The organism is Streptomyces acidiscabies, assembly GCF_020010905.1.
GTDB lineage: Bacteria > Actinomycetota > Actinomycetes > Streptomycetales > Streptomycetaceae > Streptomyces > Streptomyces acidiscabies.
In genome coordinates, this window is the sequence record NZ_JAGJBY010000002.1 from 1,380,165 (window position 1) to 1,437,835 (window position 57,671).

Annotated in this window: 38 protein-coding genes (2 of these 38 cut by a window edge); 14 read left to right on the top strand and 24 right to left on the bottom strand. The window is 70.9% G+C overall.

Going from position 1 to position 57,671, the window contains the following annotated elements; translation table 11 throughout:
• From J8M50_RS33155 to J8M50_RS33175, 5 genes are all read right to left on the bottom strand, one after another.
• Window positions 1-103 carry the beginning of a sensor histidine kinase gene (locus J8M50_RS33155; RefSeq protein WP_010350039.1) on the bottom strand. It extends 1,163 nt beyond the left edge of the window, so the window shows 103 of its 1,266 coding nt (coding positions 1-103); it begins with the start codon at window positions 101-103; its stop codon lies beyond the left edge, outside the window.
• 12 nt (window positions 104-115) lie between these two features.
• A complete protein-coding gene (locus tag J8M50_RS33160; RefSeq protein WP_029183321.1) occupies window positions 116-880 on the bottom strand; it encodes an ABC transporter permease in 765 nt (254 codons plus the stop codon).
• Between the two features lie 59 nt (window positions 881-939).
• Entirely contained in the window at window positions 940-1,845 is a 906-nt protein-coding gene (locus J8M50_RS33165; RefSeq protein WP_010350037.1) for an ABC transporter ATP-binding protein, read from the bottom strand.
• Between the two features lie 226 nt (window positions 1,846-2,071).
• Entirely contained in the window at window positions 2,072-2,380 is a 309-nt protein-coding gene (locus tag J8M50_RS33170) for a hypothetical protein (RefSeq protein ID WP_010350036.1), read from the bottom strand.
• A gap of 169 nt (window positions 2,381-2,549) precedes the next feature.
• Window positions 2,550-2,687, bottom strand: coding sequence for a hypothetical protein (locus J8M50_RS33175; protein ID WP_158002766.1), 138 nt, complete (start codon window positions 2,685-2,687; stop codon window positions 2,550-2,552).
• Between the two features lie 110 nt (window positions 2,688-2,797).
• Here J8M50_RS33175 and J8M50_RS33180 point away from each other — a divergent pair, with 110 nt between their 5' ends.
• Window positions 2,798-4,144, top strand: coding sequence for an NsdA family TPR-like regulatory protein (locus J8M50_RS33180; protein WP_075661155.1), 1,347 nt, complete (start codon window positions 2,798-2,800; stop codon window positions 4,142-4,144).
• A 2-nt stretch (window positions 4,145-4,146) separates the two neighbouring features.
• On the opposite strand, the gene J8M50_RS33185 is transcribed toward J8M50_RS33180, so the two are convergent.
• The 4 genes from J8M50_RS33185 to J8M50_RS33200 form a co-directional block, all read right to left on the bottom strand.
• A complete protein-coding gene (locus J8M50_RS33185; protein WP_029183320.1) occupies window positions 4,147-4,650 on the bottom strand; it encodes an ATP-binding protein in 504 nt (167 codons plus the stop codon).
• A 327-nt stretch (window positions 4,651-4,977) separates the two neighbouring features.
• Window positions 4,978-5,745: an enoyl-CoA hydratase/isomerase family protein gene (locus J8M50_RS33190; protein ID WP_010350033.1), complete on the bottom strand. Its 768-nt coding sequence runs from the start codon at window positions 5,743-5,745 to the stop codon at window positions 4,978-4,980.
• A gap of 85 nt (window positions 5,746-5,830) precedes the next feature.
• Entirely contained in the window at window positions 5,831-7,009 is a 1,179-nt protein-coding gene (locus J8M50_RS33195; RefSeq protein WP_010350032.1) for a L,D-transpeptidase, read from the bottom strand.
• A 306-nt stretch (window positions 7,010-7,315) separates the two neighbouring features.
• Complete coding sequence (locus tag J8M50_RS33200; RefSeq protein WP_029183318.1) at window positions 7,316-8,521, bottom strand: L,D-transpeptidase; 1,206 nt, start codon at window positions 8,519-8,521, stop codon at window positions 7,316-7,318.
• A gap of 190 nt (window positions 8,522-8,711) precedes the next feature.
• Between J8M50_RS33200 and glgX the strand changes: the two genes are divergently transcribed.
• Complete coding sequence (gene glgX / locus J8M50_RS33205; RefSeq protein ID WP_029183317.1) at window positions 8,712-10,958, top strand: glycogen debranching protein GlgX; 2,247 nt, start codon at window positions 8,712-8,714, stop codon at window positions 10,956-10,958.
• 99 nt (window positions 10,959-11,057) lie between these two features.
• A complete protein-coding gene (locus tag J8M50_RS33210; protein ID WP_010350027.1) occupies window positions 11,058-12,455 on the top strand; it encodes a sulfatase-like hydrolase/transferase in 1,398 nt (465 codons plus the stop codon).
• Here the strand turns inward: J8M50_RS33210 and J8M50_RS33215 are convergent.
• Window positions 12,452-12,913 carry a PH domain-containing protein gene (locus tag J8M50_RS33215; RefSeq protein WP_010350026.1) on the bottom strand — a complete coding sequence of 154 codons (462 nt, stop codon included), beginning with the start codon at window positions 12,911-12,913 and terminating at the stop codon, window positions 12,452-12,454. The two genes, J8M50_RS33210 and J8M50_RS33215, sit on opposite strands and share 4 nt — an antisense overlap.
• A gap of 108 nt (window positions 12,914-13,021) precedes the next feature.
• On the opposite strand from J8M50_RS33215, the gene J8M50_RS33220 reads away from it, so the two are divergent.
• The 3 genes from J8M50_RS33220 (at window position 13,022) to J8M50_RS33230 (ending at window position 15,663) form a co-directional block, all read left to right on the top strand.
• Complete coding sequence (locus J8M50_RS33220; RefSeq protein WP_050987096.1) at window positions 13,022-13,825, top strand: polysaccharide deacetylase family protein; 804 nt, start codon at window positions 13,022-13,024, stop codon at window positions 13,823-13,825.
• Window positions 13,822-14,985: a YncE family protein gene (locus tag J8M50_RS33225; RefSeq protein WP_010350023.1), complete on the top strand. Its 1,164-nt coding sequence runs from the start codon at window positions 13,822-13,824 to the stop codon at window positions 14,983-14,985. The genes J8M50_RS33220 and J8M50_RS33225 overlap by 4 nt, the downstream gene beginning before the upstream one ends.
• Before the next feature lie 87 nt (window positions 14,986-15,072).
• On the top strand, window positions 15,073-15,663 hold the full coding sequence (locus tag J8M50_RS33230; RefSeq protein ID WP_010350022.1) for an ADP-ribosyltransferase: 591 nt from the start codon (window positions 15,073-15,075) through the stop codon (window positions 15,661-15,663).
• A 3-nt stretch (window positions 15,664-15,666) separates the two neighbouring features.
• Here the strand turns inward: J8M50_RS33230 and J8M50_RS33235 are convergent, their stop codons facing one another.
• Entirely contained in the window at window positions 15,667-16,302 is a 636-nt protein-coding gene (locus J8M50_RS33235; protein WP_010350021.1) for a GNAT family N-acetyltransferase, read from the bottom strand.
• A 61-nt stretch (window positions 16,303-16,363) separates the two neighbouring features.
• On the opposite strand from J8M50_RS33235, the gene J8M50_RS33240 reads away from it, so the two are divergent.
• On the top strand, window positions 16,364-17,275 hold the full coding sequence (locus J8M50_RS33240) for a helix-turn-helix domain-containing protein (protein WP_010350020.1): 912 nt from the start codon (window positions 16,364-16,366) through the stop codon (window positions 17,273-17,275).
• A 48-nt stretch (window positions 17,276-17,323) separates the two neighbouring features.
• Window positions 17,324-17,536 carry an EF-hand domain-containing protein gene (locus J8M50_RS33245; RefSeq protein ID WP_010350019.1) on the top strand — a complete coding sequence of 71 codons (213 nt, stop codon included), beginning with the start codon at window positions 17,324-17,326 and terminating at the stop codon, window positions 17,534-17,536.
• A 9-nt stretch (window positions 17,537-17,545) separates the two neighbouring features.
• Here the strand turns inward: J8M50_RS33245 and J8M50_RS33250 are convergent, their stop codons facing one another.
• Window positions 17,546-18,346 (bottom strand): ABC transporter ATP-binding protein, encoded by an 801-nt coding sequence (locus J8M50_RS33250; protein ID WP_010350018.1) that lies wholly within the window; start codon window positions 18,344-18,346, stop codon window positions 17,546-17,548.
• A gap of 611 nt (window positions 18,347-18,957) precedes the next feature.
• Here J8M50_RS33250 and J8M50_RS33255 point away from each other — a divergent pair.
• The 5 genes from J8M50_RS33255 to J8M50_RS33280 all read left to right on the top strand — a co-directional run bounded on the left by J8M50_RS33255 (window position 18,958) and on the right by J8M50_RS33280 (window position 28,634).
• Window positions 18,958-19,620 carry an NADPH-dependent F420 reductase gene (locus J8M50_RS33255; RefSeq protein ID WP_010350017.1) on the top strand — a complete coding sequence of 221 codons (663 nt, stop codon included), beginning with the start codon at window positions 18,958-18,960 and terminating at the stop codon, window positions 19,618-19,620.
• Window positions 19,621-20,401: 781 nt separating this feature from the next.
• A complete protein-coding gene (locus tag J8M50_RS49360; protein ID WP_059046105.1) occupies window positions 20,402-23,827 on the top strand; it encodes an AAA family ATPase in 3,426 nt (1,141 codons plus the stop codon).
• 74 nt (window positions 23,828-23,901) lie between these two features.
• Entirely contained in the window at window positions 23,902-24,129 is a 228-nt protein-coding gene (locus J8M50_RS33270; RefSeq protein WP_141655521.1) for a hypothetical protein, read from the top strand.
• A gap of 279 nt (window positions 24,130-24,408) precedes the next feature.
• Window positions 24,409-24,813 carry a hypothetical protein gene (locus tag J8M50_RS33275; RefSeq protein WP_010350012.1) on the top strand — a complete coding sequence of 135 codons (405 nt, stop codon included), beginning with the start codon at window positions 24,409-24,411 and terminating at the stop codon, window positions 24,811-24,813.
• On the top strand, window positions 24,810-28,634 hold the full coding sequence (locus J8M50_RS33280) for an nSTAND1 domain-containing NTPase (RefSeq protein WP_010350011.1): 3,825 nt from the start codon (window positions 24,810-24,812) through the stop codon (window positions 28,632-28,634). Before J8M50_RS33275 ends, J8M50_RS33280 begins: the two co-directional genes overlap by 4 nt.
• Before the next feature lie 31 nt (window positions 28,635-28,665).
• Here the strand turns inward: J8M50_RS33280 and J8M50_RS33285 are convergent, their stop codons facing one another.
• Window positions 28,666-29,805, bottom strand: a complete 1,140-nt coding sequence (locus J8M50_RS33285; protein ID WP_141655520.1) for a WD40 repeat domain-containing protein — start codon at window positions 29,803-29,805, stop codon at window positions 28,666-28,668.
• Entirely contained in the window at window positions 29,792-30,169 is a 378-nt protein-coding gene (locus J8M50_RS33290; RefSeq protein WP_141655519.1) for a hypothetical protein, read from the bottom strand. The genes J8M50_RS33285 and J8M50_RS33290 overlap by 14 nt, the downstream gene beginning before the upstream one ends.
• A 128-nt stretch (window positions 30,170-30,297) precedes the next feature.
• On the opposite strand from J8M50_RS33290, the gene J8M50_RS33295 reads away from it, so the two are divergent.
• A complete protein-coding gene (locus tag J8M50_RS33295) occupies window positions 30,298-32,592 on the top strand; it encodes an AAA family ATPase (protein WP_029183314.1) in 2,295 nt (764 codons plus the stop codon).
• 23 nt (window positions 32,593-32,615) lie between these two features.
• On the opposite strand, the gene J8M50_RS33300 is transcribed toward J8M50_RS33295, so the two are convergent.
• From J8M50_RS33300 to J8M50_RS33345, 10 genes are all read right to left on the bottom strand, one after another.
• Window positions 32,616-33,935, bottom strand: a complete 1,320-nt coding sequence (locus J8M50_RS33300; RefSeq protein WP_223786365.1) for a hypothetical protein — start codon at window positions 33,933-33,935, stop codon at window positions 32,616-32,618.
• Between the two features lie 590 nt (window positions 33,936-34,525).
• Entirely contained in the window at window positions 34,526-34,999 is a 474-nt protein-coding gene (locus J8M50_RS33305; RefSeq protein ID WP_010350006.1) for an SRPBCC family protein, read from the bottom strand.
• Between the two features lie 58 nt (window positions 35,000-35,057).
• Complete coding sequence (locus J8M50_RS33310; RefSeq protein WP_010350005.1) at window positions 35,058-37,391, bottom strand: non-ribosomal peptide synthetase; 2,334 nt, start codon at window positions 37,389-37,391, stop codon at window positions 35,058-35,060.
• Between the two features lie 168 nt (window positions 37,392-37,559).
• Window positions 37,560-38,384 carry an SDR family oxidoreductase gene (locus J8M50_RS33315; protein WP_010350003.1) on the bottom strand — a complete coding sequence of 275 codons (825 nt, stop codon included), beginning with the start codon at window positions 38,382-38,384 and terminating at the stop codon, window positions 37,560-37,562.
• 14 nt (window positions 38,385-38,398) lie between these two features.
• Window positions 38,399-39,088 (bottom strand): thioesterase II family protein, encoded by a 690-nt coding sequence (locus tag J8M50_RS33320; protein WP_010350002.1) that lies wholly within the window; start codon window positions 39,086-39,088, stop codon window positions 38,399-38,401.
• Window positions 39,085-39,297 (bottom strand): MbtH family protein, encoded by a 213-nt coding sequence (locus J8M50_RS33325; RefSeq protein WP_010350001.1) that lies wholly within the window; start codon window positions 39,295-39,297, stop codon window positions 39,085-39,087. The genes J8M50_RS33320 and J8M50_RS33325 overlap by 4 nt, the downstream gene beginning before the upstream one ends.
• Window positions 39,298-39,309: 12 nt before the next feature.
• Window positions 39,310-43,176, bottom strand: coding sequence for a non-ribosomal peptide synthetase (locus tag J8M50_RS33330; RefSeq protein WP_010350000.1), 3,867 nt, complete (start codon window positions 43,174-43,176; stop codon window positions 39,310-39,312).
• A gap of 3 nt (window positions 43,177-43,179) precedes the next feature.
• Window positions 43,180-49,464: a non-ribosomal peptide synthetase gene (locus tag J8M50_RS33335; protein WP_010349999.1), complete on the bottom strand. Its 6,285-nt coding sequence runs from the start codon at window positions 49,462-49,464 to the stop codon at window positions 43,180-43,182.
• Between the two features lie 6 nt (window positions 49,465-49,470).
• Window positions 49,471-56,982 (bottom strand): non-ribosomal peptide synthetase, encoded by a 7,512-nt coding sequence (locus J8M50_RS33340; RefSeq protein WP_010349998.1) that lies wholly within the window; start codon window positions 56,980-56,982, stop codon window positions 49,471-49,473.
• 44 nt (window positions 56,983-57,026) lie between these two features.
• Window positions 57,027-57,671: the final stretch of a cysteate synthase gene (locus tag J8M50_RS33345; protein WP_010349997.1), read on the bottom strand. 684 nt of this gene lie beyond the right edge of the window; only the last 645 of its 1,329 coding nucleotides appear in the window; its start codon lies off the right edge, out of view; its stop codon occupies window positions 57,027-57,029.

Here is a 57,671-nt window from a genome sequence, read left to right on the forward strand (position 1 = left end):
CGGCGATGGTCGAGAGGACGACGCTGATGCCGAGCATCCCGTACGGTCCCCAGACGTGGAGTTGCTCCCATCGTCTGTCGATCTGCGTGTCCTGCGTGCTCATGGGCCCAGTGTCCTATTCCCAGCGGAACCAGCGAGCGGCGGCCCCGGTCAGCAGCACGATCCACGCGACCAGTACACCGAGGTGGCCCCAGCCGGGCCAGTCCCCGGCCGCCGCCTGGTTCAGGGCCTCGGCCGCCGCGCCGAACGGGGTGTAGCCGACGGCCGTCGCGAGGCCGTGCGGCATCGTCTGGACCGGCATCCACACGCCCGCGCAGAACATCGACGGGAAGAAGACGGCGGAGCCTATGGCCCCCGCGATCTTCGTCGTCCTGGACAGTGCGGAGATCACGGCGCCGAGGCCGAGCGCGGCGAACAGGGTCAGCAGGAGGGCGAGCGCGTAGCCGAACGGCTGCTTCGGCAGGGTGACGTCGAACGCGAGGCGGCCGACCGCGAGCGCCAGCACGGACGAGGCGAGCGCGGCGGTGCCGTACATCACCATCTGCGCGGCGAGCAGCGCGGACGGCCGTACGGGGGTCGTCGACATCCGGCGCAGGATGCCGCGCTCGCGGTAGCCGGTGAGGGTCTGCGGCATCGACTGGAGGCCGCCGACGATCAGCCCGAGCAGGACGGCCACCGGCACGTACGCGTCCACGGGCCGCAGGCCGCCGAAGGCGTCGTCCGGCTGCCGGAACGAGGGGATCGAGCCGAGGATCACGAGCAGGAGGGTGGGGAAGAGGAGGATCCAGAAGTGGGCGCCGGGTTCGCGGCGGAAGAGGCGGAACTCGGTCTTGAGGACGGCCGCGTTGACGGTGGGGGCGAGGGGGGTGGCGGAGAGCATGGGAGCCGGCTTCCGGGAGGCGGGGTGCTGCGACGGCGCGGGGTTCGAGAGTCCGGTGCTCATGCCGGCACCCCCTTCGTGAGGTCGAGGAACGCGTCGTCCAGCGTCGCGTCGGTGACGCGGAGCTGGTGCGCCGTGATGTGGCGGCGGGCGAGGAGGGTGATCACGGCGTTGACGGTCTCGTCGGTGCCGGAGAGGGTGAGGCGGCTGTCCTTGTGCTCGACGGAGGCGAGCGCGGGGAGCGCGGCGAGGTCGGTCTCGTCGAGGGGTGCGGAGGGGGTGAAGCTGATGACCGTCGCGCCCGCCGAGCGGCGGATCAGACCGGCCGGGGTGTCGAGGGCGGCGACCCTGCCCTTGTCGATCACGGCGATACGGTCGCAGAGGCGCTGGGCCTCCTCCATGAAGTGCGTGACGAGCAGGACGGTCACGCCGTTCGCCCGGATGTCCTCGATCAGCTCCCACGTGTCGCGGCGGGCGCGGGGGTCCAGGCCGGTGGTGAGTTCGTCGAGGACGACGACCTGAGGGTTTCCGATCAGCGCCAGGGCGATGAACAGGCGCTGCTTCTGTCCCCCGGAGAGCTTCCCGAACCGGGTCGTCAGCTTGCCGGTCAGCCCGAGCCGTTCGGCGAGGGGGCGCCAGTCCGCCGGGCGCGTGTAGAAGGACGCGTACAGCTCCAGCGCCTCCCGTACGGTCAGCTTCGCCTGCAACTCGCCCTCCTGGAGCTGCGCGCCGAGCACCTGGGCCACTTTCTCGTGCTCGGCGACCGGGTCGAGCCCGGCGACGCGGACCCGCCCCGCGTCCGGCACCCGCAGCCCCTCCACACACTCCACCGTGGTCGTCTTCCCGGCCCCGTTCGGACCGAGCACCCCGAAGATCTCCCCCTCCTCGACGGCGAAGGAAACTCCGTCCACCGCCCTGTGGGCGCCGTACGTCTTACGCAGATCCGTGACTTCGATGACGGGCATGCATCCAGCGTCCCGGACCACCCCCACCAACCACATCGGCCGAAAAGCCAGACCCCGCCTCATCCATTCACCCGTTCGGCATCAACCGATCGGCTGATGCCGAACGAGCGAACCGGGCGGACCTCAAGGACGTACGACCTTGACCACGAACGCGAGAACGACGACCGCCCACACGGTCATGAGGGCCGCCGTGAAGGTGACCGATTCGAGGCGCCTACGGCGTTTCCTACGAGGCACCCTTCCGCCGCCTCTCCGGGCACGCGGTGAACGGGAGCCGGTACCCCTCCAGGGTCACCGGGTGGGTGTGCACGCTGACGGTGTCGGAGTCGAAACGCCACCCCCGGGCAGTGGCGATCTCGGCGTTCACCGTGACGGGGTCCTGGGGCCCGATGCCCAGGCAGTCCCGGAGACTGCCCAGCATGCTCGGTACGTCCCTCCCGGTGAGGGCGCCGCCCCGGACCGTACGCCCGTTCTCCGTGACCGACCAGCACACACGGAACCAACGGGCCTCGACGCAGGGAGAGTTGGCGCTCATGGCGTTCCCGGCGGTGTGTGCCGGTGGCACGGACACATGCACACCAGGTACCGGACTCCGGGGACGTCGGACTCACGGGGTACGGCGTCCCGGCAATGGTCGTGGCTGCCGAGCACGCAGCGCGGGGAGCGGTACGGCGGCTCGGCGACCGCGATGTTCGGGTCACGGGTCATCGGGTACCCCCGTCACCGTAGGCGCGGCGGTAGGCGTCCCACAGCCCTTGCCCGGTCCCGCACTTGTCGGTGTGCTCGAACCGCAGGGGATAGGCGCGCAGCATGCCGTCTTCGGTCTGCCCGAGGCCGGTCACCGGGCCGCCGCTTCAGTTAAGCAACCGCCGCACTACACATAGGTACGATGGAAGTGGCAGGAGGACTTAAGAGCTTTAAGTGCCGCGCCAGTGCGAGGGGTTGAGGACCAGTGAGGACACCGGAACCGAACGCTGAACTCGAACGGCTTTATCGCGAGAGCGGAAGGACACTGCGTCAGTTTGCGCAGGCGGTGAACCGCATCGGGACAGAGCGCGGAACGCCTTTGAATTACCAGGAACCATCAGTCCACCAGTGGCTCAAAGGGCACATGCCGAAAGAGGCTGCACGGCCGTTGGTCCTGGAGGCTCTTTCCCGTCGGCTTAAGCGCCCGGTAACGCATGCGCAAGCGGGATTTCCCGTATCCCGGAACCGGTCGAACTCCCAGCCGGGCACGGTGGAAGGGCTCGTCGATCTCGGGACGAACGACATGGACCCGTCCCGGCGGGGCGTGCTGGGCATCGGCCTGTTCTCCGTCGCCCTCGCTGTGCCCAACTGGCCTGATGTCGTCGGGCGGATGGAGGCAGTGCAGAAGGGCCAGGTCCAGCGCATCGGAATGACCGAAGTGGACATGGTCATCGCCATGACCGAGCGAGTCTCCGAACTCGACGACCAATTCGGCGGACGCCACGCACGACCGATGGCCGCCGCGTTCCTCGTGAACACGGTGGCTCCGTACCTTCGGGCCGATGCCCCGGAGCACGTGCGCAAGGCGATGATGTCGGCGGCTTCCGACCTCTGTTACCTCACCGGATATATGGCTGTGGACGAAGGTGCTCATGGACTGGCCCAGCAGTACTACTTGAAGGCGCTGGAACTTGCCGGAGCATCAGAGGACCACCTGACGTACGGCACAACGCTGCGAGGCATGAGCGTTCAGGCCGTAGATCTGGGACATGGCTCCCAGGCGATGCGACTGGCTGACGCCGCCACCGCGGCTTCTCCCGACGCCGGTCCCAGGATGCGTGCTTTCCTCGCCGGCCAGCAAGCGCACGCCTCCGCTCAGATCGGCGATCGCAACAAAGCACTCGCGTACCTTCGGGAAGCCGAAGTCGCCATGGAAAAGGCGGAATCCCGAGCAAAGATCTTCGGTTCATACGACCCTGCCGCCTTGAATTACCACACAAGCCAGGTGAGGTACGAGCTAGGAGACATGACGGGGGCAGTCGAGGCGATGCAGCAGGCCGATCAACTCCGGCCGAGTATCTACCGGCGTACCCGGACACATCAGCGCGGACTCCTCGCCGAACGTCAACTCTCCATCGGCCACTTGGAAGCCGCCTGCGCCACCTGGAACCTCGCCCTGGACGACTACCCGTACGTCCAGTCCGGCCGCGCCGACCAACGCATGCGGAACATGGCCAAGTTGATTCGCCCCTACCTCAGCAACCCCTCAGCACGAGCACTTCACGAGCGTGCACGGCTCGTCGTCCCGCCGTCCCTGCTCACCGCCCGGTGAAACTACCTGTCCCCCACCCGCATCTCGAACCACGTCGTCTTCCCCCGCGGAAGTAAGTCGACCCCCCAGCGATCCGACAGCTTGTCCACGAGGAACAACCCCCGCCCGCTGACGTCGAGTTCGTGGACCGGCATCAGGCAGGGCAGCCCCCGTGAGGGGTCGCGGACCTCGATGCGGATCCAGCCCCGGCGGCGCCGCATACGGAGGCCGAAGACGCGGGCGCCCGTGTGGCGTACGGCGTTGCCGACGAGTTCGGAGACGAGGAGGACGGAGTCCTCGGCGAGCTTGGGGGTGAGTCCCCACTGGCGCAGGACCACGAAATGCGTCAACCGGCGTGCGGCGGCGGCGGATTCAGGGCGGGACGGGAGCGGAACCTCGGCCTCCGTGGGATCGCCGAACAACTCCACGGCCTTCAACGCCCGCTCGTCCTCGACCGCGGGCGACCAGCGCGCCGCGTCCACACGCCCGTGTCCTCGCGGCTGTTCGAAACTCTCCAGCCCCGCCATGCCCCCATCATGGCCGCCCGGAGCGCCGTCCGTGGCCGTTCCGGGGGAATACGCCCCCCGCAAGCTTCCGGTACCCGGCACGCCCGCGGCATATGACCGTGGCACGAAGGCACCCGGGAAACCCCCGTTGAGCTGCGAAGACGGCTCACTCGACGGCAATCGACGGCTCCCTCGGCACGGCTGACTTGTGGTCACCCCAAGGCTCCCACAAACCGCCCCATCGAGGGACCCGGATGAGACATCATGTCAATTGCAAGACCCTGTACGGGAATTCGGTAAGGGGATACCTCACAGGCCGATCAGGTTTACGGCGCAACAGCTGTCCTCTCAGAGGAACTTCGCCTTCCCCGGCCCCTCCTCCACGAAGCTCCGCATCCCCCGCTCCCGGTCCTCCGTCGCGAACAGCCCCGCGAACCAGGTGCGTTCCACGGCGAGACCTGTCTCCAGGTCGGTCTCAAGACCCGTGTCGATCGACTCCTTCGCGGCGCGCAGCGCGATCGCCGGACCCTGCGCGAGCTTCGCGGCCCACGCGTGCGCCTGCGCGTACACCTCGTCGGCCGGGACGACGCGGTCCACGAGGCCGAGGGACAGCGCCTCGTCCGCCTTCACCATCCGGCCGGTGAAGATGAGGTCCTTCGCCTTGGACGGTCCGATCAGCCGCGCGAGCCGCTGCGTGCCGCCCGCGCCCGGGATCACGCCGAGGAGGATCTCCGGCTGGCCCAGCTTCGCGTTCTCCCCGGCGATCCGGTAGTCCGCGCAGAGCGCCAACTCGCAGCCCCCGCCCAGCGCGTACCCGGTGATCGCCGCGACGACCGGCTTCGGGATCCGCGCGACGGCCGTGAACGCGTCCTGGAGCGCGCGGGAGCGCAGCACCATCGCCGCGTGGTCCATCGCCTGCATCTCCTTGATGTCCGCGCCGGCCGCGAACACCTTCTCCCCGCCGTACATGACCACCGCGCGTACGTCGCCGCGCCGCGCGGCCTCCTCGGCGAGCTCCTTCAGCCGGTCCTGCGTGGCGGTGTCCAGCGCGTTCATGGGCGGGCGGTCGAGCCGCAGCGTGCCGACGCCTTCGGCGACTTCGAGATTCACGGTCATGCAGGCAGGTTAACGGGGATTAACGGGGAGTGGCTCGGTGCCGTGAGTCACAGCACCGAGCCACCCTCCTACCTACAGAAACGAATTACTTCGTCCACTCCGCCCACGACATGTTCCAGCCGTTGAGCCCGTTCGCCGGATTCACCACCGGGTCAGTGGAGTTCTTCACGACAACCACGTCCCCGACCATCGAGTGGTTGAAGAACCACGCCGCGGCGATGTCACTGTCGTACCCGCCCCGCACATCGCGCAGCCCGATGCACCCATGGCTCGCGTTGTAGTTCCCGAACGCGTCCCCACCCCAGTAGTTGCCGTGCACGAACGTGCCCGAGTCGGTGAGGCGGATCGCGTGCGGGACGTCCTTGATGTCGTACTCGCCGTTGTAGCCGACGGTGTCCCCGTTCATCCGGGTGACCTTGTACTTCTCGCTCATGACCATCTGCCCGTTCCAGGTGGCGTACCCGGGCTTGCCGGTCGTCACGGGGATCGTCTTGATGGTCTTGCCGTTCTGCTGGACGGACATCGTGTGCTTCTTGGCGTCGACGATCGACACCTGGTTGCGCCCGATGGTGAAGGAGACGGTCTTGGTCTGCTCGCCGTAGACGCCCTTGCGGCCCTCGACGCCGTTGAGGTTGAGCTTGACGGTGACCTTCGTACCGGCCTTCCAGTACTGGTCGGGCCGGAAGTCGAGCCGGTCGTTGCCGAACCAGTGGCCCTGGACGTCGACCGCCGGGACCGTCTTGATCTCGATGGCCTTCTCGACGGCGTCCGGCGCGGTGATCCCGCGCGTGAAGCGGATCGAGAACGGCATCCCGACGCCGACGGTCGAGCCGTCCTCGGGCGTGAAGTTGCCCGTGAACGTGTTCTTCGGGCTGAGGGTCGTGAACGCCGAGTCCTCGGCGGCCTGACGCCCCCCGGCGTCCTTGGCGACCGCGTGCACCTGGTACTTCGTGGACGCGGCGAGGTGCGTGGCGGGCGTCCAGCCCGCGCCGTCCGCGGAGATCGCGCCCTCGACCGCCGTACCCTTCGGGTCCTTGACGACGACCTCGGTGAGTTTGCCCTTCGCGGCGGTCACCTTCAGCGTGCCGCTCGTGTTCACGGCGGTCGCGCCGTTCGCCGGAAGGATGCTGACGACCGCCTCGGACTGGGCGCTCTGCGCGCTGTCGGCGGGCTTGCCCTTGGTGTCGTTCTTGCCGGAGTCGCCGGAACCCGAGTTCCCGCTCCCGCCGCACGCGGTGACGGCGAGCAGAAGGACGCCGGACATCAGCGCCAGTCCTCTCTTACGTCCTCGCACCGACGCCCCCGATATCGGCCGCACGTTCAAGTCGTTCTCCCCTCGCGAGGCCCCTGATCAGAGCCCCCACCCCCGCGCTCGCCGCGCGATCACTGGCGCATCCTAACCGGGTGTATTTGACCATCTGGTCAGCTGAACGTCACCGTTTCGTCGCAAAGGCCCCACACGCCCTTGCGAAGGCTCCACACCCGCCATGACCACCCCTTTTCGCGGCGAGCCCGCGCCCCTGACCGGCGGCGAGCCCGCACGCCCCGCCCCTGATCCCTACCCGGCGCCCTACCCGACCGCACCTCCCGCGACCCACTCCTTCCACCCCATGTTCCAGCCCCCCAGCCCGTTGTCCGCCGCCACCGTCTTGTCCCGGCTGTTGACCACCTCCACCACGTCCCCGATCAGACTCCGGTCGAAGAACCACCCCGCCGGAGTCTCCGACGAACCCCCCTTCACATCCCTCAGCCCCACACACCCGTGACTCACGTTCACCCGTCCAACGGCGTACGGCGCCCAGTAGTTCCCGTGCAGGAACGTCCCCGAGTCGGTCAGCCGCATCGCGTGCGGCACGTCCGGGATGTCGTACTCCCCGCCGAACCCGACGGTCCGGCTGTTCATCCGCGTCACGTCGAGCATCTCGGTGACGACCATCTTCCCGTTGTACGTCGGTGTCTTCGGCGAACCCGCGGTGATCGGCACGGTCGCCAGGAGCCGCCCGTCGCGCCGCACCTCCATCGTGTGGTCGGCGGCGTCCACCAGCGACACCTGGCTGCGCCCGACGGTGAACGAGAACGTCTTGGACTGGAGCCCGTACACCCCCGGCGCCCCCTCGACGTCCCGCAGCCGCAGCGTCACGGTGACCTCGGTGCCCGGCTTCCAGTACTCGCGCGGCCGGAAGTCCAGCCGCTCGCCGCCGAACCAGTGCGGGCGCACCTCCACCGGAGGGTCCGCGGTGATCTCGACGGCCCGCTCCACGTCCGCGCGGCTGACGATCTCCCGGTTGAACTCCAGCGACACGATCATGCCGGTGCCGACGACCGACCGGTTCTCCGGAGCGACGTACCCGATGAACCGCTCGTCCGGCACGAACGTCGTGAACGTGCTGTGCCGCGCCAGCCGGTTGCCCGACTCGTCGCGCGCGACGACGTCCACCGTGTACCGCGCGGAGAGCGCGAGCCGGTCGTCGTCCGGACGCCAACTCCCGCCGCCGTCAACGATCCTGCCGGGTACGAGGGTCTCCTGCGCGTCCTGCACGCGCGCGACCCGCACCGACTCCAGCTTCCCGAACGGCACCCGCACCCGCAGCTTCCCGTCCGCCGCCACCCCCTTCACCCCGTCGTCCGGCGTCACCCGGATCACGTCCTGGGCAGCCGCCGGTTTCCCGAGCAGCCGGTCCATCCCACTGCGCCCGTCCCCGGACGTACACCCGGCGACGAGCCCTGCCACCACGACGACCAGCGCGGCACCCGCGCGTCTTTGTCCATGCGTCACAGCTGTACAACGAGCAGATGCACCTCAGGGAAACGTGAAAAGGAAACATGAGTACGACCCCCGGTCTGCGCGCCGCGACCTCTGGGCAGAACAGGGGGAGGACGACGACCGTACGCCGGGGAGCCGCCGCCACGCCGTACCCATCCGGCGGGGTGTCCCGGCGGCGGACAGGACGAAGAGGGGCCGACCGGTGTCCAGCACAGCCGAACAGGAGTCAGAGACGCCGGAATCCGGCGCGGACCCTGGAGTGGACCCGCATTCCGGTGCGGGCAGTCCGGACGTCACGGCGCCACCCGTCTGGCCCGGCGCCCCCGTGCCCCTCGGCGCGCGCGTGCGCACCGGTCCCGGTGGGGTGAGCGGCACCAACTTCGCGCTGTGGGCGGGCGGCGCGGAGGCCGTCGACCTGTGTCTTTTCGACGATGACGACGACGGTGGTGCCGGCGCCGAGACTCGCGTACGGCTCACCGAACTCACCCACGAGATCTGGCACGGCTTCGTCCCCGGCGTACGCCCCGGCCGCCGCTACGGTTACCGCGTGCACGGCCGCTGGGACCCCTGGACCGGCGCCCGCTGGAACCCGGCGAAGCTGCTCCTCGACCCGTACGCCCGCGCGGTGGACGGCGAGTTCGGGCTGTCGCCCGAGGTGTACGGCCACGTCCGCGACTGGCCCCAGCAGCACATCGCCGACACCGTCCGCGACGACCGCGACTCAGCGCCCTTCGTCCCCAAGGGAGTTGTCGTCCAGGACGAGGACGACTGGGCCGACGACCAGCGCCCCAAGACGCCGTGGGCGGACTCGGTGATCTACGAGGTCCACGTCCGCGGCTTCACCAGGCTGCACCCCGGCATCCCGCCCGAACTCCGGGGCACCTACGCCGGGTTGGCGCACCCGGCGGCGATCGAGCACCTCGTGAAGCTCGGCGTCACGGCCGTCGAACTCCTCCCCGTCCACCAATTCGCCCACGAGGACCACCTGTTGCGGAAGGGGCTGCGCAACTACTGGGGCTACAACTCCATCGGCTACTTCGCCCCGCACGCCGCCTACGCCTCCTCCGGTACGACGGGACAGCAGGTCGGCGAGTTCAAGCGCATGGTCCGCGCGCTGCACGCGGCGGGCATCGAGGTGATCCTCGACGTCGTCTACAACCACACCGCCGAAGCAGGGGAGTTGGGGCCGACGCTCTCCCTCAAGGGCATCGACAACCGCGGCTACTACCGCCTCCAGAACGACGCCCGCCGGTACGCCGACTACACCGGCTGCGGCAACACCCTGCACGTCGTCCAGCCGCACGTCCTGCGCCTGATCACGGACTCCCTGCGGTACTGGGTCACCGAAATGGGCGTCGACGGCTTCCGGTTCGACCTCGCGGCGGCGCTGGCCCGCTCGATGCACGACGTCGACATGCTGTCCCCGTTCCTCGCCGTGATAGCCCAAGACCCGGTGCTGCGGCGGGTGAAGCTCATCGCCGAGCCCTGGGACGTCGGCTCGGGCGGCTACCAGGTCGGCGCGTTTCCGCCGCTGTGGACCGAGTGGAACGACCGGTACCGGGGCACCGTACGGGACTTCTGGCGCGGCGCGCTGCCCGACGTACGGGAGATGGGGTACCGGCTCTCCGGGTCCAGCGACCTCTACGCCTGGGGCGGGCGGCGACCGTACGCCTCGGTCAACTTCGTTACCGCGCACGACGGTTACACGCTGCGCGACCTCGTGTCGTACGAGCGCAAGCACAACGAGGCCAACGGGGAAGGGAACCGGGACGGGAGCGACGACAACCGGTCCTGGAACTGCGGGGCCGAGGGGGAGACCGACGACGCCGGTGTACTCGCCCTGCGTCAGCGGCAGTTGAGGAACCTCATGACGACACTGTTGCTGTCCACCGGGGTGCCGATGCTCGTCGCCGGGGACGAGATGGGGCGGACGCAGGGGGGCAACAACAACGCGTACTGCCAGGACGACGCGACGAGTTGGGTCGACTGGGGGTTGCTGGAGGAGCCGGGGTGGCGGTCGCTGTTCGAGCTGAGTTCGCGGCTGATCGGGCTGAGACATCGTCACCCGGTGCTGCGGCGGCGGGCGTTCTTCTCCGGGCGGGCTCATTCCGCCGACGGGATACGGGACTTGGCGTGGTTCACGGCGCGCGGGGAGGAGATGACCGATGGCGACTGGTACGCACCGGCCGCCACGCTCGGGATGTATCTGTCCGGGCGGGACATTCCCGGGCGGGACGAGCGGGGGGAGCCGATCGTCGACGACAGTTTCTTCGCGGTGCTGCACGCGGGGGAGACGGCGGTGCGGTGCACGCTGCCGGGGGTGCCGTGGGCCGAGCGGTACGAGGTGGTGGTGGACACCTCGCAGGAGTCGGAGGGGGGCGTTCATGACGCCGGGACGGAGGTGGTGATCCCGGGGCGAACTGTCCTGTTGCTGAAGGTGCGTTCGTAAAGACCTCATGAAACCAGCCGACTTGGTCTTGATCCGGGACTTCGGTGCTCCGCATCCTCGGGACGTTCCCCTTCGTGAATCCCGTGCCGAGGTTGCCGTATGTCTGAGATATCCCGTCGCGCGTTCGGCGGTCTGGTGGGCGGTGGCGCGGTCACGGCTGTCGCCGGGACGGCCGGCGAGGCTCAAGCGGCGCCTGCGGAACGGCCGTTCAGGGCCGCACGCCGTCGTGGCGCGCGCCCCAACTTCCTCGTCATCCTCGGGGACGACCTCGGCTGGGCCGACCTCTCCTCGTACGGCGCGCCGCACATCAAGACGCCTCATCTGGACCGGCTCGCGCGGGAGGGGGTGCGGTTCACCGACGCGTACTCCGGGTCCGCGACCTGCTCGCCGACCCGCTTCAGCCTCTACACCGGGCGGTATCCGGGGCGTACGCCGGGCGGGCTCGCGGAGCCCGTCGGGAACCGGACGCAGGGGCTCGACCCCGAACACCCCACGCTGGCCTCCCTGTTGAAGGGGGCGGGGTACGCGACGGCGCTCATCGGGAAGTGGCACTGCGGATGGCTGCCCGACTACAGCCCCACGAAGTCGGGTTGGGACGAGTTCTTCGGCAACCACGGTGGCGTCCTTGAGTACTTCTCCAAGCTGGGGCAGCTCGGCGAGTACGACCTCTTCGAGGGGGACGCCGAGTACAAGGACCTGCGGTACTACACGACCGTCCTCACCGAGCGGGCCGTCGAGTACGTGTCCCGCGAGCACGGCAAGCCGTGGCTGCTGAACCTCAACTTCACCACCCCGCACTGGCCTTGGCTCGCCGAGGGGGACGCGGAGACCGGGGCGGAGATCGCCGCGAAGATCCGGGCGGCGAAGAGTCAGGCCGACGTTGTCGTCGCCCTCAACCACTACGACGGGGGGTCGGTCGCCAAGTACACGGAGATGGTGGAGAGTCTGGATGCGGCGGTCGGCGAGGTCCTGGCCGCGCTGCGCCGCTCGGGTCAGGAGGACGACACGGTCGTCCTCTTCGCCAGTGACAACGGCGGCGAACGCTACTCCTACAACTGGCCGTTGAGCGGCCAGAAGTTCCAGCTCCTGGAGGGCGGCATCCGGGTCCCCACGATCCTCCGCTGGCCGTCCCGGATAGACCCCAACCAGGTCAGCCACGAACCGAACTTCTCCCCGGACTGGACGGCGACCCTGCTGGAGCTGGGCGGCGCGCGTCCCGACCCCGCCTACCCCCTGGACGGCACGAGCCTCGCGGGCTACCTGCTACGCGGTGAAGTGGTCCCGGAACGGGACCTGTTCTGGCGAGTCCGAGCCAACAAGGCGCTACGCCGGGGCGATTGGAAGTACTACCAGGACAAGGACAAGGACGACCACCTCTACAACCTCGCGGCCGACTCCCGAGAACAGGCCGACCTGGCGCAGGACGAACCGGAGTTGCTGGCGGAGCTGAAGGCGGCGTGGGAGAGGACGGCGGCGACGTTGTTGCCGTACAGCTAGGCGCGCCGCTGGAGCCACCAGTCGGTGATCTCGCGGGCCTTGTCGTCGAACCCCGGGTCCGTGAAGGACTGCGGGGCGGGCAGGGTGCGGCGTTTGCCGCTGGTGGTGTGGAGGACGAGCTGACGGACGCCGAAGAGGGATCGGACCTCCAGGCGGGTGATGTCGGCCCAGCGGATCTCGTGGCTGCGGAAGCCGCTCCGGAAGCGCACGTCGACCTCGGTGAGCTGCACCCGGTCATCGCTGAAGAACGGGACGAGCAGGACGGCCGATGTAGGGCCGAGCGCCAGGATCAGCAGGTCCCTGGCGCTGAAGGCCAGGGCTCCGCAGGCCGTCAGCACCGACAGGAGGATCATGGCGGGTACGTAGACGACTGCCAGCGGGAGTCTGACCTGGCGGCGGCTGAGGCGATAAGGGCCCGGGGGATGCACGCGGGGGTAGCCGTTCGTCGAAGAGATCATGTGTTCGTCGCATCGTCGGGCACGGTCGGCGCGGCGTCCAGTGAGATCCGCATCCTTCTGCGCCCCCGGACGGGTGAATCACCCGTTTTCGGGCGGCAACCCCCTTAAATGGGCCAGGTGACTACGACCGACCGTCGTGCCGCGCTGCGGGCGGGTGCTGGGCTTGTTGCCGGGGGCGTGTTCGTTGCCTCGTGTTCCGGGCGTGGTGATCCGGGCCGTGCCGAGCCGTCCCGTGCCGTGCCCGGCGCCACCCCGTCGCGCGCGCCGGCCCGCACCCTCATCGCCGTACCCACTCCCCGCGCCTTCCCCCGCGAACCGGCGCAGATCGCGACCGGGCCGCGTACCCACTCCCAGGTCGCGCTGACCTTTCATGGCGCCGGTGATCCGAGCATCGCCAAGGCGGTGCTCGGGGAGGTGGAGCGGGCCGGGGCTCGGGTGACCGTGCTCGCCGTCGGGACCTGGCTCGACGAGCATCCCGAGATGGCCCGGCGGATTCTCGACGGGGGGCATGACCTGGGGAATCACACGCAGCGGCACCTCGGGATCAACGACATGCCCGAGGCCGAGGCGCGTGCGGAGATCGATGCGTGTGCCGAGCGGCTCAAGCGGCTGACCGGCGGGATCGGGAACTGGTTCAGGCCGTCGCGGGCCGCGCGCGCCTCCCCGTTGGTGGTACGGCTCGCGCGGGAGGCCGGGTACCCGCACGTCCTGTCGTACGACGTCGACCCGCTCGACTTCACCTCCCCCGGCGCGGACCAGGTCGCCCGCGCGGTCCTCGGCGACGCCCGCGCGGGCTCCGTCGTGAGCCTGCACTTCGGCTACCGCGACACGGTCGCCGCCCTCCCCGTCGTCCTCGAAGAACTCGGCCGCCGCGGGCTGCGCGCGGTCACCACCACGGAGCTGCTCAGTTGAAGAGTCGTCCTGCGTTCGTCGCCCTCCTCCTCGCCGCGGCGCTCGCCGCCTGCGGCACCCAGAGCGGGGACCAGAAGACCGAGCCCACGAAGGCCGCCATCCCGGCGCCGGTGAAGAAAACGGTTTCACAGGGTTTGCCTGGCATGCCGCCGGTGCTCGACCCGAAGGACGTGTACGCCGCCGACCGCCCGAACCGCCTCTCGCCGGTCGTCAAGGACTTCCCGTCCCGCGTGTACGTCCCGAACACCGAGTCGGACACGGTGAGTGTCATCGACCCGAAGACGTACAAGATCGTCGAGACTCTGCACGTCGGCCGCCAGCCCCAACACGTCGTCCCCTCCTGGGACTTGAAGACCCTGTGGGTCAACAACAACCGTGGCCACACCCTCACGCCGATCGACCCGCGAACCGGCAAGGCGGGCAAGCCGGTTGAGGTGCACGACCCGTACAACCTGTACTTCACGCCGAACGGCAAGTACGCGGTCGTGATGGCGTCCCTGGACCGGGAGCTGGCGTTCCGGGACCCGCACACGATGGCGCGGATCAAGACCGTGCCGGTCACCTGCTACGGCGTCAACCACGCCGACTTCTCGCTCGACGGCCGCTATTTCATCGTCAGTTGCGAGTTCAGCGGCGAACTCCTGAAGGTCGACACGGAGAAGATGGAGGTCGTCGGCCAGCAGAAGCTCCCGTTCGACGGCGCGATGCCGCAGGACGTGAAGATCTCGCCCGACGGGAAGCGCTTCTACATCGCCGACATGATGGCCGACGGCATGTGGATCGTCGACGGAAAGACCTTCGGCAAACCGGAGTTCCTCCCCACCGGCAAGGGCTGCCACGGCCTCTACGTCAGCCGCGACTCCCGCGAGATGTACATCTCCAACCGGGGCGAGGGCACCATCTCCATCTTCGACTTCACGCAGAACAAGCTGACGAAGAAGTGGCACCTCCCGCAGGGCGGCAGCCCCGACATGGGCGGCGTCTCGGCGGACGGCAAAGTCCTCTGGCTGTCGGGGCGTTACGACGCGGAGGTGTACGCGATCGACACCAGCACCGGCAAGCAACTGGCCCGCATCAAGGTCGGCTCCGGCCCGCACGGACTCGCGGTCTACCCGCAGCCGGGGCGCTACTCGCTGGGGCACACGGGCATCTTCCGGTGAACCCCGTTTGACTCAGGGTCAGTTGACTCGCCGCCGTACGGGTGAAGGTCCCGGCCCGGCAGCCCCGTACCCGGCAGGCTGCCCCGCATGATCACCACTTCCGTACGGCGGCGCACCGCGGCCGTCGTCCTGTGCCTGACCGCCGTCTTCGCGACCTCGGCCGCGGCTCCCGCCCCGACCCTCGCGGCGGCCCCCAAGTGCCCCCAGTTCGAAGACAAGTTGAAGGCGGCGGCCGACAAGAACGTCCACCTCGACCGGATCACCCCCGACCCCGTCTGGCGCACCACCTGCGGCACCCTCTACCGCAGCGACAGCCGCACCCCCGACAAGATCTTCCCCTTCGGGTTCTTCGCCAAGGACGTAGAGAACGGCCAGTACGACGTCGAGAAGTACGTGCTGGTCAACCAGCCCTCCCCGTACGTCTCCACGAGCTACGACCACGACCTGTACAAGACCTGGTACAAGTCCGGCTGGAACTACTACATCGACGCGCCCGGCGGCATCGACGTCAACAAGACCATCGGCGACACGCACAAGTGGGCGGACCAGGTCGAGGTCGCGTTCCCGGGTGGGATCGCCCGCGAGTACATCCTCGGGGTGTGCCCGGTCGACAAGGTGAAGAAGATCGAGATCATGGACGACTGCGAGAGCAACCCCTACTTCGTGCCGTGGCACTGAGGTTCAAGGGGTGCTGAGCATCAACAGCTCTGACCCCACCGGCACATAGCCCGCCGCCTGGAACGCCCGCACACTGCGGGCGTTCCCCGGCGCGATCTGCGCCCACACCGGCTCACTGGCCGAGTGTCGGGCGGCGGTGACGAGTTGGCGCCCGAGACCCCGGCCGCGTACGGCGTCGTCGACCTCCACGGACACTTCGAGCCGTCCGCCGATCCCGCGTCCCAGGACCAGGACACCGCCGTCCGCCTGCCAGGCCCGTACGTCGTCTCGGCGTTCGAGTGCGTACGTCACCCGGGGGTGCCCGGTGTCGGTGATCTCCCTTAGCGGAAACGGGAGTTCACCCTTGCGTGGCTGGGCCACCAGCATCGTGTCGATCGTCTCCGCCGTACGGCCCGTGTGATCCAACAGGGCGTGCAGGAACGCCGGATGGGTCGGTGCCGAGTACGGATCGCAGCGGGTGCGCCGAAGTTGGGCGTACACCCACTCCGGGTCCTCGTCGAGGAAGACCACCGCGTGCGCGGTGAAGTTCAGGACGCCCGCGTCGCGTCGCGACATCTGGGGGACGACCGTCGTGCGGCCGTCCGGCGGGGGGAAGACGCCGTGCGCCACGCCGTCGAGAATGTCCCGCAAGGTCTCCATCGGACGCCTCCTGAACGCACCTCTTGAGTCTCCACCCACTGGAAGGCCCAGACTCCGACACATGATCGACCACGGTACGGGGCTGTTCACCATCGGCGAGCTGGCCCGCTCCAGCGGGCTGTCCGTCCGCACCGTCCGCTACTGGTCCGACGAGGGCGTTCTCGACCCCGTCGGCCGCTCGGCGGGCGGTTACCGGCTGTACGACGCCGAGGGTGCCGCGCGGCTGGAGCTGATCCGCACTCTGCGCGAACTCGGGCTCGGGCTCGACGCCGTGCGCGAGGTGCTGGCCGGGGAGCGGACCGTCGCCGAGGTGGCCGCGACGCACGTCGCCGCCATCGACGTACAGATCAGGTCGCTGAAAGTAATCCGGGCCGTGTTGTCGAGCGTCGCACGACGAGGTTCCACGACGGAGGAGATGACTCTCATGCACAGGTTGGCGAAGCTGTCCGCGGCCGAACGGCAGCGGCTCATGGAGGAGTTCGTGGCGGAGACGCTGCACGGGCTGCCGTCGGTCGACCCGGACGTCCAGGAGCGGATGCGGCGGATGGCCGTCGAGCTGTCCGACGATCCGACGCCCGAACAGGTCGACGCCTGGGTCGAGTTGGCGGAGATGATCCAGGACCCGGAGTTCCGTGCGCAGATGCGGCGGGCTGTCGAGTTCAACGCGGCGGGGCGGACGGGGAGTTCGCCGTCCGGGGAGTCGATCTGGTTCGCCAAGCGGCTTGTTGAGCTTGTGGCGCCGCTGCGGGAGCGGGGGGTTGCGCCGGACTCCGCGGAGGCCCGGGACGCGCTGCGGGATCTGTTCGGGGACGTCGACCTCTCCGACGTACTGGAGCGGATGACCGCCGGGTTCAACGAGCGCGTCGCGCGGTACCGGGAGCTGCTCTCCATCGTGAACCGGCAGCCCGCGCCGCCGCACGCGGAGGACTTCGCGTGGGTGGTCACCGCGCTGCGTGTCTCCACGGGCGGCTAGTCTGACCTGCGTCAGTCGGACAGCAAGCAGTGGATAAGGGGCGGATCGGTGGCGAACATCGAAGAAGCGCGCAAGGAATTCGACCGGATCGACACGGACGGTGACGGCGAGATCACCGCGGCCGAGTTCAAGACCGCCCTCGCGCAGGGTGGCGACTGGAACGTCACCGAGGCCGTCGCCGAGTCCATCATCAAGAGCCGGGATCTCGACGGGGACAAGAAGCTGTCGTTCGACGAGTTCTGGGCGCACTTGAGCAAGTAGTCGTTCTGGTCATTGCCTTGGCCGCTGGATGCGTACGCTCCAGCGGCCATCGGCGTGCCGGTCCAGGGTCAGGGGGAGGTCGAAGCACTTGCCTACCAGGTCCGGGGTGAGGGTTTCCGGTGCCGGGCCCTGGGCCAGTGCGCGGCCGTCCCTCAGCAGTAGGGCGTGCGTGGTGTGCGGTGGGAGTTCTTCCAGGTGGTGGGTTACCAGGACCGTTGCCAGGTCGGGGTGGTCCTCCGCGAGTTTTCCCAGCGCGCCGATCAGTTGTTCTCTGCCGGGGAGGTCCAGGCCCGTTGCCGGTTCGTCCAGCAGCAGTAGGCGGGGTGCCGGCATCAAGGCCCGCGCGATCAGCGTACGGCCGCGCTGACCCTGCGAAAGCGTGGGCCAGCGGGCCTCCTTGAGGGGTCCCAGGCCCAGCGTGTTCATCAACTCCTCTGCTCTGTCGCGCTGTTCGGGGGTCGGTTGCCAACGTGGGAGCGGGGCTACCGAGTTGGTGATGCCGGTGAGTACGACCTCGCGGGTGGTCAGTGGGGTGTGCAGGGGGTGGCGGGGGTCCACGTGTCCGACGTACGTCCTCAAGTCCCGTACGTCTACCCGGCCCAGGCGTTTTCCCAGGACGTCCACCGTTCCGTGTGTTGGGTGCACCCTTGCGCCCAGCAGGCCCAACAGCGTTGACTTTCCTGCTCCGTTGGCGCCCAGGAGCGCCCAGTGTTCCCCCGTGCGGACCTTGAGCGTGACCTCCTGGAGGATTGCTCGGCCGTCTCGTACGACGTGGGTGTCTGTTGCGTGCAGGACGAGGGTGTCGGGCATGTGGGGACGCTAACAAGTTGATGGGGTCGGTCATGCCGGGGGTCCGTTCGTCCCGGTCCTCTCGGCGAGCAGGCTGCTGAGCGGTTGCGGGGGCTGATTGTTGGCGGTGAGTGGGCTGTGGAGGCGCGCGGGGGTTTGGGGGTGGGTCGGGGGTGCCGGGGTGCGGCGAGCCCGTCGCGGGTGGTGTTGGGCGGTGGGGTGGACCGAGCCGTGGGCTGTGGTCTTCGTAAGCGACGGGCTGCGCCGCACCCCCGGCACCCCGCTTCCCGCCGTACGCGGCTCTCCCGCCGTGCCAGCGGGGAGAGGGGGTGAGGTGCCGGTTGCGGGTTTCCCGCCGTGCGGGGCAGGCGGGGGCGGGCTCGCCGTTCGCGGGTCTCTCGCCGTGCGGGTAGGGGTTCGGGTCGCCGGTTGCGGCTTTTCCGCCGTGGCGGTGGCGGTGGCGATGGCGGGGTTGGGGGTCGAGGTGTCGGTTGTGGGTTTTCCGTCGTGTGGGTGTGGGGTTGCGGGCTCGGGGGTTGTGGGGTTGCTTGGAGTGTGCGGCGGGGGCGGAATAGGGGGTGGGGGAGTTTGGTTGGGGGGTATATGCGTGTGCATCCATTGGAGGGTCAGTCATGAAGATCGGGATCATCGGGGCGGGCAACATCGGCGGGAACCTGGCGCGGCGGCTTGCCGCGGTGGGGCATGACGTGTCTGTCGCCAACTCTCGGGGGCCGCAGACCTTGGGTGATCTTGCCGCTGAGACCGGGGCGACTGCCGTTGCCGTGGAGGACGCTGCCAAGGGGGCCGAGGTCGTTGTCGTGACCATTCCGCTCAAGGCGATTCCCGGGCTGCCGGACGATGTTCTTGCCGGGGCGGCCGAGGGGGCTGTCGTCGTCGACACGAACAACTACTACCCGCGTGAGCGGGACGGGCGGATCGGGGAGATCGAGGACAGCGGGATCACGGAGAGCCGGTGGGTGGCCAATCACCTCGGGCACGATGTGGTGAAGGTGTTCAACGGTACGTACGCGCAGGACATCCTGGACCGGCATCGCCCCGCGGGCGACCCCGAGCGGATCGCCGTGCCTGTCGCCGGGGACGACCCTGTCGCCAAGGCGAAGGTGCGGGCGTTGGTCGAGGAGCTGGGGTTCGACACGGTTGACGCGGGGACGATCGACGAGTCGTGGCGCCAGCAGCCGGCTACGCCGGTGTATGGGTTGCAGGGGGATGTGGATGCGGTGCGGAAGGCGTTGGGGGAGGCTTCGGTGGAGCGGACGGAGGGGTTTCGGGGGTAGGGCGGGAGTGGTGCGGGGGTAGTACGGGGGTGGTGGGTTCGGGGGCGGGCCGTTGGGGGTGGGGTGGGTGGGGTGTAACCGGGTAGTACCCGCGAAGCCCGGGCCGACTCCGTGAGGCGTACGGGACGCTCTTAGGCGTACTCGGGTAGTACTCCTGGGGGTCGTGCCGCTGCCGCGAGACGGGCGGGTCGGCCTTTGGGGGTACCCGGGTAGTACTCCCGAGGCTCGCGCCGCTGCCGCAAGATGGGCGGGTCGGTCTTGGGGTGTACCCGGGTAGTACCCGCGGAGCCCGAGCTGGCCTCGCGAGGCGTGCGGGTCGCCTTTCGGCGTACCCGGGTAGTACCGCTGAGGGTCGTGCCGCTGCCGTGAGGTGGGAGGGTCGGCCTTGGGGTGTACCCGGGTAGTACCTCCGAGGGGGCGCCGCCCCCGCAAGGCGCGCGGGTTGGCCCTGCGGTGTACCCCGGTAGTACCTCCGAGCTACCCGCCGCCCCCGCAGGAGGTAGCCCGACGTCCGGGGTACTACCCGGGTACGCCCCAGGGGTGACCCTCGTTTTCGCGGGCTCGGGTCTGTGCCCCGCGCGGATTACCCGGGTACCTCCCAGGGCTGATCCGCCCGCCTCGCCGGGGCGGGCCCGTACCCCGCGCGAGCTACCCGCGTACCCCGCAGGGTCGGTCTGGCCCCCCGAATCCGTCCCCCTCCGTCTCCCGTCCGTCGCGAGTCTGTTCCGGGCGTTCCAATCCGGTCATACTGGGCGTCCTCCGGCGGGGAAGGGGTGGCTCCGTGGCGGCCAGTGGTGAACTTTTCGTACCCAATCCCTCTCCGCTCGCCGGGCGCGGCGCCGAGCTCGGTGTGCTGCGGGATGCCTGGCGGCGGACCTTGCGGCTGCGGCCCACCGTCGTAGTCGTCGAAGGTGCGCCGGGGATCGGGAAGTCGGCGCTGGTCGGCGCGTTTCTGAAGGAGGTCGCGCCGCCGCTCGTCGCCCGGTCCTACGGGGACGAGGCGTGGGAGCGGCGACCCTGGGAGGTGCTGCGGCAGGTCGTGCAGGAGCTGCCCGGCGCGCGGGGCGGGGAGTTGACCGAGGAGGCCGATCCCGCGCTGGTCGCCCGTGCGCTCGCGGAGGATCTGGGGCGGGTCGGGCCGGTGGTCGTCGTGGTCGACGACGCGCACTGGGGTGACCGCGCGTCGATGACGGCCCTGCGGCTCGCCGCGCGGTCGCTGCGCAACGAACCTGTACTGCTCGTGCTGGCGCACGTGCCGGTCGACGCGGCGGTGACGCAGGGGCGTTCGTGGGGGCGTGCGCACGAGGGGCTCCACGAGGGGTGGCGGCGGCTGGTCGAGTCCGGCGAGGGGGACGTCGTACGGCTGGAAGGGCTCTCGGCGGACGCGCTGCTGCGACTCGCGCCGTCCTGGGGACAGCCCCGGCTCTCCCCGTCCGGGGCAGCGCACTTGCACGAGCTGACCGGCGGAAACCCGTTGCACGCACGGCAGTTGCTCCAACAGGTCGCTCCCCACGCGCTCGCGTACGGACAGGGCCCACTCCCCGCGCACCGGTCGATGCCGCTGACACTCATTTCCCGGCTGGGGTCCTGCGCACCGGCGACGCGGGACCTCGTGGCGGCCGGGGCGGTGTTGGGACGGCGGTTTCTGCTGGCGCAGGCAAGGGAGTTGGCGGGGTTGCGGGTGGGGGACGGGTACGGGGGTGAGGTGACTGGCGGGGTGGGGTGGGGCGGGGTGTTCGGTGGTGCGGGACAGGCTGAAGTGGTCGGCGACGTGGGGTCGGCGGGGGTGCTCGGTGACGGCAGGTCGGGCGGGGTGCCCGGCGGTGCGGAGTCGGCCGGGGCGGTCGGCGGTGCGGGACAGGCCGGGGCGGTCGGCGGCATCGGGTTGGTGGGGGTGTTCGGTGGCGGCGGGTCGGGCGAAGCGCCCGGCGAGGCGGAGTCGGCGGGGGTGCCCGGCGATGTGGGGTCGGTCGAAGCGGTCGGCGGTGCGGAGTCGGCGGGAGTGCCGGGTGTAGCGGGACAGGCCGGAGTGGTCGGCGACGTCGGGTCGGCGAGGTTGCCTGGCAGCGTGAGGCCGGGCGGAGTGCCCGGCAGGGTGGAGTCGGCCGGAGCGCTGGGCGATGCGAGGTCGGCTGGAGTGGTCGGCGACGTGGAGTCGGCCCGAGCGATGGGCGACGTGGGTCCGGTCGGAGTGGTGGGCGGCGTCGGGCCGGTCGGAGTGGGCGGCAGCGCAGGTGCGCCCGGTATGGGCGGGGGCGCGGTGCGAGGTGCGGGCGGTGATGTGGGTGAGGCGCTTGACGAGGCCGTGCGTGCAGGGCTGTTGGTGGAGGTGCCCGGCACCGGTGGGCGTACGCTCGCGTTTCCCAACGGGGTGATCGGCGACTATGTGTACAGCGACATGAGCCCGGGGCGCCGTCGCCAACTGCACCGTGCCGCCGCCGAGTTCGGCGGACCGGACGCGCTGTGGCACCGGATCGCCGCGGACCAGGGCCAGAACGAGGACGTCGCGCTCGCCGCCGAGCGGGAGGCGCGCCGCCAACTCTCCCTCGGGAACCTCAGGTTGGCCGCGGTGTACGCCGGACACGCCCTCGAACTGACCCCACCGGGCCCACATGTCCGCGCCCGCCTCCTCACGGCCGTGGAGACACTCCTGGTGAGCGGCGATGCGTCCACCGCACGGCGGTACGAAGGGGAGTTGACGTCGCTGACACCGGGGCCGTGGGTGGATTACGTGAACGGTTACCTGGTGTTGCTGGGCGGACGGATCGCGGAGGCGCGGGGGCTGTTCTTACGGGCATTGGAGGGCGTGCGGGCGGCGAGGAGAGCAACTCCCGTGGAGGGAAGCCCACTTCAGGACCACCTCCAGGACCACGAGACTCCCGCGCCCCCCTCGACCACCCCCGCCGACCTGGAAGCTCGCATAGCCACCCAACTCGCCATCATCGGCGTAGTCCAACTCGACTACCAGGACATGGTGTTCTACGGCGAAGCCGCAGTAGCCGCCCCCACGAAGGAACCCTGGGTGAGGGCGTTCGCCTGGTTCGCCAAGACGGTGGGCACCGCCCTCGCAGGGGACGCGGACAAGGCGCTGAGGGAGTTGCGCACGGTCCACCTCCCAGGCGCCCCCGCCGGCCTGGACGGCCTGGTCGCGCGCGGCATGATCCGTCTCTGGACGGACGACCTGGACGGCGCCCACGCGGACCTCGGCAGCGCGGTCGAGCGGGCAACTCGCGGCGAGCCCCTGCGGATCGGACAGGGCCTCGGGTTCCTCGGAGAGGCCGAGTACCGCAGAGGGAACCTCACGGAGGCGGTCCGGCTGACCGCGTCGGCGATCGGGGACGCGGCGGAGAACGGCCGCGTCTGGGACTACCCCCTGCTGTACGCCCTGGCCTGCTACCCCCTTGCCGCGCAAGGCAGTTGGGAGGAGGCGGCGCGGCACGCGAGGGAGGCCACCGACTGGTCCCAGCTCCTCGCCAGCCCCATGAGCTTCGCGTTCGCGGCGGGCGCCCGCGCGGCCATCGCCCAGGCCGCCGAGGACCACGAGGGTTTCCTGGACGCGGCCGAGGCGATCGAGACGCACTACTCGTCCAGAGAACCCGGCGCCCACCTCTTCGGCCCGGTCCGCGCGGACGCCCTCTCCCGACTGGGCCGCACGGCCGAAGCCGCCCACGAACTGGCCGAGTTCGTGGCCCGGACCCGCGAGGTGGACCGCGTCTCCGCCCACCTCGCCGTGGCCAGGGTCCGCGCCCAGATCAGCGAGGCCGAGGGCGAACCGGCCGCCGCCCTCGCGTCCTGCGAGGAGGCACTCACCCTGGCGAAGGAAGCGGGCCTGCCCCTGGAGGGCGCCCGCGTACGGCTGGTGACGGCACGTCAATTATCGTCCCTAGGTAGGGGATTGGCTGCGGAGGCGGCGTTACGCGAGGCCCTGCACACCTTCACCGCCTGTGGCGCCCACGCCTACGAGGCCCAGACCCGGCGCCTGGCAGCCGACTTGGGCCTGAGCCTCACCGGCCCGGTCTCCGCCCTCGCCGCCCTCACCCCGCGCGAGCGCGAAGCCGTACGCCTCATGCGCACCGGCCTCTCCAACCAGGGCATCGCCCGCCGCCTCGGCGTCGCGCAGAAGACCGTGGAGACCCATCTCCAGCACGCCTACGACAAGTTGCACCTGAGCCGGGACCAACTCAGGGCGCTGAAGCTGGACGACTGACGAGCCGTACCGGGGGCGGCCGGACGGTTTCTCGGGGGTTCCTCCCGACGCGCGCCCCGAACTCCCGTCCTAGCGTGGCGAGTCGGCCCACGGCGAAGGAGTCCGACGTGCTGATCCTCATCGAACTGCGCAGGTCGCCGGAGGGCCACCTGGAGGGGACGGTGAAGACCGGCCCCGAGGACCGGGGTCACCCCTTCCACGGCGTCGTCTCGCTGGTCTCCGCCCTGGAGGCCCACCTGGACGACCCGCAGGCATCCCGGTTCTCGGGAGGTCCGGACGCAGAACCAGGGGGCGACCCCTGAGGACACCGCGAACACCCCGCCGTACGTTGTGGACGCGGACCCGGGGAGCCGGATGCGGGCCGCGCACAGGGGAAACGGGCGCGAGCGGCGCCCAGGGCCGGCCGGCGGAGCCGTGAGAACGGCATCAGGGGACTCCGTCCGGTCGGCCCGTGCACATCGAACGGTCACACCAAGTCCGAAGCGCACCAGATACGTTCAACCGCGCGCGGACGGCACGGACCGGTGCGAGAACAGTCCCCACACAGGACCCATCGGCATCGCGTTTACGGGGGCGCACCCATGGACACCGAACTGGCCACTCTCGCGGCGAGCGCCGCGAACGCGCTCGTGGGCGCCCTCACCACGGAGACCTGGGAGCGTGCCCGCCTCCTCCTCGCCCGCCTGCGCCGCACGCCCGACACCGAACGCCTGCCCCTCGAACTCGCCCGCGACCGCGCCCTGTTGCTCGCCGACCCGGCGGACGAGGCGAACCGCTCCGACCTCACGGCGGCCTGGCGGCTGAGGTTCAGAAGAATCGTCGAGGACGACCCGGAGGCCGCCCGCGCCCTCCTCGACCTGGTCGCCGAACTCGCCCCGCACGGAGCCCCGCAGACGGGTCCCGTCCTCAACGCCGAGTCCCACGACCGCTCCCGCATCTACCAGTCCGTCGGAGACATGAACATCGGCCAGGCACCCACACCATGACAGACCGTCAGGAATCGGTCGCCCTCACGCTCACCGCATGGGCGACCGGCGACAGCAGGGTCCTCCAGGCCGCCGGAGACATCTTCGTCTACCAGTACGGCGACGGCACGACCGCCTACGACGACACCCCGTCCGCCGTGACCGAGTGTCCCTACCCCGGACTGAAGGCGTTCGACCGGGAGTCCGCGCGCTGGTTCTTCGGACGGAAGAAGCTGGTCGCGGAGTTGGGGGAGACCCTGAAGAGGTGCCTGGACGAGGGGACGCCCGCAGCGGTCGTCGCCCCCTCGGGCGCGGGCAAGTCCTCCCTCCTGCGGGCCGGTCTCCTCCCCGAGCTGACGAAAGGCCAGATGCTGCCGGGCTCCCAGTGCTGGCCCCAACTCCTGCTGAAGCCGACGGACGACCCTGTCGGACAGCTCGCGGAAGCCTCCGCCCGCCTGACCGGCGCCGAACCCGCCCACGTGCGCGCCGCGTTGGACAACGGCCCCGCCACGTACCGCGAGTTGCTCCGCACCAGCCTCCAACTCCCGCCCGGCGCACGGGTCGTCATCGTCGTCGACCAGCTGGAGGAACTCTTCACCCACTGCCGCGACGAATCCGCCCGCACCCGCTTCGTCGACGCCCTCGCCGCCCTCACCCCCCTCGCCCTGGTCGTCTACGGCCTGCGCGCCGACCGCTACGGCGACTGCGCCCCCTACCCGCACCTGCGGGCCGCCCTGCGCAACGACGTGATCGTCGGCGCGATGACCGACGACGAGGTCCGCGCGGCCATTGAGGGCCCCGTGAGCCGCGTGCCGGGCCTCTCCATCGACCCGCAGCTCGCCGACGTCATCGTCCGCGATCTGCGCGCGGGTGCGCCCCAGCGTGACGCCTACCCGCCCGGCCGCCTCCCGTTCCTCTCCCAGGCGCTGCACTCCACCTGGCAGCAGCGCACCGGCGACCGCCTGACCGTCGCCGCGTACCGGGCGGCGGGCGGCATCGACGACGCCGTCAACGCGGCGGCCGAGCGCGTGTACAAGAACCTGACGGACACTCAGAAAGACGTGGCGCGCGGCCTGTTCACCGGACTCGTCCGGGTCGACGAACGCGGCGCGACCACCTTCCGCCGCCGCACTCGCCGCGAACTCCTCCAGGAGGCCCGCGACCCCGCCCAAGTGCCGCTCGTCGTCGACGCGTTCACCGAGGCCCGGCTCCTCACCCAGGGGGGTGGCCGACACCGTGACGGGACCGTGGAGATCACGCACGAAGCACTGCTGAGGGGCTGGAAGACGCTCGACGAGTGGATCGCCCCCAGCAGCAAGACCAGCCTGGTCCGCCAAGAGGTGTGGGAGGCCGCCGTCCGCTGGTCCGACGGCGAACACCGCGACAAGGACGCCCTGTTCAGGGGGGACCGGCTCAACCACGCCCGGTCCTGGGCGGCCGTCGCCGACCCCGCCGACGTCACCCCGCTCGCCGCCGCGTTCCTGCATGCCTCCGGTGCCCAGCAGCGCCGTACCCGCAGGCTGCGCCGGGGCGCCGTCGCCGTCGTCTCCGTGCTCGCCCTCATCGCCTCCGCGCTCGCCGTCTACGCCCTCGACCGCCGCCGCGAGGCCGTCGAACAGCGCGACGAGGCGATCTTCAACCGGGTCACCGCCGAGGCCGACCGGCTGCGCGGCACGGACAGCGCGCTCGCCGCCCAACTCGACCTCGCCGCCTACGACATGAGGCCCACCGACACCCTCCGTACCCACCTGCTCGCCGAGTCGGGCGCGATCCTCCCGCAGACCCTGCCCGGCCGGTACGGCCTCGTCCACACGGTCGCCTTCGGCCCCGGCGGACGCCTCATGACGGCCACCTCCGCCCCCACCGACAGCCTCGGCCGACTGCGCCTGTGGAACGTACCCCGCACCACCGTCCCCACCCTGCTCACCGGAGACATCCGCGCCGGCACCGCGACCGGCGGCATCCAGCCCCTCGTCTACGACAAGCGCAACAACCTGATGGTGTGGGGGAGTTCGGACGGACTGATCCGCGTCCTCGACCTCTCCGACCCGGCCCGCCCGCAGCCGCTGTCCGCACCCGTACGGGTCTCCCCGCACGGCACGGTCGGCAGCCTCGCGCTCAGCGCCGACGGCCGCACCCTCGCCGTCGCCGTCACCACCACGGGCACCGCGACCCCCGGCGTCTCCGCCTCGATGACCGGCGAGGTCGAACTGTGGAGCCTCGCCGACCCGCGCGCCCCGCACCGGCTGAGCCGGGCCCTGAACACGAGCGGCCAGGGCATCGGCAGCGTCGCCCTCACCCCCGACGGCAAGGTCCTCGTGGCGGGCGGCGGCACCGCCCAAGGAGGCCAGGGCGCCGCCCTGTTGAAGCTCTGGGACGTCTCCGACCCCACCCGCCCCAAACCGCTGCCCGACCCGAAGGGCGGCCACGCCTTCGTCATCAACCAGGTCGCGATCAGCCCCGACGGCCACACCCTCGCCACCGCCTCCAGCGACTACCGCGTCCTGCTCTGGAACCTCACCGACCCCCGCCGCCTCACCACCGTCAACCAGCTCATGCTCAACTCGGTGGTCAACTCGGTGGCGTTCAGCCCCGACGGCCAACTCCTCGCCACCGGCGACACATCGGGCGGCGTCAACCTCTGGAACGTCCGCGTCCCGGCCCGCGCCCGCGTCATCACCCCCACCCTGCGCGGCCATTCGGGCATGGCAAGCACCCTCGCCTTCGGCCCCGACAGCCGTACGGTCGTCAGCGGCGGCGCCGACGGACTCGTACGCCTCTGGCGCCTGCCGCCCGCGCTGGTCATCGGCGACGAGGTGCTGGCGCTCGCCGCGACGCCCGACGGGCGCCGCATCGCCGTCGCCACGGGCAGCCGCGTCACCCTGTGGGACGTCTCCGCGCCCGACCGGTTCGTCCGCCTCGGTGAACTCCCGGCGCTGACCGGCTCGGTGAACGCGCTCGCGTTCCGCCCTGGCCCCCAACAGGTTCTCGCCACCGGGGAGTTCACCGGAGCTGTCCGACTATGGGACGTCACCTCGCCCGCCCGTCCCACCTCGCTCGGCCCCGCCCTGACCGGCGCCGGCGACCCGGTGTCGGCACTCGCCTTCGCCGCAGACGGCACCACCCTCACCGCCGGCTACCTGGAGGTCCGTAACCGGTACGCGGGCGGACTGCGCGCCTGGAACACCACAAACCCCGCGCAGGCTACGGCACTTGGCGGCAACATCGGCGGAATCACCCTGCCCGTGCGGGCATTGGCGGCAGACCCGGCCAATGACAAGATGTACTCAGGGGACATGATCGGCCTGCTGCGGTCCTGGCGGACCGGACCGGGCAAGGCCCCGGTGATGACCGGGTACGCCCTCAACGCGCAGATCGTCTACGCGATCACCCTCAGCCGCGACGGCCGGCTCCTCGCAACAGCGGGCGGAGACAGCCGACTTCACCTCTGGGACGTCTCCGGCACCGGCGCCCCGCGCCAGACCGGCGGCCCCCTCACGGCCGGGGCGATCCTCAACTCCGCCGACTTCTCACCCGACGGCCACCTCCTCGCCAGCGGCGACGCGGGCGGCGAGATCCGCCTCTGGAACACCGCCGATCCCGCCCACCCCGCCCTCTACGGCGCCCCCGTTCCCGGCCACATCGGCTCCGTGTCCGGCCTGCGCTTCCTCCCCGGCGGCGCGCTCGTCAGCACCGGGAGCGACGGGACCGTACGCCTCTGGCAGACCGACGTGGCGCGCGCCCGCGCGCAGATCTGCGCGGCGACGCACACCGCGCTGACGAAGGAGACGTGGCACGACCACATCTCGGCGAACCTGCCGTACGACCCGCCCTGCGCGTGAACAGGCGGGCGGTGGGCCTGCATTGAGACGGTCAGCGCCGCCACAGCGACACGGTCCCGTCCGGGCCCGCCGTCGCGACGAGGTGGGAATCCGGGCCGAACGCGACGGCCCTGGCCGGGAGTTGGACCGGGTTGCCCAGATGGCGGGGGCGGTCCGGGTGGGTGATGTCCCACAGGCGTACGACGTCGTCCTTGCCGATCACCGCGAGGAGGGCAGCGTCGGCGCTGAACGCGAGGGCGCGCGGGAGGCGGGCGCCGGTGTTCAACTGGCGTCCCCTGGGGGTGGGTTCGTAGTTGCGGGTCAGATCCCACAGCTGGACGTTCCCCAAGTCGTCGGCGATGGCGAGGGTGTTGCCGTCCGGAGAGAACTGCGCGGCGTGCGCGGCCTGCGAGAAACTCGCCGTCGTCTGGAAATCCTCACGGGCGGATCCGCTCGTCGCGGCCTCCCGCAGGACGGTCAGGTTCCGCGAGCGGCGTACGACGATGTCGAGACTCCCGGTCCGCTGGCGCAGGGCCTTCACGCCGCGTACGTCGGGGGTGGGTTCGAGCCAGGGCAGTACGCCCACCTCGGTGTCCCAGGTGATCAGCTGCTCGTCGGAGGCCGCCAGCACCGTCCGGCGGTCCGAGTCGATCCCCAGCGCCGACACCGGTCGGGCGTCCGGCATCCGCGAGAGGTACGCCTTCTTCGGCCGCGCGGTGTCCGTCACGTCCCACGCCTCGACCCCGCCCACTCCGACCACCATCAGGCGGTTCCTGTCCGCCGACGAGAACACCATGGCGCCCACCGCGACTTGGGGACGCATCCCCCCGGCCGCCCGCCACCGCACGTCCGGCATCGCCCCGCCGGGCGGCGCCGGTTCCCGCCACGGCGTGGGCAGCACGCCCTGCGCGGCGGCCGTGGTCAGACAGGTGAGGACGAGCGCGAACGTGGTGAGGAGCCCGGGGAACCAGTGAGGGCCCGGCCGGGAGGCCGAGGGGAGGCTCGGGGGCAGCGGACGCAGGGCGAGCGCGAGGGCGAGGCGGGTCGCGAAGTCGCGGGGGTACGGGGCGGGTTGGCGACCGGCGTCCACCCCGTCGTACGCGGCGAGTTGACGCTCGGCGCGCACCCCGCCGTACATGTCCGCCGCCAGCGCCCGCACCCACCTCCCCAACCCGCTGTCATAGAGCGGCACTTGACCTCCCGCTCTCGGCGCTCTCGCGGGCCGCGGGTACGGCGGGGTCGGCTCCCGGGGGTGCGTCGTACAGCGGGATCGCCTGGAACAGGCGGGCGACCACCAACGGGGTCGCGACGCCCGCCATCAACGCGGCCGTCTCGTCGGTGAGATACCCCGCCGCGCCGAGCGCAGCCGCGAGCCCCAGCCCGGCGAACAGCCGCAGCGCGACCGCCACCAGCATCACCGGCCGGTCGGCCCTGCTGTGCCACGGCCACCGCCACTTCCGGCGCGGGCCGACCGGTCGCATGGACGCGGAGAGATTCAGCGCTTCAGCGACACCGCTTCCCAGCAGTCCCCAGAGCGCGGCTTGCAAGCCTGTCACAGGAGGAACGGTAGCGGAGTGTGTGTAAATCGTGGCATTCGGTGAGGTAAGTGCCATCTTCTGCCTCCCTGCCGCCGGTCAGAAACTTGTGGATACGATTTCCGTAACGGCGAGTTGGGGAGACCTGCGTGTCACTGTTGATAGGGATGGCGACCTCGGCCGTCACCACGGTCGCGTCGGGTGCCTTGTCCGGAGCGGGCGGCGAGGCCGGGCGCCGGATCTCCGAACGGCTCTACGGCCTGCTGAGCCGCGCCCACCCCGGGGAGCCCGCCACCCTCCCGGTCACCGAGGCGGAATGCGCCGACGCCGCCCGGGACCTGGACGAACTCTCGCGCAGATCGGGGGAGTTGGCCGAGGAAGTCAGCGCATGGCTGCGCGAGGCGACCCGGTTCGCGGAGCGCGCGACCCCAACTGCCGTTGCCCGCCCACGGATGCTGCCGCCGTCGACCGCCGTGTTCACGGACCGCGAGGACGTCGTGGAGTGGATCGAGGCGCTGCCCGGCGAAGGCGACGGCCCGTTCGTGGGGGTCCTCACCGGCCCCGGCGGCATCGGCAAGACCGCCGTGGCCGTCCGGGGCGGCAGCCGATTGCGTGAACGCTTCCCCGACGGCGACCTGTTCATCGACCTCGCCGGAGACTCCGCCGCCACCGCCCTCACCCCCTCCGACGTCCTCGCCCGCTTCCTCGAAGCCCTCGGAGTGGCGCCCGACCGGGTCCCCGGCGACGAGGCCCGCCAACGCGACCTCTACCGCACCCTCACCGCCGACCGCCGCCTCCTCGTCGTCCTCGACAACGCGCACGACGACGCCCAGGTCATGCCCCTGATCCCGGCGTCCCCCACGTCGTTGACCCTCGTCACGAGCCGGCACCGGCTCGCCCGCCTGACCGCCCACTACGGCGCCCGCCCCCGCACCGTCGGCCCCCTCTCGACCGAGGACGCCATGCTCCTGCTGACGCGTACGGTGGGAAGAGCCGCCCCGGAGACGGCAGTTCGGGCCGTCGCCGAGGGCACCGGCGGGTACCCGCTCGCGGTGTGCACGACCGGCGCGGGGCTCGCGCAGCGCGAACACCTGAGCTGGGAACGGGTGGCCCGAGACCTACGACGGGAGGAAGCCGGACCGATGACCGACAACCCCGTACGCCTCGCCTACGACGTCTCCTACGGCCAACTCCCAGCCGACGCCGCCGCGTTCTACCGCGCGCTCGGCGCCTGGGCCTGGCCGACGATCACCCTCCAGATCGCCGCCGCTGCCGCCGGAGTCACCGAGAGCACGGCACGCGAACAGCTCGAACACCTCGCCCGCGTACATCTGTTGGAGGAGGTCGAGGAGGAGCGGTACCGCTTCCACGACGCCGCTCGGGCCCACGCGCGGGAGTTGGCCCACGCCGAGGACGGTCTCGGGCGAACAGCCGCCGCCGTACGGCGCGTTGCCGTCGCGCTGCTGAAATCGACCGCGAGCGCGGATCATCGGGTGATGCCGCTGCGGTGGCGGCTCGGGCCCGCCTATCGCGGGCTCCGGGCCCAATCACCCGACGGCAAGCGGGCGTTGGCGGAGCTGAGCCGTGAGCGGGAGAACATCGCCGCCGTGATCCGGGCCGCCGCGCACCACGGATTCGACGACCTCGTCTGGCAGTTGTGCGAGGCGACGTGGAGCCTGCACCTGCGGCTCGGGTTCCATACGCAGTGGATCGACACCCACCTGCTCGGCGTGGACGCCGCGCGGAGGCAGGCCGAGGAGTTCGGCGATCCGCGTGCGGTGGGGCGGATGAAGGTCCAACTCGCCTTCGCCTACATGGGAGTCGGGCGAGCCGACGAGGCCGCCGAGGCGCTCGCCGACGCCATCGCCGCCGACCAGGCCTGCGGGCATCATCGCGGTGAGGCCAGCGCGGTCGAGACCGCCGGGCTGCTCCAACTCCGCCTGTGGAACTGGCGCGAGGCCGCCCGGCGGTTCCAGGAGGCGCGGGCCGTCTGGGCGCGTGTCGCCGACGGGGACGACGGGTTCCAGGACAAGGAGCGTGCCATCGCCCTCCTCGACCTGCACACCGGGCGGGCCGAGACCGGCGCGGGTGACTTCTCCGCCGCCCTCGCCCGGCTCAACGGCGCGCTCGTGGGCTTCCGTTCACTCGGCGACGTTCACAACGAAGGACGCGTCTACACCTGCCTTGGTGAACTTCACCGCAACGCAGGTGACCTCGAACAGGCCCTCGTCTGCCTCGACAAGGCCGTCCGGATCATGGCGTCCGAAGGGGCTTGGCCGCAGCACGCCGACGCGGTCGAGCTGCGGGCCGATGTGCATCGGCGGGCCGGGCGGGAGGCTGAGGAAGCGGCGGATCTGCGGGTTGCGGGGAAGTGGTATGAGGGGAATGGGGACGCGGCCGGAGCGGGGCGGGTTCGGGAGCGGCTCGCCGAACTCGCCGTGTGAGGAGCCGGGGTGGGGGATGTGCCTCAGGGGTAGCTCGTGACGCTGACCCGGTGCGCCTCCGCCCCCGTCCGCACCGTCAACTCACCCGGTATCTCCGCAGGTTGCTCCTCATCGGTCAGCCATGCGTACAACGCCGACGCGTACGCCGCCGGGTCGCACAGATCCGCGCGGCCGTCCGGCTCCGGTGCCGCCGTCAGCCGTACGACCCTCCCGTCCCGCGTCCCCACGACACACCGGTCCGGTCCGTCCACGTACACCGCCAGGCCGCAGTACGGGTACCTCGCCAGCGTCTCCGCCGTCCACGACGCGGGCGGGCCCAGGCGGGGGTCGTTCTCGGGGGCGCGGCGTACGACGATGTCGGCGAGCGTCAGGCGGCCCGTCTCGCGGGTCTCCTCGTCGACGACCGTGTGGGCGGCGTCGGAGTCGGTGCGCGGGTCGGGAGCGTCGCCGGTCACGGGGTGCCGGGTCACCTCGATCGCGTTGTCGCGGCGACGCGTGAACACGCGTACCGGAGCGGTGAGTTGGGCCGGGGTGTACGGAGGGAGCGGGAGGGGGTTCAGGAGGGCCGGGTGGGTCTCCGGTTCAGGGATGCCCAACAGGCCGTAGAAAAGGCGCCGTAGAAGCGCTGCCGACTCGCCCGGCGACGAACTCGTCTGCTCCGCGAGGTCCTTGTAGCGGGCCGGGTCGTGTGTGCTGATCGCCCGGTCTATCTGGGCGCGGAGACTGCCTCGCCGGACCAGTTGAGGGGCCGTGCGGCCGAGGGCGGCCACCGGGGAGTCCGGGGCCAAGTCCTGCTGGGGGAAGGCGCCGAGGAGTACGGGGACGCCGATGGACGCGGCGTAGTACGTGACGCTGGAGTGGTCGCCCAGTACGCAGTCCGCCGCGATCAGGGCCTGCCGCCAGCCTTCGAGGGGGTCGACGGTGTCCAGGCCGGCCCGCTGCGCGCCGTCCAGCCAGGCTCGTACCTGGCCGGGGCCGTGACCGTGCCAGATGTTGGGGTGGAGGACCGCTGTTGTGCGGTACTCGTCGGCGGGGAGTTCCGCCGGGAGCCGGGAGAGGAGCCAGGGGAGGAGGTCGTCCTCGTCCCACGCGTCGCCGCCGAACAGGGACCTCGGCGCCCAGGTGGAACTGACGACGATCAGCTTCTGCCCGCGCGCTACGCCCAACGCCCGGCGGAATCGCTCACGTTGAGGAAGCGCCGCGAGGATACGGTCGTAGCAGGGGTCCCCCGCGAGAGCGGCGGTCTCCGCCGCTGCCGGCACCGACTCCCTGAGCCTGTCGAGCTGTTCGGGATGGGACAGGACGGTCGCGGCGGCGAGAGGTCGGCCGTCAGGGCGAAGCAACCAGTCGGACGAGAGGCCGAACACGGGGGCTGGGGCGGGTGGTTGAGGCGTTGAGGCGTTGAGGCGTTGAGGCGTTGAGGCGTTGAGGCGTTGAGGCGTTGAGGCGTTGAGGCGTTGCCAGCCTCTTATTATATCCGACCCCGTGTGACAATACGGCCAAATTCCCCCGAATTTCCCCGAGTTCACCCCCGTAGCTGGCCGAGACGGCCAGGTCGAACTCGGCCTCCTTCGCCTGCTCCCAAGGCACCACCGGCACCCCCACCCCCGCCAACAACTCCGGCACCCCCGCGAGAAACGGCGACGACCTCGTACACGTGGCGAACAACTGCACCCGCACATCGCTGTGGAACAGCGGCAGCACATCCAACAACCGAGTCGCGGAAGTGACGTTGTGCACGACGAACAACACCCGTCGGCACCCACTCCGCGTCACCCACCGCCCGGAGTCCTCCCCCACGGGCACGCGCAACCACCCCACCGCACCGCCCACAGCCCGCTCCGCCCCCTCGCCACTCGTACGCCGCCCGCTGTTCAGCGGGAGATCATCCGATGCTATCCGGCGAGGGATGGACGACCGCGTCCGGTATGCGTCAGGCCGGGTTCTCGACCGTGCGCGCCAGGATGCCCAACGTCGCGCGGAGGGCGGATTCCTGGAGGATGGGGAAGATGCCGGCCGCGCGGTAACGCTCGTGGATCTGGCTCCAGTCGTAGTACGAGGTGACGTGCGTGCCGGTGGGGGTGGCGCGCAGGACGTAGCCGTACCGGTGGTCGATGTCCGGCTTGAGGTCGGGGGACACGGGCGTCCATTCGATCAGCGCGTCCTCGTCGTACGCGGTGATGACGACCGTCACGTCGTACCGGCCCATCGGGCGGTCGTTGAGCGCCTCGCGGTCCATGTGGACGACGAAGGAGTCACCGGCCTTGGCCACGCGCTCGCCGTCGGCGGACTGGAGCATCCCGGAGCTGTCGATGGAGACGTGGCCGCGCGGATCGGTGAGGAGGGCGAAGACGCGGGCCGGGGGCGCGGCTATCTCGCGGGCCACCTCGAAGCGCTCGTCGGACATGGGGCTCCCTCGTTTCTGCAACGCGTTTCTACATACGGATCCTGAGGTCGCCGGAATCCTAGTCTCCGCTCCGCTCCAGCCCTGCAACGGTTCCCCTGATCGTCGGATTCCGGTACAGCTCCCGCAGCCGCACGGCCGGAAGCCCCTGTTCCCGCAGCGCGGCGGTGATGCGTACGGCGAAGAGGGAGTTCCCGCCGAGCTCGAAGAAGTCGTCGTCGGGACCGACGTCCGTGCCGAGGACGTCGCTCCAGATCCGGGTGAGACGGGCGGTGAGATCGTCAGTAAACGGTTGCTCCTGTTGCTGCGCGAGCGCGGGCGCCGGAGCCGCGACGAGCCGCGACACGTCCAGCTTCCCGTTCGCCGTCAACGGCAAGGCGTCCAGGGCGGTGACCGTCGCCGGCACCATGTACTCGGGGAGGAGACCGGCGGCGCGTTCGCGTACGGTGCCGGTGCTGCCGCCGTTCAGTACGACGTACGCATCGATCCGCGCCCCGGCCGCGTCCCCCTCGCGGTGGACGACGACGGCCGCCGTCCGCACCTCGGGATCCTCCAGCAGTACGTTGCGAATCTCGTCCAACTCGATCCGGAATCCCCGGACCTTGACCTGACTGTCGATACGGCCGAGGTGTTCGAGCCGCCCGTCGGGACGCAGCCGGCCGAGGTCACCGCTGCGATAGAGCCGACCGTCGCCGTACGGGTCCGGCACGAACCGTTCGGCGGTCAGCTCCTCCTGCCCGAGGTACCCGAGCGCGACCCCGGCACCACCGACGCAGATCTCACCCGCGACACCGGGAGGGAGCAACTCGCCCTCGGGGCCGGTGACATACAGGTTCCACCCCGGCAACGCCCGTCCCACGGAACGGGTCCCGGCGAGAGCCAGGGCCCGGGTGAGGGTCTGCTCGGTGACGTGGACGGTGGTCTCGGTGATCCCGTACATGTTGACCAGCCGACACGCGGGATGCCGGTCGAACCACGGCAACACCCCACGTGCGTCGAGGGGTTCACCCCCGAAGACGACCAACCGCACGCCCACGGCGCCGTGTTCGACGCTCATCAACTGCCCGAACGCGGACGGCGTCTGGCTGACCACACTGACCTGCTCGGACACCAGCAGATCCCGGAAGGCGTCCGGCTCGCGCGAGACGAAGTACGGCACGACGACCAGCCGCCCCCCGGTGAGCAGGCACCCCCAGATCTCCCAGACGGAGAAGTCGAAGGCGGCGGAGTGGAACCACGTCCACACGTCCTGCGAACCCAGCCCGTACTCCTCCCGCGTCGCATCGACGAGGGCGATGACATTCCGATGCGGGACGACGACTCCCTTGGGCCGCCCCGTCGAGCCGGACGTGTAGACGATGTACGCGGGCCCGTCCCCCGGCGCAGGCAACTTACCTTCTCCGAAGACGAGTTCATCCGGCGAGACCGCATCGGCGAACCCCGCCGACCGCGTCACCATCACCCGCAACCCGGCGTCCCGAGCCGTGTACGCGATCCGCTCCGCCGGATACGCGGGGTCCACCGGCACATACGTCCCCCCGGCCTTCAGCACGGCGAGCAGTACGACGACAAGCTCGGCGGTGCGGTCGAGACACACCCCCACCCGATCCCCGGGCGCCACCCCTCGCTGGACGAGTCCCCGCGCCAACTCCCCGGCCCGCGCGTCGAGTTCCCCGTACGTCAGCTGCTCCGCGCCGTCCGTCACGGCGACGCGCTCCGGCGCCAGCCCGGCGATCTGTGCAAACGCTTCCACAACACTGACGGCACCCGACCCCGGCGTAGCGATCCGCCCGGCCCGCCCGAGCGCCACGACCCGCCCACGCTCCCCGGCGTCGAGCAACTCCACCTCGCTCGGAGGCACTTCGTCGAGAACCTGCCGATGAACATGCACGAGATGCCGCACGAACTGGGCGGCGATCTCTCCCGAGAAGTGGCTCCCGAGATGGTCGCACCGCAGCCGAACCCCTTTGACGTCCCGCACGACCGACACGGTCAACGGAAACGGCGGCGCGAGACACGGCACATACTCCCCGCCCCACTCGACGTCGTCGAAGAGGAGCCCGGCGAGGACGGGACCGCTCGCGGGAACGGGCTTCGCGTCGCGAAGGACGTAGGCGCCGTGATCGGTACCGAGGAGCGCGTCCTCGGAGCCGTACCGTGCCAGCGTCACGCCGAGGGCGGTCAACCAGCTGCTCTCATCGCCGAGTTCGCTGATCGGCAGGATGTACGGGGCGCCCGGCGTACCGTCGGGGAGACCCCAGGGCGGCGGGGGCGCGCTTTCCAGCCCGTCCACCGGCCCGACGTGACCCCCACGCGGCCCGACAGCGATCAGATCGCTGCCGCCGTCCGCGTACCGCAACACCACCCGCCGCACCCCCTCCGCGGCCCGCGCCATCTCGACTTCCCGGCGCCGCACGGCGATCGGATGATCGGCGGGTACGGGCAGATCCTCGATCCAAGCCCGAGACCCTGGCTCGACAGAGGCGGACGGGGTCCGCAGGGCACAGCAACGCGCGGCAAGAGACGACGACACGGGGGCAACTCCTCAATGTTCTCCGGCAGTTCAGCGGGCGCTGAACCCGCCGTCCACGGTCAGTACGGACCCGGTGATCTGCCGGGACTCGTCGGACGCGAGGAACACGACCGCCCCGGCCACATCCTCCGGCTCGATCAGCGCGTTCATCGGCTGCGCCTCCACGAACGTCCGCTCGTGCTCATGCACCGGCACCTCCAACGCCCGCGCGATCTCGGCCAACATCCGCCCCTCGGCCTGCGGTTCGTCCCGAACGGACCCCGGGCACACGGCGTTCACCCGCACCTTCGTCGGCGCGTAGTCCAGCGCGGCGGCCTTGGTGAGCCCGATCACGGCATGCTTGGCGGCGACGTACCCGGCGAAGTGCCGATACCCCACCAGCCCAGCCGTGGAAGCGACGTTGACGATGCTCCCCGACCGCCGGGCACTCATCGCCTTGCCCACCTCACGGATCACCCGCCACGCGCCCGACAGGTCGACGTCGATCATCAACGCCCACTCGTCCTCGTCGATCTCATGCACCGGCTTCCCCGAAGGCGCCGCGATCCCCGCGTTGTTGACGGCGACGTCGATCCGCCCGAACCGGTCACAGGCGACCGTCACCGCTTCCCGTACGGCGAGCAGATCCCGGATATCGGCCTCGACCGTCACCACGGCAGCGCCCGCCTCCCTGCACAGGCCGGCCGTATGCTCCAACTGCCCCCGCGTACCCAGCGGATACGGCACCCCGGGCAGATCACCGCAGATGTCCAGCAGAGCCAGATCGGCTCCCTCACGGGCACAGGCCACCGCGATCGCCCGCCCCAGCCCCCGAGCCGCGCCGGTCACCAGCACCGACTTTCCGTCGAGACGCATACGGAACTCCCTGACTAGGAAACGGACGTGAGCCGGTCGGCGATCATGCGCACCAACTCCGGCCCCGACTCGGTGAGATACATGTGACCGCCGGGCACCTCGACATGGCCGAAGTCACGGCTGGTTGCCTTGGACCAGGAGGCCGCCTCCTCGTGGGTCACCAACTCGTCGTCCACGCCCCGGAAAACGGTGATCGGCGCGTCCAGCGGAAGGCTCGTGCTGCGGACGTAGGTCTCGTGCATCTCGACGTCGGCCCGCAGCGTCGGCAGCAGCAGCTCCCGCATCTCCGGGTCCTCCAGCGCGGGATGCCGGTACCCGGCGAACTCCCCGACCCGGTCGAGGAATTCGCCGTCGGACAGCCCCGTGGCCCGCCGCTCACGCCCGAGATCGGGCTCGGGGGAACCGCTCACGAAGAGGTGCGCGACCTCGACGCCGGGCAACGCGGCGAGCCGGTGGGCGAGTTCATAGGCGAGGACGGCCCCGAGGCTGTGCCCGAAGAGCGCGAACCGGCCGCCGCCGAGGTCGAGTTGGCCCAGTATCCCGGCCACGGCGTCGTGCACGTTCCGGTACGGCTCGTCGTCGATCAACCGCTCACGGCCCGGGAGCTGAGGCGCGACGATCTCCAACTCGCCACCGGACCAGGGCCGGTAGAAGGAGGCACCGGCACCGGCGTAGGGCAGACAGATCAGCTTGGTCACGGTCACTGTCCCATCGCGTCGATGAGACTCTGCGGACGCATGTCGGTCCAGTGCTCCTCGATGTACTCCAGGCACGAGGTCCGGCTCGCCCGGCCGTGCACGACCGTCCACCCGGCCGGTACCTCGGCGAAGGCGGGCCAGAGGGAGTGCTGGTTCTCGTCGTTCACCAGCACGAAGTGCTCGATCGAGTCGTCGTCGAAGGGGTTGGTGGTCATGTCGGCTTTCTCCTAGGCGAGTTGCTCGGCCAGCGACGGGCCGATCCGGTCCAGTGCCCCGGGGCGGGTCATCTCCCCGTGGGCGCAAGGGATTTCGTGGTCGACGACGCGACCGGTGACGTACGGACGCCAGTCGCCGTACCGGCCGGGCACGGCGCCCGGGTCGTCGGCGGCGGTGAACACCAGCAGGTCACCGTCGTACAGGGTGGGCGCGAACTCCTGGAGCAGGCGCCCGTTCCGGGCCGTCACCTCGACCAGTGCGGCGAGCTCGTCGTCCGTGAGGCCACCGGCCATGTCGGGCACGCTGCAGATCAGCTCCATGAACTGCTCGTCGGTGACCGGGACTTGGGGAGTCGGACGGCCGAGGACGGTGAGGATGCTCCGCAGCAGCGTGGGCCGGTCGGCCGGCGGCGCCTGCCGGATCCAGGTACCGGGGAAGGCGTCGAGGACCGCGAGCAGCGCGACCTTCTCCCCGGCGGCCTGGAGCGTGACGGCCACCTCGTACGCGACGAGCCCGCCCATCGAGTAGCCGAGCAGGTGGTACGGCCCCTCGGGCTGTCGCTCCCGGATGCGCGCGGTGTGCTCGGCGACCGCCTCGGCCAGCGTCGCGGCCGGAGCCTCGCCGGGGACGAGCCCGCGCGACTGGAGCCCGAACAGCGGTCGCCCCGGGGCGAGATGACGGGCGAGCCCGGCGAACCCCCAGGCCAGTCCGGACGCGGGCGGCAGACAGAACAGCGGCTCGCGCTCGCCCCGTACCCGCAGCGGCAGCAGCGGGCCGAGCGGCGCGGCGCTCGCTTCCACCGGCCCCCGGGCCAGCGCGGCGACCGTCGGCGCGTCGAAGAGGGACCGCAGCGAGGGTTCGGCGCCGAGTTCCGCCCGGATGCGGGAGGTGAGGCGCGGGGCCAGCAGCGAGTGCCCGCCGAGGTCGAAAAAGCTGTCGTGGACGCCGACTTGGGCCGCGTCCAGGCTCAGCACCTCGGCGAAGATGTCCCGGATCCGCTCCTCCCGCAGGGTGCGCGGAGCGGTCCTCGCCGCGAGGGGCGCGTCCGGGGCAGGGAGCGAGCGGCGGTCCAACTTGCCGCTCGCCGTGCGGGGGACGGCGGGGACGGTGACGTACGCGGTCGGCACCATGTGGGCGGGGAGAGTGCGGGCGAGGTGCTCGCGCAGGGCGTCGGGGGAGACCGGCCCGCCGGGGACGACGTACGCGACCAGCCGTTTCTCGCCCGGCACGTCCTCCCGTACGGTCGCCGCGGCCTCCTCGACCGCCGGATGCGTCGTGAGCGCGGCCTCCACCTCGCCCAACTCGATACGGAAACCCCGGACTTTGACCTGCTGATCGGCGCGGCCCAGGAAGCGTAGCGAGCCGTCGGGTTCGCGTACCGCCAAGTCGCCGGTGCGGTAGAGGCGTTGACCGGGTTCCCCGAAGGGATCGGCGACGAATCGCTCGGCCGTCAGCGCCGGGCGGCCGAGGTAGCCGCGTGCGGGGCCGCCGCCCGCGACGTACACCTCACCCACCGCGCCGTCGGGGACCAACTGGAGGGCGTGGTCCAGGAGATGGATCTGGTTGCGGGCCAACGGGCGGCCGATGGGCGGTTCTTGGTCGTGCGGTGAGGTGTCCGTGCCGTGCACCGTGGGAGCTGCGGGGGTGTCGTCGGCCGACCGCCACGCCGTCGCGTAGACCGTCGCCTCCGTCGGACCGTAGAAGTTGACGAGCAGTACGCCGGGGAAAGCACTCTCTACGTCTTTCCGCAGCCGGGCCGGGATCGGCTCGCCGCCGAGGGCGACCGTGTGGGCCGAGACGGGGGGCCGTTCGGCCAGGACGCTCGCCATGACCGTCGGAACGCCGCTGATCAGGCCCGCCTCGCGGGGTGTGCCGTCGGTCAGGGCGAGCAGGTTCTCGACGATCTCGATCCGGCCGCCGCAGGTCAGCGGCGAGAAGATCTCGAACACCGACACGTCGAAATTGAGCGAGGTGGAGAACAGGACCTCCGCCAGCCGCTCCGGGCCGAACGCCGTGTGCGTCCACTCCACGAACTCGACCGCGTTGCGGTGCGTGGCGAGGACGCCCTTGGGGCGGCCGGTGGAGCCGGAGGTGTAGGTGATGTAGGCCAGGTTGTCGGGGGCGGCGGGAGTTGTGGAAGCGGTTACCCGAGTTTTCTGCCCGGCTGGACAGGTTGGATCGAGTGTCGGCGTTCCGTCGGGCAACGCGCGGGCCGTGCCTTCCGCTGTTGCCAGGACCACGACCGGCTGTGCGTCCCCGACGATGTACGCCAGCCGCTCCGCCGGATACGCCGGGTCCAGTGGCAGATACGCGGCGCCCGACGTGAGCACCGCCAGCACCGCGACGACCAACTCCGCCGTACGCGGCAGCGCGATCCCCACCACCCGCTCGGGCCCCGCCCCGAGTTCGACGAGCTGTCCGGCCAACTGCTGGGCTCTCTCGTCGAGTTCGTGGTACGACAGAGCGGTCCCGCGATCGAGTACGGCGACGGCGTCGGGAGTCGCTGCCACCTGCGCCGACCAGAGATCGGTGAGCGTCCTGGACGCGGCCGGCGGCAACTGGGCCTGGCATGGCCGGTCTTCGAGCGCGATGAGCCCTTGGGGCTGCTCCGGTTCCGCTGCCATCGCCGTGAGGATCCGCACCAGCCGGGCCAGCGTGGCCTTTGCCCACTCGGGCGTGAACAGGTCCGGGCGGTAGGCGAGTCGGAAGCGCGGGCGGGGGCCCGGGAGCGCGACGAGCGTCACCGGGTAGTGGGTGGCGTCACGGCCGCTCGAACCGGCGAGACGGAGGCCCTCGCCCGAAGTCGCCAGGTCCGCCGGGTAGTTCTCGAACACGAGGAGGGTGTCGAAGAGTTCGTGCACCCCCGCCGCCCGCTGGATGTCCGCGAGGCCGAGGTGGTGGTGGTCGAGGAGCGTCGCGTAGGTGTCGCGCACCTCGCGCAGGAGGCGGGCCGGGGAGTCCGCCGGACGCAGCCGTACCCTCGTCGGGACCGTGTTGATGAACAGGCCCACCATGCTTTCCACGCCCGGGAGTTCGGGCGGGCGGCCCGACACCGTCGTACCGAACACGACATCGTCCCGGCCGGTCAGCCGTCCGAGGAGGAGTCCCCAGGCCGACTGGACAAGGGTGTTGAGGGTGACGCCGAGGCGTCGCGCGGCCGTGGTGAGGGCGGCGCCCGTCTCCGGGGACAACTCGACTCTCGCCTGGGCGAGTCGGCCCGCTCCCGCAGGTGCCTGGGGTGCCAGGCGGGTCGGTTCGGTGACTCCGTCGAGCGCCTCGCGCCAGGCTTCCTCGGCGGCCGTGCGGCTTTGGCGGTTCAGCCACTGGAGGAAGGTGCGGTACGGCGGGACGGGCGGCAGCTCGATGCCCTTGTGGAGGGAGAGGAGTTCCCGAACCAGGACCGCGACCGACCAGCCGTCCAGGAGGATGTGGTGGTGGGTGATCAGCAGGCGGTGGTGCTGGTCGGAGAGGCGGGCCAACGTGCAGCGCAGGAGGGGCGGTCGGGTGGGATCGAAGCCGGTTTCGCGGTCCCCGTCGAGGAGTTCGGCCCAGGCCGCTTCCTGGTCGTCGGCGGTGGTGAGGTCGGTTTCCGCCCAGGGGAGGGTCGCGCGGTGGGGGACGACCTGTACGGGCTGGCCGCCCCGGCGGCGTCTGAACGCCGCGCGGAGGTTGGGGTGGCGGTCCAGCAGGGCCTGCGCGGAGGCGTGCAGGCGGTCCGCGTCCATCGGGCCTTCCAGGTCGAACACCAACTGGACGACGTAGACGTCCTGTTCACCCCGCTCGTGCTCGTACAGGGCGTGGAAGAGGAGGCCCTCCTGGAGCGGGGTGAGGGGGAGGACGTCGGCCGGTGCCGGCTTGGGGGTGGTGGGGGGAGTCACCGGTCAGTCGTCCAATCCGTCGGCCAGCTCGGCGAGTTCGTCGTCGGAGAGGGCCAGGTCGTCGAGATCGTCTCGGTCGGCGGGGCCGTTGGAGGTGTGTGGTTCAGCGGGGGAGTCCGGGACATCGGAGGCGAGCGGAGGCCGCTTCGGCGAGGTGAGGGCCGGGGTGTCGGTTCGGACGGCGAGTGAGGTGACCTCCGTACGCCATGCTTCCGCCAGCGCCCGTACCTCGGCCTCGGTCAGCATCCCTTCGGGCCACGACCAGTCCGCCACCAGGACCGGCCCTTCGTCCGAGTCCCGTACGACCGCGTTGATCTCCAGGGCGTGCGCGACGGCGAGTTTGGGATCGGTGCCCTTGGCGAGGGACGGCGACTCCGGGGCGAACGCCCACGACTCCGTCCCGGGCGTGGTGAACCGGCCCAGGTAGTTGAACCCGATCGCGGGCGTCGGAACCTTCGCCAACTCGTCGGCCGTGTCGGGGTTGAGGTAACGCAGCAGCCCGTATCCGAGCCCGTTGTCCGGCAGTTCACGCGTCCGCTCACCCGCTGTGCCGATCCGCACCGGGTAGAGCGAGGTGAACCAGCCGACGGTGCGCGACAGTTCGACCGCGGGGACCACTTCCTCCCGCCCGTGCCCCTCGACGTCGACCACGACCTCCGAGCACCCGTACCGCGCACCGACAGCCGACGCGAGCCCGGCGAGCAGAACGTCCTGTACCCCGGCACCGCTGATGAGCCGACTGGTCGCCTCAACCCCAAGTGCCACGCGCGTGCCCCGAGTTGTGGCGGCGGTGTCCTGATCGGGGTCGACCGGCCGGGCCCCCAAGGGCGTCCCCGCCGTCCCCCGCCACAGCTCGACCTCGTCGCCCCTTGCTGCCGCCTGAGTCCGGAGAATCCCGGCCCAGCGCTTGAACGACGTCCCGACGACCGGCAGTTGAGGCTTCCGCCCGGCCCTGACCGCGTCCCACGCCGACTTGAGGTCCGGCAGGATCACCCGCCACGACACACCGTCGACGACGAGATGGTGCACGACGATCAGCAGCCGCCCGTCCCGCCCGGGACCGGCGTCGAACCACACCGCACGGAGCATCGTTCCGCCCGCCGGGTCGAGCAGGGCGACGGCCCGCTCGGACTCCTCGGCGACGGCGGAGTGGAAGTCGTCGGTGCCGGAGACGTCGCGCCGGACGATCCGGTCGGCGGCGTTCACCGAACCCGCCTGCGGCACGACCAGCCCGTCGGCTTCGAACTCGGCTCGCAGCATGTCGTGATGGTCGAGCAGAGCCTGAAGTGCCCCGGTGAGATCCGCGAGTTGGACCTCCGGTGGGACCGTCAGCAACACGGACTGGCTGAACCTCCCTATGGGGCCGCCCCGTTCGAGAAGCCACTGCATGATCGGCGTCAGAGGAATCAGACCGGTCCCGTCGTCCGCCCGCACGGTCACCGGACCCCGGGCCACCGCCGCCAGCTCCCGTACCGTCTGGTGCTTGAAGACCTCCCGCGCGGTGATCACCACACCCGCCTCGGCGGCCCTGCTCACCAGCCGGATCGCCGCGATGCTGTCGCCACCGAGCGCGAAGAAGTCCTCGTCCAGGGGGACTTCGTCCAGCTTGAGCAACTCGCGGTAGAGACCGGCGAGTACACGCTCGGCCGGGGTGCCGCTCCGAGAAGGCGCGGCCTCTTCCTCGGGCGCGACCGGCGCCGGAACCTGGCGTACGGGCCGTACGTCGTCCCCGTGCAGATCCACGTCCCCGATCCGCACCCCGGGGTCCACCACGACCGCGGCGAGCAGCCGCACGAACGCCCGCGCCAGCCGTTCGCCCGTCTCCGTGTCGAACAAGTCCGTGCTGTACTCGGCGATTCCGTCGATCCCCGCCGGGGTGCCGTCCTCCTCGCGGCGCTCGCTGAGGTAGAGCGACAGATCGAAGCGGGCGGCACCGGTCTCGACGATCTCGCGGCTCGCCTCGATCCCGGGCAGCCGCAGCGACGTCTGCTCGCCGTGCCCGGTGAACGCCAACACCACCTGGAACACGGGGTGATGGGCCAGCGTCCGCCTCGTACCGAGCGCATCCACCAGCACATCGAACGGCACGTCCTGATGCGCGTACGCCGCGAGATCGAACTCCCGCGTCCGGCCGACCAGTTCACGGAACGTGGGGTTGCCCGACGTATCGGTCCGCAGGGCAAGGCTGTTGACGAAGAACCCGACCAGTCCATCCAGCCTGCTGTCCGGCCGTCCGGCCACGGGTGTCCCGATCGTGACGTCCGTCCCCGAACCGAACCGCGTGAGCAGCGCGGCAAGTCCCGTCTGCACCACCATGAACAGGGTCGCCCTCGACGCGGCGGCCAGCCGGGCGAGGCCCGCGTGAAGGTCCGCGTCGATCGTGAACCCGGCTCGGTCACCGTTGCCGGTGGGCTCGGCAGGGCGAGGGCGGTCGAGGGGCAACGCCAACTCGACGGGGGCACCGGCCAATGCGCCACGCCAGAACGCTATGTCACGCCCCATCAGACTTCCGGCGTCCGACGCCTCCCCCAACGTCTCCCGCTGCCACTGTGCGAAGTCGGCGTACTGGAACGGCAGTTGCTGGAAGCCCGGTTCTTGGCCGGCGATCCGAGCCACGTACGCCGTCTCCAGGTCCCGCATCAGCGGTGTCATCGACCAGCCGTCGACGGCGATGTGATGCGCCACGAGCGACAGCACATGTGTCTCGGCATCCAGCTCGAACAGGGTTGCCCGGATCGGCAGTTCGGCCGCGAGGTCGAAGCGCTGCCGAGCGGCCCCGGTGAGGCGCGCGGCGAGTTCCTCGGCGGTCGTCGAGATGACCGTGAGGTCCAAGTCCCGGGTATCCACGATCCGTTGGTACGGAGTCCCCTGAAAGTCGGGGTACAGCGTCCGCAGCGACTCGTGCCGCGCCAGCAGGTCCCCGAGAGCCGCCCGCAGCGCCTCCCGGTCCAACGGGCCCGACAACCGCAGCGCCCACGGCACGGGGTACGTCCCGTTACCCGCGTCCAGCCGGCTCAGGAACCACAGCCGCTGCTGGGCGTACGACAACGGAATCGGTGCGTAACCCCTCTCGTACGCGGCGAGTCGAGGGCGACCTTCAGCGCGCGCCTCCTCCGCCCGCAGCCTCTCGGCGAGGGCCGCCGGTGTCGGCGCCTCGAACACCGCCCGCACCGGCAACGCCGTACCGAACGCACCCCGGACCCGGTCCGTGAGCCGCATCGCCAGCAGGGAATCACCGCCGAGGTCGAAGAACCCGTCGTCCACGCCGACTTGATGCACCGCGACACCGAGCAACTCCGCGAACACCCCGCACAGGATCTCCTCCTGCGGCGTACGCGGCGACCGGCCCGTGTGGCCGCCTGCCGTCACGGGCTGCGGCAACGCGGCCCGGTCCACCTTGCCGTTCGCGGTCAACGGCAGCCGATCCAGGGGGACTACGGCCACCGGGACCATGTGCTCGGGCAACGTACGAGCCGCGTACCGACGCAACTCCTCGGCATCCAGGCCCTGTCCGACGACGTACGCGACGAGCCGACCGTCCCGCACGACCGCGACAGCCTTCTCGACGCCCCTTTGCCGGGTGAACGCGGCCTCCACCTCGCCGAGTTCGATCCGGAACCCGCGCACCTTGACCTGGTCGTCCGCCCGACCCACGTACTCCAACTCGCCGTTCACCGACCAGCGCGCCAAGTCCCCCGTCCGGTACATCCGTTCACCCGCCCCGCCGAACGGATCGGCCACGAACCGCCCTGCCGTCAGTCCCGCCCGCCCCACATAGCCCCGCGCGAGCCCGGCCCCGGCGACATACAACTCCCCGGTCACCTCCGGCGGCACGACCCGCAACCCGGCGTCCAGCACATACGCCCGCAGATCGGGAATCACCTCCCCGATCCGCCCCCTGCCGTCCCCGACCACCTCCCCGGTGAGCGGCAGCCCGGTCACATGGACGGTCGTCTCGGTGATCCCGTACATGTTCACGAGCACCGGCGCGTCCTGCGGATACCGGCCGAACCACTCGGCCACCGCGCCCGGGTCCAACGCCTCCCCACCGAACACGACGTACCGCAACGCCAACCGCTCCCGCAGCTCCGGCGCCGCCGCATCCGCCCGCAACAGCTCCCCGAACGCCGACGGCGTCTGATTCACCACCGTCACCCGCTCCCGCACGAGCAGCCGCAGAAATTCCCCCGAGTCCCGGCTCACCTCGAACGGCACCACCACCAACGTCCCGCCATGCAGCAACGCCCCCCACAACTCCCACACCGAGAAGTCGAACGCGTACGAGTGGAAGAGCGTCCACACGTCCCCCGGCCCGAAGTCGAACCAGCGACGGGTGGCGGAGAGCAGCCGGACGACGTTGCTGTGGGGGATCGCGACGCCCTTGGGGCGGCCGGTGGAGCCGGAGGTGTAGATGACGTAGGCGGTGGTGGACGGGTGGCTGAGCCACTGGGCCACCGGAGGTACGGAGGCCGGCGGGGGAGTGGTCGAGTGGCTGATCCACTGGTCCACAGGCGGCGGGGAGGTGGACGACTGGCTCAGCCACTCATCCACAGGCCACTCAGCCACCGCCCCAACCCGCACCACCGGCACCTCGCACCCGGCCGGCACCTCCACCCCGTCCCCCGCGACCACCAGCACCGGCCGCGAGTCGGACAGCATGAACTCCAGCCGGTCCGCCGGATACGCCGGGTCTATCGGCACGTACCCGGCACCCGTCTTCAGCACCGCCAGTACCGCGACCACCAGCTCGGCGGAGCGTGGCAGCGCGAGGGCCACCAGGCGTTCGGGGCCGGCGCCGCGAGCGGTGAGGAGGGCGGCCAGGCGGGAGGAGTGCTCGTCGAGGGCCGCGTACGTGAGGCGGGTGTCGTGGTGGACGACGGCGGTCGCGTCGGGGGTGCGGGCCGCCTGCTGGGTGAAGAGTTCGGGGAGCGTGGCGTCGGCGCGGTCCACGGACTCGGCGGCGGCCGGTGCGGGCGTGAGCAGCCGTTCCCGTTCGCCGGGCAGGAGGACGTCGATCTCGCCGACCCGCCGTGTCACATCACCGGTCAGCGCCGCGAGGACCACGGCGAAGCGGTCGAGGAGGCGGCGGGCGCCGGGCTCGTCGTAGGCGTCAGGGCGGTAGGAGAGGCGCAGGGCGAGGCGGCGGGCGGGGAGGACGGCGAGGGTGAGGGGGTAGTGGGTGGCGTCGCGGCCCGTCAACTGGCGTACGGGGGAGTCTTCTTGGGCGCCGGGATGGTTCTCGAAGGCGAGCAGCGTGTCGAAGAGGTCACCGATGTCGGCGGCCCGGCGGATGTCGGCGAGCCCGAGATACTGGTGCGGCAGCAGTCCCGCCTGCCGCGACTGGAGCCCGCCGAGAAGGTCGGCGACGGTCTCCTGATCGTCCCAACGCACCCGCAACGGCACGGTGTTGATGCAGAACCCGACCATCGAGGCGACGTTGCGCAGCTCGGGCGGACGCACCGACACCGTCTGCCCGAACACCGCCTCGGACCGCCCGGTGAGCCGCCCGAGGAGTACGCCCCAGGCGCCCTGCACAAGGGTGTTGAGGGTGACGCCGAGTGAACGCGCCGTGTGCTCGGCCCGGTTGGTGAGATCCTCGGGCAACTCGACGATCAACTCGTGCGGCAGCACAGGGGCTGTGGGGGCGCCGGGAGCGAGAAGGGTCGGCTCGTCGAGGCCGAACAGCTCGTCGTACCAAGCCTGTTCGGCGGCCGGGCGGTCCTGGCGGGCCAGCCACGCCACGTAGTCCCGGTACGGCGGCACGGGTGCGAGCGCGGTCGGGTGCCCGCCCGCGTACAGGGCGGCGAACTCGCGGGTGAGGAGCTGCTTGGACCAACCGTCCAGCAGAATATGGTGGTTGGTGATGACCAGCCGGTACAGCTCCGGCCCGATCCGGACGAGCAGGTACCGCAGCAGCGGCGGCCTGGCGAGGTCGAAGCGCCGGGCGCGCTCCTCGTCGAGGAGACGCTGCCAGGCGGCGTCCCGCTCGGATCCGGCGTACGAGGACAAGTCGGCCTCGGACCAGGGGAGTTCGACGTCCGTGGGAACGATCTGTACCGGCGCCCCCGCCTCCCGGCGCCGGAAGCAGGCGCGCAGGTTGGGGTGCCGGTCGAGGAGCGCCTGACCGGCGGCGCGTACGGCGGCGGGGTCGACCTTGCCGGTCAACTCCAGTATCTGCTGGGCCGCGTAGACGTCAGGGCTGCCCTCGTCGTCGTACAGGGCGTGGAAGAGCAGCCCTTCCTGCAACGGCGACAGGGGCAGGACATCCGCGATTCCGGACCGGGTCACCGTGGGTTACCTCCACTCGCTGCCGAACTCGGCTTCGAGTTCGTCGATCTCTGCTTGGGACAGGGACACCAGGGGCAGATCGGACGGCGTGTGCCCGCCCGCCGATCCGGTGCGGCTCAACTCGTCGAGCGCCGCGCACCACAGGTCGGCGAGCGTCCCGACCTCGGCCTCGGACCAGACACCGGGCGCCCAGGACCACATGGCCCGCAGCCCGTCGTCGTCGGCGACGACGGTGACCTCCAGGCCGTGCGCCACGGGGAGTCGGGGATCGTGCGCGGCACCGAGCGCCAGCTCGCCGGGGAGTTCGTCGGGGACCGACGCCCAGTCGTCCGTGGGGAGTTCGCGCGCCGTACGGCCCAGGTAGTTGAACCCGACCTGGGGCACCGGGAGTTCGGCGAGTTCGGCGCCCGCCTCCGGGTCGAGGTGGCGCAGCACGCCGTACCCGATGCCGTGGTCCGGTACGGCCCGCACCTGCTCCTTGACCGCCCGCAACACCCCGGCGGTGTCGGTGAGTTCGATCCCGGCGAGGTCGAGTCGGGCCGGGACGACGCTGGTGAACCAGCCGACCGTGCGCGACAGGTCCACGTCCTCGAACAGGTCCTCGCGACCGTGCCGTTCGACGTCCACGAGCAGCACCGGACGCTGGTCCCACCGAGTGAACGCGAGGGCGAGAGCGGTGAGCAGAACGTCGTCCGGACCGGCGTGGAAGGCGGCCGGGACCGTGGTGAGCAGGTCGGTGGCCGGCTCGGGCGGAAGGGTACGAGTGAGGTGACGGACGGTGCCTACGACGTCCCGTGCCGGGTCGGGCGAGCGGTCGTCCGGCGAGGGGTGGTCCAACAGCCGTTGCCAGACCTCAAGTTCGGGGCGACGCTTCTCCGCCTCGCCCTCCAGCAGACGCGCCCACTGCCGGAACGGCGTTCCCTTGGGCGGGAGTTGCTCTCCTCGCCAGGCTGCGGCGAGGTCGGCGCGGAGGACGCCCCAGGAGACGCCGTCCACGGCGAAGTGGTGAACCGTGAGGAGGAGCCACCCCTGCCGTCCGGGCCCGGCGTCGTACCAGACCGCCCGCACCAACTCTCCGCGCTCAGGGGCAAGTTGGTCGGCCGTGAGATCCTTCGGGTCGGCGACCCGTCTCACCGCGACCTGGACGCTGCCCGGCGCCGGTATGTCGGCCGACCAGTCGGCCCCGACCCGCATCCGCAGCACGTCATGGTGGTCGACGACGGCCTGGAGCGCGGCGGTGAGACTCCGCTCGTCGGCCCCGACCGGCGTGACGAGCACCGTCGACTGGCTGAACCTGCCTGTGGGGCCGCCGCGTTCACGCAGCCGGTGCATCGCCGGAGTGAGTGGAATGGCTCCCGTCGCCGACTCCTGAGCAGGCCCGCGCGAGGCGGCCGGACGGGAGGCGGCGATCGCCGCGAGGGCCGCGACCGTACGGTGCTCGAACACGTCACGCGGGCTCAGGCGCAGCCCCGCAGCAAGAGCCTTGCTGACAAGGCTGATGGACGCGATGCTGTCCCCGCCGAGGTCGAAGAAGCCGTCGTCCAGGCCGACTTCACGGCCCAGCACCTCGGCGAACAGGTCGCGCAGCACCCTCTCCGCCGCAGTGCGCGGCGCGCGGTCACCACCGCTCTCGACCACCGGCGCCGGAAGCGCGCCCCGGTCCAGCTTCCCGTTCGCCGTCATCGGCAGGGCGTCCAGCACCACGAACGCCTCGGGCACCATGTGCTCGGGCAGCCGCCGAGCCGCGTGCGCCCGTACGTCTACCGCATCCACCCCGGCCGCACCCACGAGGTACCCCACCAACCGCCGTACGCCCGGCCGGTCTTCGCGCACGACTGCCGCTGCCTGCTCGACCCCGTCGTACGACGTGAGCGCGCCCTCGATCTCCCCGGGCTCGATCCTGAGCCCCCGGATCTTGAGCTGACCGTCCGAACGGCCGCGCAACTCCAGTGCCCCGTCGGACCGTTGGACCGCCAGATCGCCGGTACGGTACATCCGGCTTCCCGGCGGACCGTAAGGATCGGCCACGAAACGCTCGCCGGTGAGAGCGGGCCGGTTGTGGTAGCCCCGCGCCACCTGGGCGCCGCCCACGTACAACTCGCCCTCCACGCCTGCCGGTACGGGGTTCAGCCGCCGATCCAGCACGTACGCCCGCGTGTTCCACATCGGCCGCCCCACCGGCACCGGCCCCGACGGGAGTTCGTCCCCCGGCTCGATCCGGTGGTCCGTACAGCCCACCGTGAGTTCCGTCGGCCCGTAGTGGTTGATCAGCCGCACCCCGGGATGCTCCCGACGCCAGGCCCGCAGTGCCTCACCCACCAGGGCCTCGCCGCCCAGCATGAACTCCTCGGCCGGCGAGATGTCGTGGGGCAGTGCGGGGAGGAGGGCGAGATGGCTCGGGGTGGCCTTGAGGAACGTCAACTGCCGTTCGTCCGCCTCGTGCACGGCCGCGATGTGCACCTGGCCGCCCGCCGCGAGCGCGCCGTGCAGCGTCGTCACCGTCGCGTCGAACGACATCGTCGCGTGCAGGAGCGACGTCCCCCCGAGGCTCGGGTACTCCTCGACGCAACGGGCCACGTAGTTCGTGAGGTTGCGGTGCTCCACGACAACACCCTTGGGACGACCCGTGGTTCCGGAGGTGTAGATCAGATAGGCGGCGTCAGCCGGACGGGGGTCGACCAAGTCGCCTTCCCCGCCTGCGGCTTCGGGGCTCACGACCGGGCGGCCGACGTCCGTCCGGTCCCGCGAGATGACACACACCGGGTCCGAGTCGGCCAGCAAGTACGCCGTCCGGTCGGCCGGGTGGTCCGGGTCGAGCGGCAAGTAGGCGGCGCCCGACTTGAGTACGGCCAGGACGGCTACGGCGATGTCGACGGAACGGGGGAGCGAGATGGCGACAACTCGCCCTGGTCCGGCACCGGACGCGATCAGAGCACGCGCCAATTCGTCGGAGGAAGCGGCTAGTTGGCTATACGTCAGTTCTCGCCCGGCGTCCGTCACGGCTACCGCGTCAGGGCGTCGAGTGGCCTGCTCCTCGAACATGCGCGGAAACGTCGTCTCCGGGACGTCCCGCTCGGTGTCGTTGAACTCCTCGACGATACGGCGGCGTTCGGCCGCCCCCAGGATCTCCAGCGCGCCGATGGGGTGGTCCGGGGCGTCAACTGCCGCTCCCAGCAACCGTTCCAGCCGTACGACGAGATCCTCGGCCGTGCATCGGTCGAACAGGTCGGCGCTGTACTGGAGGAACCCCTCGATACCGGCCGGGGAACCGTTCCGTGTCCTCAACTCGCCCAGGTTGAACGTGAGATCGACCTTCGTGGCACCGGTCTCCACCGGAATCGGCGTCGCCTTGAGACCCGGCAGCCGCAACTCCGGTTCGCTCGGCCGGAATGCCAGCATCACCTGGAACAGCGGATGCCGGGCCAGCGAACGCGGCGGCGCGAGCGCCTCGACCACCTGCTCGAACGGGAGATCCTGGTTCGCGTGCGCCGCGAGGTCGGTCTCCCGGACGCGTCCGAGCAACTCCCGGAAACCGGGGTCGCCCGACGTGTCCGTCCGCAGCACCAGCGTGTTGAGGAAGCACCCGACCAGGTCGTCGAGCACCTCGTCCGTCCGCCCCGCGACCGGTGTCCCGATCGGGATGTCCGTCCCCGCGCCGAGCCGGGTCAACAACGCGGCGAGCGCGGCCTGGACGACCATGAACGGAGTCGTCCCCGTCTCCCCGGCCAACGTCCTTATCCGCCCGTGCAGTTCAGGCCCGAACCGGACGGCCGCATCCCCACCCCGATGCGTCGCCCGAGCCGGCCTGGGCCGATCAGCCGGCAGCGCCAACTCGTCGGGCACCCCCGCCAACGCCCGTGTCCAGAACGCGACCTGCGGCCCCATGACCTCCCGGTCCCCCAGCAACTCCTCCTGCCACACCGCGAAGTCCCCGTACTGCACAGCCAACGGTGCCCACTCCGGCACCCGCCCCGCCGACCGGGCTTCGTACGCGGTCGCAAGATCCCGCGCCAGCGGCTCCAGCGACTGCCCGTCGGCCGCGATGTGATGCAGCACGAGCAACAGAACGTGCTCCTGCGGCCCGACCACGATCAGATGAGCCCGGATCGGCAGGTCCTCGTCCAGCCGGAACTCTTGAGCGGCAAGCGCGGAGAGGTGAGCGGAGAGAGTGGCGGAGAGGCTGAGTGGCTCAGCCACTTCCCCCAACACCTCAACCCCCACCCGAAGCCTCCCCGCCCCCACCACCCGCTGACAAGGCACCCCACCCCCCGCCGGATAAACCGTCCGCAACACCTCATGCCGCCCCACCAAATCCCCCAACGCCTCCTCCAGCACCCCCACATCAACCCCGCCCCCCGCCAACCGCACAGCCAACGGCACGTGATACGCCGCCCCCGCCCCCTCCAGCCGATCGAGGAACCACAACCGTCGCTGGGCGGAGGACAGCGGAACCTCCCCCGCGCCGCGTCGGCGGAGAGGCCGCGGAACGGTTTGCGCTACGGCGCCGTTCACCCGTTCGGCGAGCCCCGCCGGAGTGGGGGTGGTGAATACGTCGCGCAGGGCCAGGGAGACTCCCAGGGCGCGCCGCACCCGTCCCACCAGGCGCAACGCGAGGAGGGAATGGCCGCCGAGGGCGAAGAAGTCGGCGTCGGGGCCCGCCGTCGGGACGTCGAGGACGTCCGCGAAGAGGCCGCAGAGGGTTTCCTCCAGGGGCGAGCGGGGCACGCGGCCCGCGTCGGCGGAGGCCGGCGGCGTGGGGAGGGCGCGGAGGTCGAGCTTGCCGTTGGGGGTTAGGGGGAGGTGGTCGAGGGGTACGACGGCGCCGGGGACCGCGTACTCGGGGAGGCGGGCGGCCAGGTGGGCGCGCAGTTCCTCCGGGGCCGCCTTCGACACGGCGTATCCGATCAGCCGTTCGCCCCGGACGGTCACCACCGCCTGCGTCACCCCGGGATGCCCCGCGAGGGCCGCCTCGATCTCGGCCGGTTCGATGCGGAAGCCGCGGAGTTTGAGCTGGGAGTCGGTACGGCCGTGGAACTCCAGCTCGTCGGCGTCGGTCACGCGGACCCGGTCGCCGGTGCGGTACATGCGGGCGCCGACGGGGCCGTGGGGGTCGGCGACGAAGCGTTCGGCGGTCGCCCCGGGGCGGCCGAGGTAGCCGCGGGCGACCCCGTTCCCGGAGAGGTACAACTCCCCGACGATTCCCCGGGGTACGGGCCGTAGCGCCGGGTCGAGGACGTACGCGCGCATACCGTCCAGCGGCCGACCGATCGGCAGCGAGTCCGGTACCGAACTGCCGTGGGAACAAGGCCGGTTGGTGGCGAAAGTGGTCGTCTCGGTGGGCCCGTACCCGTTGGTGACGGTCACCCCCGGACACGCCTCCAGCACCCGCCGTACGGCCCCCGAGGGCACCGCCTCACCTCCGGCCCACACCTCCCGCAACCCCGTGAAACACCCGGGATCCTCCTCGGCGGCGAGCCGGAACAACCCGGCGGTGAGCCAGATGCCGGTCAGGGCATGACGTTGCGTCAACTGCCGTACGGCGAAGGCGTCGACGGGCACACCGTCCTCGGCGACGACAGCGGTCCCGCCCCCGAGGAGCGGCACCCACATCTCGTACGTGGAGGCGTCGAAGGCGGTCGGCGAGTGTACGAGGACCCGTGAATGGGCGCCGCTCGTGAACGCCGAGTCCCGGGCCAGGGAGACGACGTCGTGATGGGTGACGGCGACCCCTTTCGGCGTACCGGTCGAGCCCGATGTGTAGCTGACATAGCAGAGTTGACGGCCCGTCACGTCTACGCCGGGTCGACTGCCCGGCTCGTCCAGCAGCGAAGGGTCACCCGTCTGCACGACGCTCAGCCCGTCGTACGGCGCCACGTCCCCGTCGGTCAACAGCAGCCGTGCGCCGGTCTCTTCGAGGATCTGGACGGTGCGCGCGTGCGGCGCGGACGCGTCGAGTCCGACGTACGCACCGCCCGCCTTCAGCACGGCGAGCAGGGCGACGAGGAGACCACAGGAGCGGGGTACGAGGACGGCGACCCGTTCCTCGCGCTGGACGCCCAGGCGCAGGAGCCGGTGGGCGAGTTGGCTGGAGCGGCGGTCCAACTCGGCGTAGGAGAGGGAGCGTTCACCCTGTACGACGGCCTCGGCGTCCGGCGTCGCGGCGACCCGGGTCGCGAACAGGTCGGGGATGCCGGCCCCGTCGCCCGTCGCGGGGGCACCGGCGAGGGTCGACTCCTCGCCGGGCAGGGTCGGGACGACGCGTCCGACGACGGCGCCCGGTGTGCGCACGGCCTCCGCGAAACGTTCCAGGAAGTGGACGAACCTTCCGTGGTGGGCGGTGAGTTCGGGTTCCGAGTACTGCTCGGTGCCGGCGTCGAAGTCGACGCGGACTCCGTTGCCGTCGGCGCGGTCGTAGACGTTGACGGCGAGGTCCTCGACCGGTCCCGTGGACAGGTTGTGACGGGTCGTCGGGAAGGTTCCGAACCTCAACTCCGGTCCGAACGCCATGATGTTGACGACCGGCCCGAAGAACCGCCGCCCGCCCTCCGGCCAGTCCAGCTCCCGGCGCAGCTCCTCGCCCCGGTACCGCTGGTGGGCGAGCAACTCCCGGGTGGAGGCGGCGGTTTCGCGTACGAGGTCGGCGGCGAGGGCGTCGGGGCGTACGGGGATGCGCAGCGGGAGGACATTGGACGCCATGCCCGGTGTGGTGAGTTCGGCCGGGGAGGTGCGGGCGGTGACGGCGAGACCGAGGACGATCTCCTCGGCGCCGGTCATCGCGTGCAGGTACGCGGCGGTCGCCGCGAGGACGACCCGGGACCAGCGGGTGCCGGTCAAGTCGGCGGCGGAGTGGACGAGTTCACCGGTGACGTGACGCGTACGGCGCAGGAAGCGTCCACAGACACGGGGCGGCCGGGACGAGAGGCTCACCGGGTCGGGCCGGTCGGCGAGGGTCCGGTTCCAGTACGCGCGGTCCGCCTCGGCGTCGTACGCGTCATCGGCGGCGAGCAACGGCCCGAGCGGCGCGTCCGGAACGCCGACGGCCTCAACGCCCGTCACCAGAGCCGTGTACGCCGCAGCCACCCTCCCCGCGATCAGCGAACAGCTGAACCCGTCCACGGCGATGTGGTGATACGCCTGGTACCAGACCCAGTGCTCGTCCCCCGCCCGCAGCAACGCGTACCGGAACAAGGGCCCTTGCTCCAGATCGAACGGCACGGCGAAGTCCCGTTCCATCCACTCCCGAGCGGCCTCGATCCCGTCGACCTCCACGACCGGCATGGACCACGAAAGCTCCGGCTCGACCAACAGCCCCACGCCCTCGCCGTCTTCGACGAAGCGTGAGCGCAACGTCTCGGTGGCCGTGACGACTTGGCCCACGGCGGTCAGGAGCAGGCCGGGGTCGACGGCGCCGTGGATCTCGGTGAACTCGCCGACGTTGTACGCCGCGTCACCCCCGTCGAGCCGCGTTCCGAACCACATGGACCGCTGAGCGGCGGACGGGACGAGACGTACGGTCATCGGTGAACTCTCCTGAGCGTGGGGGTTGTTGGGGGCCGGGAAGATCAACGAGCCGCCCCCGAACGAGCCGCCCCCACCGACGCGTTGCCCACCAAGTCGGCCACCACCCGCGCCCTGTCAACCCCCTCCACCCCAGCCTCAGGCCAAGGCACCCGCAACCACGGCTCAGCGGCCACCAGTTGGACATCCCGCCCCCGCCGAGCCCGCCCCCCACCCGTGATGTTCAGCAGCACAACCTCATCGCGCCGAACCTTCCCCGCCCGAACCGCCTCCGCCAGCGCGGCCACCGCAACCCCCGCCCCCGGCTCGATGTCGATCCCCTCGGTCTCCTCGAACAGAGCCATACCGGCCAGCGCACCGGAGTTGTCGACGCGCAACACATCACCCCCGCTCTCGACGAGCGCTTCCCGCACCCCACCCCGAACGGCGAACGGCGGGCGCCGATTGGTGAGTTCACGTGCGAGAGGCTCGCGCTCGCGGTCGGCAGGAGCACCACCGCGCCCGTGCCAAGCCTCGAACAACGGGGCGAACGGCGCGTTCTGACACATCATCAGACGCGGCAGACGTTCCCCACGGACCCGCACCCGCCCGGCCGCCTCATGCACCCCGAGTGCCCCCGTACCGCTGCCGACCGCCTGCACGTACACCTCCGGCAACCCCCCGATGGCCTCAACTGCCGCCAGCAGCAC

Bases quoted from the DNA above. Each gene is read 5' to 3' on its own strand.
- J8M50_RS33170 (WP_010350036.1), bottom strand. From the start codon at position 2,380: ATGAGCGCCAACTCTCCCTGCGTCGAGGCCCGTTGGTTCCGTGTGTGC.
- J8M50_RS33275 (WP_010350012.1), top strand. From the start codon at position 24,409: ATGGACACCGAACTGGCCACTCTCGCGGCGAGCGCCGCGAACGCGCTC.
- J8M50_RS33190 (WP_010350033.1), bottom strand. From the start codon at position 5,745: ATGACCGTGAATCTCGAAGTCGCCGAAGGCGTCGGCACGCTGCGGCTC.
- J8M50_RS33185 (WP_029183320.1), bottom strand. From the start codon at position 4,650: ATGGCGGGGCTGGAGAGTTTCGAACAGCCGCGAGGACACGGGCGTGTG.
- J8M50_RS33250 (WP_010350018.1), bottom strand. From the start codon at position 18,346: ATGCCCGACACCCTCGTCCTGCACGCAACAGACACCCACGTCGTACGA.
- J8M50_RS33165 (WP_010350037.1), bottom strand. From the start codon at position 1,845: ATGCCCGTCATCGAAGTCACGGATCTGCGTAAGACGTACGGCGCCCAC.
- J8M50_RS33235 (WP_010350021.1), bottom strand. From the start codon at position 16,302: ATGGAGACCTTGCGGGACATTCTCGACGGCGTGGCGCACGGCGTCTTC.
- J8M50_RS33315 (WP_010350003.1), bottom strand. From the start codon at position 38,384: ATGCGTCTCGACGGAAAGTCGGTGCTGGTGACCGGCGCGGCTCGGGGG.
- J8M50_RS33210 (WP_010350027.1), top strand. From the start codon at position 11,058: ATGTCTGAGATATCCCGTCGCGCGTTCGGCGGTCTGGTGGGCGGTGGC.
- J8M50_RS33280 (WP_010350011.1), top strand. From the start codon at position 24,810: ATGACAGACCGTCAGGAATCGGTCGCCCTCACGCTCACCGCATGGGCG.
- J8M50_RS33305 (WP_010350006.1), bottom strand. From the start codon at position 34,999: ATGTCCGACGAGCGCTTCGAGGTGGCCCGCGAGATAGCCGCGCCCCCG.
- J8M50_RS33340 (WP_010349998.1), bottom strand. From the start codon at position 56,982: ATGACCGTACGTCTCGTCCCGTCCGCCGCTCAGCGGTCCATGTGGTTC.
- J8M50_RS33160 (WP_029183321.1), bottom strand. From the start codon at position 880: ATGCTCTCCGCCACCCCCCTCGCCCCCACCGTCAACGCGGCCGTCCTC.
- J8M50_RS33240 (WP_010350020.1), top strand. From the start codon at position 16,364: ATGATCGACCACGGTACGGGGCTGTTCACCATCGGCGAGCTGGCCCGC.
- J8M50_RS33220 (WP_050987096.1), top strand. From the start codon at position 13,022: ATGGGCCAGGTGACTACGACCGACCGTCGTGCCGCGCTGCGGGCGGGT.
- J8M50_RS33230 (WP_010350022.1), top strand. From the start codon at position 15,073: ATGATCACCACTTCCGTACGGCGGCGCACCGCGGCCGTCGTCCTGTGC.
- J8M50_RS33255 (WP_010350017.1), top strand. From the start codon at position 18,958: ATGAAGATCGGGATCATCGGGGCGGGCAACATCGGCGGGAACCTGGCG.
- J8M50_RS33310 (WP_010350005.1), bottom strand. From the start codon at position 37,391: ATGGCGCGGGCCGCGGAGGGGGTGCGGCGGGTGGTGTTGCGGTACGCG.
- J8M50_RS33325 (WP_010350001.1), bottom strand. From the start codon at position 39,297: ATGACCACCAACCCCTTCGACGACGACTCGATCGAGCACTTCGTGCTG.
- J8M50_RS33195 (WP_010350032.1), bottom strand. From the start codon at position 7,009: ATGTCCGGCGTCCTTCTGCTCGCCGTCACCGCGTGCGGCGGGAGCGGG.
- J8M50_RS33215 (WP_010350026.1), bottom strand. From the start codon at position 12,913: ATGATCTCTTCGACGAACGGCTACCCCCGCGTGCATCCCCCGGGCCCT.